The sequence below is a fragment of the Streptomyces sp. NPDC044061 genome (assembly GCF_056434305.1).
This window is the reverse complement of record NZ_JBWKFL010000020.1, coordinates 1-56385: the sequence shown is the minus strand read 5'-3', so window position 1 is coordinate 56385 and position 56385 is coordinate 1. Positions and strand designations below refer to the sequence as shown.

Below are 56385 nucleotides of genomic sequence, written 5' to 3'. Positions count from 1 at the left end.
ACAAGCTCCAGGAGATCACCCCGATCCACAAGGAGCTGGAGAAGCCCCTCGAAGAGGTCCTGGCCGTCACCTACGGCCTGATCGTCTACCAGGAGCAGGTGCAGAAGGCCGCCCAGATCATCGCCGGCTACTCGCTCGGCGAGGCCGACATCCTCCGCCGCGTGATGGGCAAGAAGAAGCCCGAGGAACTGGCGAAGAACTTCGTCCTCTTCCAGGAGGGCGCACGGAAGAAGGATTACAGCGACGAGGCCATCCAGGCCCTGTGGGACGTGCTGGTCCCCTTCGCCGGCTACGCCTTCAACAAGGCGCACTCGGCCGCGTACGGCCTGGTCTCCTACTGGACCGCCTACCTCAAGGCGAACTACCCCGCCGAGTACATGGCCGCCCTGCTGACCTCGGTCAAGGACGACAAGGACAAGTCGGCGATCTATCTCAACGAGTGCCGCCGCATGGGCATCAAGGTGCTCCCGCCGAACGTCAACGAGTCGGTGCACAACTTCGCCGCCCAGGGCGACGACGTGATCCTCTTCGGCCTCGAAGCGGTGCGCAACGTCGGCACCAACGTGGTCGAGTCGATCATCAAGAGCCGCAAGGCGAAGGGCAAGTACGCCTCCTTCCCCGACTACCTCGACAAGGTCGAGGCGGTCGCGTGCAACAAGCGCACCACGGAGTCGCTGATCAAGGCCGGTGCCTTCGACACCATGGGGCACACCCGCAAGGGCCTCACCGCGCAGTACGAGCCGATGATCGACAACGTGGTCGCGGTCAAGCGCAAGGAGGCCGAGGGGCAGTTCGACCTCTTCGGCGGCATGGGCGAGGAACAGAGCGACGAGCCCGGCTTTGGACTCGACGTGCAGTTCACCGAAGAGGAGTGGGACAAGACCTATCTGCTCGCCCAGGAGCGGGAGATGCTCGGTCTGTACGTCTCCGACCACCCGCTCTTCGGCCTGGAGCACGTGCTGTCCGACAAGGCGGACGCGGGCATCGCCCAGCTCACCGGCGGCGAGCACGCCGACGGCGCGGTCGTCACCATCGGCGGCATCATCTCCGGCCTGCAGCGCAAGATGACCAAGCAGGGCAACGCCTGGGCCATCGCCACCGTGGAGGACCTCGCCGGTTCCATCGAGTGCATGTTCTTCCCGGCCACCTATCAGCTGGTGTCGACCCAACTGGTCGAGGACGCCGTGGTGTTCGTCAAGGGCCGCCTCGACAAGCGCGAGGACGTGCCGCGACTCGTCGCCATGGAGCTGATGGTCCCGGACCTGTCCAACGCGGGCACCAACGCGCCGGTGATCCTCACCATCCCGGCCACCAGGGTCACTCCGCCCATGGTCAGCCGCCTCGGCGAGATCCTCAGCCACCACAAGGGCGACAGCGAGGTCCGCATCAAGCTCCAGGGCCCGCGCAAGACCACCGTGCTGCGCCTGGACCGGCACCGGGTCAAGCCGGATCCGGCGCTGTTCGGCGACCTGAAGGTGCTGCTCGGCCCGTCCTGCCTGGCGGGCTGAGCGGATGACGCGGGAAGGGGCGCACCCGGCAAGGGTGCGCCCCTCCTGCGTGCCTGGGCTTCAACTGCCCAGTGGGCCGGGCTCTTTAGTTGTGGCCGAAGCTCTTCTGCTTCTTACGGGCAACATCCGAGGGACTGCCCTGGACGTGCGCCATCGAGGACTCGTGTTCCTCCGCCGACGGACGCTGCGCGCGCTCCTGCGCGTGCTCGTTCTTGTTCTGCGGAGCGCGGTTCTGCGGGCCGCCCTGCTTGCGGTTCTTGTTCTTGGCCATGGTGATCTGCCTCCTGTGGGGGATCTAGGGGCCAGGGCCGGGACCAGATTCACATACGCTGACATCGGCCGCATGTCGGATAATTACCGTGTGTGACAGGGATGGTGGGCGTGCGAGCGCCGCAAACGCCACGCCGAAGATCGAGTTCGGGCCGTTAACCCCCGCGTGGTCGGGCAGACTCGAAGGAAGTCCGAAGCAAAGCCTCCCGGGAAGAGGGTGAGTCGCGTGGATCGATGCATCGTCCTGGTGGACGCCGGGTATCTGCTGGGAGCCGCCGCCAGCCTCCTCGCCGGTGAGCCCTCCAGGTCCCGGATCACCGTCGACCACACCGCGCTGATCCAGGCCCTGCGCGAACGCGCGGAGTCGGACACCGAGCGCCCGCTGCTGCGCATCTACTGGTTCGACGGCGCCCCCGACCGGGTCCCCCAGCCGGAGCATCGTCGGCTGCGCGTGATGCCCCGCGTCACCGTCCGGCTCGGCGCCCTCACCCGCAGTGACGGACGGTGGGCGCAGAAGGGCGTGGACGCCGCCATGCACGCCGAGCTGACCGAGCTGGCCCGCAACCGCGCCTGCTCCGACATCGTCCTGGTCACCGGCGACGGCGACCTGCTGCCCGGCATGATGGCGGCCAAGGAGCACGGCGTCGCCGTCCACCTGTGGGCCGTACAGGCCGCCGACGGCGACTACAACCAGTCCGAGGACCTGGTCGCCGAGGCCGACGAGCGGCGCGTCCTGGACCGGGCCTGGATCATCCAGGCGGTCCGCGCCAAGGAGCTGACCGGCGTCTGTGCGCCGCCGCCCGTGCCCCGGCCCGAGATCGCCGCGATCCTCTCCGCGCCCCTGCCCGAGTCCGCGCTCGCCGCGGCCGGCGAGCGCCCCGCCGAGGAGGGCGCCCATCCAGCGGCCGCCACCTCGGAGAACGGCGCCCAGGAGCGGGTGTCGGCGCCCAAGGGCGTACCCACCCCGAAGGACCTCGCCGGGCTGCGCGCACCGGGGGCGCAGGCCGTGCAGCATCCGACGACCGCGACCCTCAGGTGGTCCTCCGACAAGGGCTGGGTGGACCGGCCCGGCGTGGTCTCCGAGCCGCCCGAGGTGGCGTCCATGCCGACGCTCGCCCAGCTGACCACCGCCGAGCAGCGGTGGGCCGACCGGGAGGAGGACATCACGACGGTCGGCGGCGACCCGTACGAGGTGGGGCAGGTTTTCGCCCGCCGGTGGATGTCCCGGCTCGGCGACCAGAGCCATCTGCAGCGGCTGTCCACGATGTACCCGCGCATCCCGCACCGCATCGACGGCGAGCTGCTGCGGTACGCCGCCCGGTTCGGGCTGCTCGCCCACAAGGACGACCAGATCGACGAGCACGACCGTTACGCCATCCGGGCGGGATTCTGGCGGGAGGTCGACGTGCCCGCGGCCACCGAGCCGCACGCACCCGCCGCCGACTGAATCCGCGTGGCTGCCCCCAAAGGCGAGTAAAGGCCCCGGACCCCGTAGTCTCGTCCCTTGTGAGTACGCGCGCGGGACAGGCACTTCGGCATGACGAGGTCGTACGCGTGCGCGGGCTCGGCAAGACCTACCCGCCCGTGAAGGGGCGGCGCGGGACGCCGGGCACGCCGGAGGTGCGGGCCACCGACGGCGTGGAACTGGACGTGCGGCGCGGGGAGATCTTCGGGCTGCTCGGGCCGAACGGCGCCGGCAAGTCCACCCTCGTACGGCAGCTCACCGGGCTGCTGCGGCCGGACACCGGCAGCGTCGAGATCCTCGGCCACGACATCGTCAGGCACCCCGAGCGGGCCGCGCGGATCCTCGCCTACCTGGGGCAGGAGTCCTCCGCCCTGGACGAGCTGACCGTCGCGCTCGCCGCCGAGACCACCGGTCGCCTGCGCGGCCTGGACGTACGCCGGGCGCGGGCCGAGCGGGACGCCGTACTCGAGGAACTGGGGCTCACGCCGATCGCCGGGCGGGCGCTGAAGAAGCTGTCCGGCGGACAGCGGCGCCTCGCCTGCTTCGCCGCCGCCCTGGTCGGGGAACGCCCGCTGCTCGTGCTGGACGAGCCGACCACCGGCATGGACCCGGTGGCCCGGCGCGCGGTGTGGGCGGCCGTGGACCGGCGGCGGGCCGAACGCGGTACGACCGTGCTGCTGGTCACCCACAACGTCATCGAGGCCGAGACCGTCCTCGACCGGGTGGCCGTGCTGGACCAGGGCCGGGTCATCGCCTGTGACACCCCGGCCGGGCTGAAGGAACAGGTGTCCGGCGAGGTCCGGGTGGAGCTGGTGTGGCGGGAGCGGGCGCCGCTGGAGGTGCCCGAGGTCGCCGGCCTGCGCGAGCGGGCCGTGGAGTCCGGGCGGCGCTGGACGCTCCGGCTCGCTCCGGAGGAGGCCCGGGCCGCCGTCGCCACGGTGACCGGTGGAGCCGCCTTCGCCGCCCTGGACGACTTCACACTCGCCACGCCCAGCCTGGAGGACGTGTACCTGGCGCTGGGCGGGGCCGCACGAGCGGGGCTGGTGAAGGCGTGAGCACGACAGTCGTCGCAGCCGTATGGTCCCTGTGGAACGGTGGCCCGGCCGCCGTGGGGAAGAGGAGCAGGTCGTCGTGAGTGTCGTACCCGCGGAGGTTCTGCCGGGAGGGGCCCGGGGCGTGCCGGAGGCGGCCCGGCCCGCGGCCGAGCTCGGCCCGCCCGCGCGGCTGTGGCCGTCGCTGGTGGCCGTCTACCGGGCGCAGCTGTCCCGGGCCCGGGTGGCGCGCATCCCGCTGCTGTTCGTGGCGACCTTCCAGTCCGTCGGCATCGCCGTGATGATGCGCGGTGTCGTCGACAGCGGCGCTGAGGCCCGGATCGTGGTGGCGGGCTCCTCGGTGCTCGTCGTCGCGTACGTCGCGCTCAATCTGCTGTCGCAGTACTTCGGGCACCTGCGGGCCAGCGGCGGGCTCGACCACTACGCCACGCTGCCGGTGCCGCCCGCGGCGGTGGTGCTGGGCGCCGCGGCGGCGTACGCCTCGTTCACCGTGCCCGGGACGTTGGTGACCGCCGTCTTCGGGTGCGTGCTGTTCGGGCTGCCGTTGTCCAACCTGTGGATCCTGGTGGCCGTGATCCCGCTCGCCGGAGCCGCGCTGTCCGGGCTCGGCGCCGCCTGCGGGCTGCTCGCGCCGCGGCCCGAGCTGGCGACGCTGCTCGGTCAGCTGGGCATGTCGGCGGCGCTGCTGCTGGGGGTGCTGCCGCCCGACCGGATGCCGGAGATCGTACGGCTGGCCCGGGACCTGCTGCCCTCGACCTACGGCGTGGAGGCATACGCGCGGACCTTCGGGGCACACCCCGACTGGGCCGTCGTCCTTGCTGACCTGGGGGTGTGCGCGGGTGTCGGAGTGGTCTCGCTGGCCGTGGCGACCTGGGCGTACCGCCGGGCCGCCGTCCGGTGACGCGGCCCGCAGCACGACCTGGCACGATATTCAGGTGACCGCACCGCTGACTCCGCCGCCGCACGACGACTCCCCGCACCACGTCTGGCAGGCACCGCCGCCTGCCGGGGCGCCGGTCGCGGGCTGGTACGAACAGGACGGCCCTGGGATGAAGACCGAAGTGCGTGACGCCGCCCTGATCACGTTGGCGTCGGCGGTCGGCGGGGTGCTGCTGGGACTCCTGTGGTGGTGGCTGGCGCCGCATGTGCCGCTGGTCGGTGACCAGGTCGACAAGAGCTGGGTCGTCTATCTGAAGGACACCGAGGGGGAGCAGGCGATCGGGGTGGACGGAACGTTCGCGCTGCTCGGGCTGGTCTTCGGGGCCGTCAGCGCGATCGTCGTGTTCCTGCTGCGGCGGCGTGGGGGCGTGCCGGTCGTCGTGGCCCTGGGCCTCGGCGGGCTGCTCGGGTCCTTCCTGGCGTGGCGGCTGGGCGTGTGGCTGGGCCCCGGGTCCGATGTGATCGCTCACGCGAAGGCGGTGGGGAAGGGGGTCACCTTCTCGGCGCCGCTGAAGCTGGGGGCGAAGGGTGCGCTGCTGGCCTGGCCGCTGGCCGGGTTGCTGGTGCATCTCGGGCTCACGGCGCTGTTCGGGCCCCGGGACCCCGAGGTGCCGTACGCGGGCTGACCGGAGTGGGCCGGCTTCGGCCGGTGCGGAGGATCTCAGCCGCGGCCGATCGGGGCCAGTACCGCGTCCGTCAGGGCTGTGAGGTCGGTGGGGGTCAGTTCGACCTCCAGGCCCCTGCGGCCGGCCGAGATGCAGATCGTGTCGTGGGAGGCCGCCGAGTCGTCCAGGACCGTGGGGAGCTTCTTGCGCTGACCGAGGGGGGAGATGCCGCCACGGACGTAGCCCGTGGTTCGCTCCGCGAGGGTGGGGTCGGCCATGGTGGCCCGCTTGCCGCCCACCGCCGCGGCCAGGGCCTTGAGGTCCAGCGTGCCGGACACCGGGACCACCGCCACCGTCAGGGCGCCGTCCACGTCGGCCACCAGAGTCTTGAAGACCCGGTCGGGGGAGACGCCCATCGCCTCCGCCGCCTCCTCGCCGTACGAAGGATGGGCGGGGTCGTGGTCGTAGGAGTGCAGGGTGAAGCCCACGCCCGCCGCCGTCAGGGACACCGTCGCCGGGGTGCCTACGGACTGCTGCTTCTTCGACTTCTTCGCCATCGGGGTGTCGGCCTCGGTTCGCTCAGTTCTGGCTGGTCGGCGTCCGCGTCAGCTCGAACGCGGGCAACGACGGCAGACTACGGATGATGGACGTCTCCGAGCGAAGGAGTTTCAGCTCGTCGCGGAGGCGGGAGGCGGTGTCCGGCGCCTGGAGGAGGCGCTGCTTGGTCGGGGTGTCCAGGACCATCGCCGCCGCCACCAGGTAGGAGACCACCGAGGGGTCGTCCGGCAGGTCGGCGCCCGTCGACAGCGAGCGCTCACGGGCGCCCGCGAGGCGCTTCTGGTACTGCCGGAAGGCGCGCAGGACGCCCTCGGCCAGCGCGCCCGCCTCGTCGCCGGGGTCCTCCGGCAGCTCCTCCAGCTCCGCGGTCAGGAACGGGCCCGACGTGTCCACGGACAGCAGCCGCACCCGGGTCGTCCCGGTCGCCAGCACCTCGAAGGTGCCGTCGGCGCGCTCCCGGATGGTCGCCGCGTCCGCCACGCAGGCCACGCCGTGGAAGGACTTCAGCGGGTCGGCGCCGAAGCCGGCGGCCGGGCCCCGCTCGGGCTGTGCGGTCGGATCCGGCATGCCCGGGGCGCTCGGCGCCACCTCGTGGCCGTCGCGGATCGCCACGACGGCGAACCGGCGCGGCTCGTCCTCGGGGGTCTTCAGCAGCTCGCGCATCATGGCGCGATAGCGCTCCTCGAAGATGTTCAGGGGCAGCACGAGCCCGGGGAACAGCGCCGAGTTCAGCGGAAATAGGGGCAGACGGACGGTGGTCACGGCGCCCCAGCCTAATGGTCGGGAACGGCTGCTCGGCCGCGGTGGTCGTTCCGCGGTCGCGGGGGCGGCGCCGCCAGCTCGCTCAGGGTGGCGCGGGGAGCGCCCGTCAGGAGTGCCTCGCGCAGCCGCAGGAAGTGCCCCAGCGGGTCGTCGGAGAACCGGTCCCAGGGGAAGGACGTGGCGTACGGGCCGATCCGGCGCAGCTCGGTCCGGGCCTCCTCCCAGCGTTCCAGCCGTACGAGGACGTAGACCAGCTTGTTGCGGACCTCGGCGGGCCAGGGGGCGGCTGCCGGGAAGCGGCCGGAGAGCGCGACCGCCCGGTCGGCCGCCGCCTCCAGCCGCTCGCCGGGCACCTCGGGTCCGCAGCCGTCGGTGAGGTAGGCGAAGGCCGCGCGGGCCGGGAGCGCCTGGACGAGGGAGTCGGCGGGGGCGTCCTGCGCGGCCAGGTCGGCGAAGTCGAAGCACTCGCTGTGCGAGCCGTGCCAGAAGGTGCCCAGGTAGCGCAGGGCGGCCACGTGGCAGCCGTAGTGGTGCGGGGCCCGCCGGATCGCCGCCTCCCACAGCTCCTCGAAGTAGCGGTGCCCGGCGAGGGAGCCGCGCGCGTGGTCGAGCGCGATCCGCCAGGGCACCGGGTCGCGGTCCTCGGCGCGGGCGGCGGCCGTGATCAGCGGGCTCACCTCGCGCAGCAGCTCGGCGCGGGCCGGCGAGGGCCAGGCGCGGTCCACCGCGAGCTGGGCGTGGAGGAGGGCCGCGTCGGGGTCGTCCGGGGCGGCCGCGCGCCACTCCTCGAACCACTCGGGGCGTGAGCGGGCGAAGGCGGCGAGCCGTTTGGTGTACCGGTCGCGGTTCTCCCACTCGGCGGCGGCGCGGGTGGTGGCGAGCAGGGCGGCGGCGGCGCCGTACTCGCCCCGGCCGGCCGCGACCAGCGCGGGGGAGAGGCGTTCGTCGGGCGCGTCGAGGACGGCCTCGTCGCCGGCCTGTGGTGGGGCGGCGGGGCGCGAGGTACGTCGGGTCATCCGGGTGGGGCGGAGGAACGCCGGCAGCAGAGCCATGGTGTTGACCATTGAAAGACCGCAGGTCGGGCCTGCGCCAGAGGGTCGGGGCAACTTGTCGAAGGTTGTACGCCACACGGTCAAGGACGGGTAAAGGGTGATGGTTCAACCATTGTGGCGCACCTGCCGGCGAATCGGGCGTCAGCTCCGCCGCAGCAGCCGGGTCGCCCCCGCCGCCACCGTGGTTGCCAGGATCCAGCCCAGTATGATCATCGCCGCCGCCAGCCACTGCCAGCCGCCGCGCAGCTGCCACTGGCCGACCTGGCCCAGGTCGATCACCGGCAGCAGCAGGTCCAGCGTGAACAGGGCGGGGCTCCAGGTCGGATGGCCGCCGGAGTTCATCGGCGGATGGGCCGCGTGCGAGAAGGCAAGCGTGCCCGCCGCCCACAGCACCGCCATCCACACCGCGGCCCGGCCCGGCCGGTAGCCGTACGCCACCACCCAGTCCTGCACGAAGCCCCAGCACTTGGCGGCGGGCGGCAGCGTCTCACGGCGCCGGCGCTGCTTGGCGAGCAGCACCTCGCGGGCGTCCTCGTCCTCCCCGGCCGCGCGCAGCACCGCCGCCAGCCGCTCGTACGGCTCCGGGTTGTACTCGGCGGTGGCCGCCGCCACCCAGTCCAGGCGCCGGGTCAGCGGGAACGGCCCCCGCGGGACCAGGCTCTCGTAGGCGAACCCGCCCATGTGCAGACTGCCCGGGCCGGGCCAACTGGCCGCGCGGTCCACCAGGTTGACGATCCGGGCACCGGACAGCAGCACCTGGCCGCGCTGCGGAGCGTCCCCGAGGAAGCGCAGCTCCGGCGTCTGCACCCGGCGCAGCGACAGCACCTGGTCGTCGGTGAGGACGAACCGGGCCCGCTCCAGGTCGACGGCGTCCCCGAACCGCCCGTCGTCCAGCCGCACCCCGCCCTGGCACTCGAAGCGCTGGATCCGCGTCCCGCGCGCGGGAGTCGTGCCGCTCAGCAGCGGGTTGCCCACGCCGGCCGGGGTCAGGTACAGGGTGCGCTCCACCGTCAGCTGGGGTGCGTTCAGGGCCAGGCGGGAGTACGGGTTGGCCAGTTTCGCCCCTCGCAGGCTCAGCGACACGCCGACCTTGGCGCTGCGCAGGCTCAGCTCGCCGTGCGACTCCAGCAGCTCCGCCTGCAGGTCCTGGCCCACGGTCATGCCGTCCGCGGCGATCGAGCGGCCACTGCGGTCGCGGTACACGATCGCCTGGTTGAGCAGCAGGTCCGTGCCGATGTGGGCGTCGGTCAGCCGGACCCCGTTCTGGAAGCGGCAGCGCGGCAGGTGCAGATCGCCCTCGGTGTGCACCCGGGCCGCCTCCAGGCGCGGCACCGCGCAGTCCACCAGGCGCACCGTGGTGAACCGGGCCTCGGGCAGGAGGATCTGGTCGTCGAAGCGGCAGTCGCGCATCTCCACGTACGGAGTGACCGTGCCACCCGCCAGGTCCAGCGTGCCGGTGACCCGCACGCCGACCAGTTTCAGCGCGGAGACCCGGCCCGCGAGCGCGGGCGGCCCGTCCAGCAGCAGCCAGCAGACGATCCGCGCCCTGACGCTCCGCTCGGGCCCCCAGGGATGCCCGCCGTGCGGATCGTCCACGGCGGCGTCCCCGCTGCTGAGGTCGTACACGCTGCCGTTGCGGAAGGCCTGCCACATGCCCGCCTCGGCCGCGGTCAGGTCGTCCGGCAGGTCCCCGGTGCGGATGCCTGCCCCTTCGGTCACCGCTTTCCCTGCCTCCCCGCCTACTCGTGAGTCACCTGCGTCGTACAGCTGTTCATGCCCGGTGCGTGACGCCCGGAACACTAGACGTGAAGGCGATCTTCCGAGTTCCGGCCAGGTTCTGTATCAGCCATTGATACGCGCGGACGGCTCCCGATGCCGGTCTGAGAGAATTGACCCTGTGATTTCCCGAATCGATCTGCGCGGCGACGCCCTTCCCGAGGGCCCCGCCCTGCGCGACCTGCTGCCCCGAGCCGACTTCGACGTTCAGGCCGCCCTGGAGAAGGTGCGTCCGATCTGCGAGGCCGTGCATCATCGTGGCGACGCGGCGCTGATCGACTTCGCCGAGAAGTTCGACGGAGTACGGCTGGAATCCGTCCGTGTCCCGGCCCAGGCCCTCACCGACGCCCTCCAGGCCCTCGACCCGGCCGTGCGCGCGGCCCTGGAGGAGTCCATCCGCCGGGCCCGCCTGGTCCACCGCGAACAGCGCCGCACCACGCACACCACCCAGGTCGTGCCCGGCGGATCCGTGACCGAGAAGTGGGTGCCGGTCGAGCGCGTCGGGCTGTACGCGCCGGGCGGCCGGTCCGTCTACCCCTCGTCCGTGATCATGAACGCCGTACCGGCCCAGGAGGCCGGCGTCGCGTCCATCGCGCTCGCCTCCCCGCCCCAGGCCGAGTTCGGCGGGCTGCCGCACCCGACGATCCTCGCCGCGTGCGCCCTGCTCGGCGTGGACGAGGTCTACGCGGCCGGTGGCGCCACCGCCGTCGCGATGTTCGCGCACGGCACCGAGTCCTGCCCGCCCGCCAACATGGTCACGGGTCCGGGCAACATCTGGGTGGCCGCCGCCAAGCGCTACTTCACCGGCAGGATCGGCATCGACGCCGAGGCCGGACCCACCGAGATCGCGATCCTCGCCGACGACACCGCCGACCCGGTGCACGTGGCCTCCGACCTGATCAGCCAGGCCGAGCACGACCCGCTGGCCGCGGCCGTGCTGGTCACCGACTCGGTCGAGCTGGCCGAGGCGGTGGAGAAGGAGCTGGAGCCGCAGGTCGCGGCCACCAAGCACATCGAGGACCGGATCGTGCCGGCGCTGAAGGGCAGGCAGTCCGCGATCGTGCTGGTCGACGGCATCGAGGAGGGCCTGCGGGTGGTCGACGCCTACGGCGCCGAGCACCTGGAGATCCAGACCGCCGACGCGGCCGCCGTGGCCGACCGCGTGAAGAACGCGGGCGCGATCTTCATCGGCCCCTGGGCGCCCGTCTCGCTGGGCGACTACGCGGCCGGGTCCAACCACGTCCTGCCCACCGGCGGCTGCGCCTGTCACTCCTCGGGCCTGTCCGTCCAGTCCTTCCTGCGCGGCATCCACGTCGTCGACTACACGAAGGACGCGCTGGCCGAGGTCGCGCACCACGTGGTGACGCTGGCGGAGGCGGAGGACCTGCCCGCGCACGGCGCGGCGATCAAGGCGAGGTTCGGCTGGAAGGTCCCCGAGAGCAAGTGACTGAGCAAGTGACCGGCATCGACGATCTCCCCGTACGAGACGAACTGCGTGGCAAGTCCCCCTACGGCGCGCCCCAGCTGGACGTCCCCGTACGGCTGAACACCAACGAGAACCCCTACCCGCTGCCCGAGCCGCTGGTCGAGCGGATCGTGGAGCGGGTGCGGGAGGCCGCCCGCGACCTGAACCGCTACCCGGACCGGGACGCGGTACAGCTGCGCACCGAGCTGGCCAAGTACCTGACGAAGACGGGCAAGTACCCGCTCGCCATCGAGAACGTCTGGGCCGCCAACGGCTCCAACGAGGTCATCCAGCAGCTGCTGCAGACCTTCGGCGGACCGGGCCGGACGGCCATCGGCTTCGAGCCCTCGTACTCGATGCACGCTCTCATCGCGCGCGGCACGGGCACGGGCTGGATCTCGGGTCCGCGCAACGAGGACTTCACGATCGACCTCGCCGCCGCCGAGCGTGCCATCGCCGAGCACCGGCCCGACGTCGTCTTCATCACCACCCCCAACAACCCCACCGGCAACGCCGTTCCGCCGGAGACGGTCCTCGCGCTGTACGAGGCGGCCCAGGCGGCCAAGCCGTCGATGGTGATCGTGGACGAGGCCTACATCGAGTTCAGCCACGGCGACTCGCTGCTGCCGCTGCTGGCGGGCCGGCCCCACCTGGTCGTCTCCCGCACCATGTCGAAGGCCTTCGGCGCGGCGGGCCTGCGCCTCGGCTACCTCGCCGCCGACCCGGCGGTCGTCGACGCAGTACAGCTCGTACGGCTGCCCTACCACCTGTCGGCGATCACCCAGGCGACCGCGCTGGCCGCCCTGGAGCACACCGACACGCTGCTCGGTTACGTGGAGCAGCTGAAGTCGGAGCGGGACCGGCTGGTCGCCGAGCTGCGCGCGAGCGGCTACGACGTCATCGAGTCCGACGCGAACTTCGTGCAGTTCGGCCGGTTCGAGAGCGCCCACGAGGCCTGGCGGAAGATCCTCGACCGGGGCGTCCTGGTCCGTGACAACGGCGTACCGGGGTGGCTGCGGGTCTCCGCCGGGACCCCCGAAGAGAACGACGCGTTCCTCGACGCGGTACGTGACTTGAAGAAGGAGCTGGACGCATGACTCGCGACGGTCGCGTCGGAAGAATCGAGCGCACCACCAAGGAGACCTCGGTCCTGGTCGAGATAGACCTCGACGGCACCGGGCGGACCGACATCAAGACGGGCGTCGGCTTCTACGACCACATGCTCGACCAGCTCGGCCGGCACGGCCTGTTCGACCTGACCGTGAAGACCGACGGCGACCTGCACATCGACTCCCACCACACCATCGAGGACACCGCCCTCGCGCTCGGCGCCGCCTTCAAGCAGGCCCTCGGCGACAAGGTGGGGATCTACCGCTTCGGCAACTGCACGGTCCCGCTGGACGAGTCCCTCGCCCAGGTCACGGTCGACCTGTCCGGCCGCCCCTACCTGGTGCACACCGAGCCCGAGAACATGGCGCCGATGATCGGCGAGTACGACACCACGATGACCCGGCACATCCTGGAGTCCTTCGTCGCCCAGGCCCAGATCGCGCTGCACGTGCACGTGCCCTACGGGCGCAACGCGCACCACATCGTGGAGTGCCAGTTCAAGGCCCTGGCCCGGGCGCTGCGCTACGCCAGCGAGCGCGACCCGCGCGCGGCGGGCATCCTCCCCTCCACGAAGGGCGCGCTGTAACCCCATGAATGGTCTCTCGACCCTCCTGATCGTCGTCGGCCTCTTCCTCGTCGGCGGCATCATCTCCTTCGTCAAGCAGAAGATGCCCACGAGCCTCGTCGTGCTGCTCTCGATCGGCGCGGGCCTGTGCCTCGTCGCGGGCGTCATGCGGCTGGAGGTGTGGAATTGAGCGCCACCAAGCGAGTGGTCGTCTTCGACTACGGTTTCGGCAACGTCCGGTCCGCCGAACGCGCCCTCGCGCGCGTGGGGGCCGACGTCGAGATAACGCGCGACTTCGACAGGGCGATGAACGCCGACGGCCTCCTGGTGCCGGGCGTCGGCGCCTTCGCCGCCTGCATGCAGGGGCTGCGCGCGGCCCGCGGTGACTGGATCGTGGACCGCCGGCTGTCCGGCGGGCGGCCGGTGATGGGCATCTGCGTCGGCATGCAGATCCTGTTCGCGCGCGGCATCGAGCACGGCGTGGAGGCCGAGGGCCTGGACGAGTGGCCCGGCACGGTCGAGCCGCTCCAGGCGGACATCGTGCCCCACATGGGCTGGAACACCGTCGAGGCCCCCGCCGGCTCGGAGCTGTTCGCGGGCCTGGATCCGGAAGCCCGCTTCTACTTCGTGCACTCGTACGCGGTCCACGACTGGACCCTGGAGACCCACAACCCGGTGATCGAGTCCCCCCGGGTCACCTGGTCGACGCACGGCAAGCCCTTCGTGGCCGCCGTGGAGAACGGCGCCCTGTGGGCCACCCAGTTCCACCCCGAGAAGTCCGGCGACGCCGGAGCCCAGCTCCTCACCAACTGGATCGGAACCCTGTAGACCATGGCCAAGCTCGAACTCCTCCCCGCCGTCGACGTCCGTGACGGCCAGGCCGTCCGCCTCGTGCACGGTGAGTCCGGGACCGAGACGTCCTACGGCTCCCCGCTCGAGGCCGCGCTCGCCTGGCAGCGCTCGGGCGCCGAGTGGCTGCACCTGGTCGACCTCGACGCCGCCTTCGGCACGGGCGACAACCGGGAGCTGATCGCCGAGGTCGCGAGGGCGATGGACATCAAGGTGGAGCTGTCCGGCGGCATCCGCGACGACGACACCCTCGCCGCCGCCCTCGCCACCGGCTGCACCCGGGTGAACCTCGGCACCGCCGCCCTGGAGACCCCCGAGTGGGTCGCCAAGGTGATCGCCGAGCACGGCGACAAGATCGCGGTCGGCCTGGACGTGCGCGGCACCACCCTGCGCGGCCGCGGCTGGACCCGCGACGGCGGCGACCTCTACGAGACGCTGGCGCGCCTCGACAAGGAGGGCTGCGCCCGCTACGTCGTCACCGACATCGCCAAGGACGGCACCCTGCAGGGCCCGAACCTGGAGCTGCTGAAGAACGTCTGCGCGGCCACCGACCGTCCGGTCGTGGCCTCCGGCGGCGTGTCGTCGCTGGACGACCTCCGCGCCATCGCCGAGCTGGTACCCCTCGGTGTCGAGGGGTCCATCGTCGGGAAGGCCCTGTACGCGAAGGCGTTCACCCTGGAAGAGGCCTTGGAGGCTGTGTCGTCATGACGTCCGAAGCCGTGCGGCGCGTGCAGAGCGGAAGTCCCTGGGAAGAGAGTTTCGGATTCGCGCGCGCCGTCGCGGCGGGTGACCGGGTGCTGGTGGCCGGCACGACGTCCTTCAAGGGCACCGTGCTGTACGGGGAGGGCGACCCCTACGAACAGGCCAAGGTGGCCTTCACCAGCGCGCTGGAGGCGATCGCGGAGTTCGGGCTCGGTCCCGAGTCGGTGCTCCGGACCAGGATGTACCTGACCCACGCGCGCGACGTGGACGCCGCGGGCCGGGCCCACAAAGAGGTCTTCGACGCGGTGCGCCCGGTCTCCACCCTGCTGGTCGTCGAGGGCTTCGTCGACCCGCGCATCCTGGTGGAAGTGGAACTAGAAGCATTCAGAGGAGCCGTGACCTCATGACCCTGGCGGTCCGAGTCATCCCCTGCCTGGACGTGGACAACGGCCGGGTCGTCAAGGGTGTCAACTTCCAGAACCTGCGCGACGCGGGCGACCCCGTCGAGATGGCCAAGGTGTACGACGCCGAGGGCGCCGACGAGCTGACGTTCCTGGACATCACCGCGTCCTCGGGCAACCGCGAGACGACGTACGACGTGGTGCGCCGCACCGCGGAGCAGGTGTTCATCCCGCTGACCGTCGGCGGCGGTGTCCGCACGGCCGAGGACGTGGACAAGCTGCTGCGGGCGGGCGCCGACAAGGTGGGCGTGAACACCGCGGCCATCGCCCGCCCGGACCTGATCCGCGAGATCGCCGAGCGCTTCGGCCGGCAGGTGCTGGTGCTGTCGGTCGACGCGCGGCGCACCGAGTCGGGCTCGTTCGAGGTGACGACCCACGGCGGCCGCAAGGGCACCGGCATCGACGCCGTCGAGTGGGCCCACCGGGCCGCCGAGCTGGGCGCCGGGGAGATCCTGCTCAACTCCATGGACGCGGACGGCACCAAGGACGGCTACGACCTGGAGATGATCGCGGCCGTCCGCAAGCACGTCACCGTCCCGGTGATCGCCTCCGGAGGCGCGGGCAGGCTGGACCACTTCCCGCCGGCCATCGGGGCGGGTGCCGACGCGGTCCTGGCCGCCTCCGTCTTCCACTTCGGGGACCTGCGCATCGGCCAGGTGAAGCAGACTCTGCGGGAGGCGGGGCACCCGGTACGGTGACGCCGCGCTGAGCGTCGGCCCCGGTCGCCCGATGGGGTGGCCGGGGCTCTCTCATGCACGGACGCGATCAGATGCGAAAGAGAAGTTGCGCAATATTCGTTGTGCAATTTTTCTTTCGCATCTAGAGTCGTGAGCATGGCAAGCAAGGAACAGCGGCAGATCACGGACCTCGGCACCCTCAAGGCGCTGGCCCACCCGCTGCGCATGAAGCTCTACCGGCTGCTGTTCGTGGCCGAGGCCGCGACCGCCTCGCAGCTCGCCGAGCAGGTCGACGAGGCCGTCTCGCTCGTCAGCTACCACCTGCGCAAGCTCGCCGAGCACGGCCTGGTCGAGGAGGCCGAGCAGCGCAGCGCCGACGCCCGGGAGCGCTGGTGGCAGCCGGCCACGGGCGGCGTCTCCATCCGCGACAAGGACTTCCGGGACGCGCCGGAGAAGGCCGCCGCCCATCTCGCGGCCTCCCGGCTCTTCCAGGAGCAGCGCTCCGAGATGTACCGCACCTACCTCGACGAGCGTGCGCAGTGGGGCCGGGAGTGGAACGAGGCGTCCTCCGACTCCGAATCGCTGCTGCGGCTGACACCCGCCGAACTGGCCGAGATGAAGCGTGAACTGCTCGACGTGATCAAGCGGTACGACGAGCGGGCCCGCGGCCGCGAGGCCGCAGGCGACGCCCGGAAGCGCGAGCACGTCGCGCTGCACGTGTACGGCTTCCCGTTCCGCGTCTGAGAAGGGCCCCTTCCGTGACCGACAGCCTCATACCCACGGCCCCCGTCGCCGAGGACCGCCCCGCCCACCGCGACCCCAACGTCCGGCGCTGGCTCGGCGCCTACACCGCCTCGATGCTGGGCGACAGCATCTACTACGTCGCCCTGTCCTGGGCCGCCGTCCAGGCCGGCACCCCCGCCGAGGCCGGTGTCGTGATGTCGGTCAGTGCCGTGCCGAGGGCCGTGCTGATGCTCGGCGGGGGAGTCCTCGCCGACCGGCTGGGCCCGCGCCGCGTCGTCATCGGCAGCGACGCCGTGCGCTGCGCCGCCGTCCTCGCGGTGGCCGCCCTGCTGTTCGTCACCAGCCCCGGGCTGTGGCCGCTCGCCCTGCTGGCCCTTGTCTTCGGCACCGTCGACGCCGTGTTCATGCCCGCCGTGGGCGCACTCCCGGCGAGGATCACCGGCAAGGCACAGCTCGCCCGGGTGCAGGGCCTGCGCGGCCTCGCGATCCGGTTCGCGAGCGTCGTCGGGGCCCCGCTCGGCGGCCTGGGCGTGGCGGCCGGCGGCGCGTCGGCCGCGTTCGCCCTCGCGGGACTGCTCATCGCGGTGTCGGTGCCCCTGCTGTGCTCCGTACGGGTCCGGGAGCTGCCGGCGGACGACCGGTCCGGCGCCCGGGGAACGACGCCCTGGCGGGATCTCCGGGCCGGTCTGCGCCATGTCCGCGGCCACCGCGTCCTGGCCCCGCTGATGCTCGCCATCGCCCTCGGCGACTTCGGCTTCGTCGGACCGCTCAACGTCGGTCTCACCCTGCTCGCCGACCACCGCGGCTGGGGTGCCTCGGGCATGGGCTCGGTGCTGGCCGGGTTCGGCGTCGGCGCGGGCGCCGCCTCGCTGCTGCTGACCGTCCGGGGCCGGCTGCCGCGCGCCGGACTGGTCGCCGCGTACGCCATCCTGGCGGGCTCCGTCGCGATCGGCGCCCTCGCCTACGTCCCGAGCCTCGGCGCGGCCATCGCGGTGGCCCTCCTCATCGGGCTCCTCGCCGGGCTCAGCGGCGCCATGTGCGGGGCCCTGCTGCAGACCCAGGCCGACCCCGCCTACCTCGGCCGGGTCACGGCCCTCTCCAGCCTGGTCAGCCTCGGACTCGCCCCGCTGAGCATGCCCTTCGCGGCCGCCGCGATCGGGACCTGGGGCCTCGGACCGGTGTTCGTCGGCAGCGCGGCCGTCTGCGGGCTCGGCGGGGTCGTCGCCCTGTGCGTCCCCGGTCTGCGCCGCGCCGAACTCCCGGGCTGAGGCTCACCCCTTCGGCTGGGTGAGCTGCACCAGATTGCCGACCGTGTCGTCGAACACCGCCGCCAGCACCGGCCCCTGCTCCTGCGGCGGATGCGTGAACCGGACACCCAGGCCGCGCAGGCGGTCGTACTCGGCGCGCAGGTCGTCCACGGAGAAGACGATGCAAGGGATCCCCGCCTCGTACAGCGCCGTGCGGTACGGCTCCGCGATGGGGCCCTCGCCGGGCTCCAGCAGCAGCTGGAGGTCGGGCTGGGCGCCCTCGGCCGCCCCTACCGTGACGAACAGCGTGCCGCCGCCCAGGTCCATGTGCAGCCGGGTCTCGAAACCCAGGACGTCCGTGTAGAAGGCGTGCGCCTTCACCACGTCGTCCACGAACACGCTCGTCATCGCGACCTTGATCACGGCGAGTCCTCTCCTCAGATACCCAGTTGCCTCGACTCGTGCAGCCGGGTGATCGCGTCCGCCTCGCCGTCCAGCTCCACCTTGGCGGCGCTCTGCCGGCCGAAGACGAACATCAGCAGCTCCGACGGCTCCCCGGTCGCCGTGACCACCGGAGTACCCCGATGGGCGACCGCCGTCTGGCCGTCCGGGCGGCGCAGCACGAGACCGGTCGGCACCCCCCGGCCCACCAGCCGCGCGGTGCGCTCCAGCCGCGACCACAGGGCGTCCTGGAACACCGGGTCCAGCTCGCGCGGGCTCCAGTCCGGCTGGGCGCGGCGGACGTCCTCGGTGTGGACGTAGAACTCGACGATGTTGGCCGCCTCGTCGATCTGCTTGAGCTGGAAGGGCGAGAAGCGCGGCGGGCCGGTACGGATCAGCTGGATGAGTTCCTCGTACGGCTTCGCGGTGTACTCGGCCGTCACCTTCTCGAGGCGCGGCGCCAGCGGCTTGATCAGGGTTCCCCCGGCGGCGTCCGGCCGGCGCTCGCGAACCACCACGTGCGCGGCGAGGTCCCGGGTCCGCCAGCCTTCGCAGAGGGTCTCGGCGTCCGGACCGACGGTTTCCAAGAGGTCGGCGAGCAGGAGCCGTTCACGCTTGGCGAAGGTCGACATGCTGTCAGCCTACGACCCCGTACCGGGTCCGCCCAGCAGGCACCGGCCGTACGGTCCCCGGCGCGTCCGGCCCGTGGACACGCACCGTCACTGTCGGTCCCGCGCGGCACAATGGCACCCATGACCAGTACGACCGGTACGCCCCGGCCCAGCAGCCTCGACCCGGAGATCGCCGCGCGCCTCAAGCGCAGCGCCGACGGGCTCCTGCCCGCCATCGCCCAGCAGTACGACACCGGCGAGGTGCTGATGCTCGGCTGGATGGACGACGAGGCGCTGCACCGCTCGCTCACCACGGGCCGCTGCACCTACTGGTCGCGCAGCCGCCAGGAGTACTGGGTCAAGGGCGACACCTCGGGCCACTTCCAGTGGGTGAAGTCCGTCGCCCTGGACTGCGACGCCGACACCGTGCTGGTCAAGGTCGACCAGGTCGGCGCGGCCTGCCACACCGGCGCCCGCACCTGCTTCGACGAGGACGTCCTGCTCAAGGACGCCGATTCCGGCCGACCCGACTCCGCTCAGTAAGGTCTGCCGCCATGGACCTCGAGACCTTCCGCAAGCTCGCCACCGACCGGCGTGTCATCCCGGTCACGCGCAAGCTCCTCGCCGACGGCGACACCCCCGTCGCGCTCTACCGCAAGCTCGCCGCCGAGCGCCCCGGCACCTTCCTGCTGGAGTCCGCGGAGAACGGCCGCTCCTGGTCCCGCTACTCCTTCGTGGGCGTGCGCTCCGACGCGACGCTCACCGCGCGTGACGGCCAGGCCCACTGGCTCGGCAGCCCGCCCGTCGGCGTCCCCACCGACGGCGACCCGCTCGCCGCCCTGCGCGCCACCCTCCAGACCCTGCACACCCCGCACCAGGAGGGCCTGCCGCCCTTCACCGGCGGCATGGTCGGCTACCTCGGCTACGACATCGTCCGCCGCCTGGAGAAGATCGGCCCCGGCGAGCGCGACGACCTGCGGCTGCCCGAGCTGACCATGCTCCTCACCAGCGACCTCGCCGTCATGGACCACTGGGAGGGATCGGTCCTGCTGATCGCCAACGCGATCAACCACAACGACCTCGACACCGGCGTGGACGAGGCGTACGCCGACGCCGTGGCCCGCCTCGACGCCATGGAGGCCGACCTGACCCGGGCGGTCGCCCAGCCCCCGGCCGTCCTGCCGCCCTCCGAGCTGCCCGAGTACACCGCCCTGTGGGGCGGCCCCGACTTCCGGGCGGCCGTGGAGGACGTCAAGGAGCGCATCCGCGCCGGCGAGGCCTTCCAGGTCGTGCCCTCCCAGCGCTTCGAGACCCCGTGCACCGCGAGCGCGCTGGACGTGTACCGGGTCCTCAGGGCCACCAACCCGTCGCCGTACATGTACCTCTTCCGCTTCGACGGATTCGACGTCGTCGGCTCCTCCCCGGAGGCGCTGGTGAAGGTCGAGGACGGGCGCGCGATGGTCCACCCCATCGCCGGCACCCGGCACCGCGGCGCCACCCCGCAGGAGGACCAGGCGCTCGCCGAGGAACTGCTCGCCGACCCCAAGGAGCGCGCCGAGCACCTGATGCTGGTCGACCTCGGCCGCAACGACCTCGGCCGGGTCTGCGAGCCCGGCTCGGTGGAGGTCGTGGACTTCATGTCCGTCGAGCGCTACTCGCACGTCATGCACATCGTCTCGACGGTCACCGGCCAGGTCGCCGGCGGCCGCACGGCCTTCGACGTGCTGACCGCCTGCTTCCCCGCGGGCACCCTCTCCGGCGCCCCCAAGCCCCGCGCCATGCAGATCATCGACGAACTCGAGCCCTCCCGGCGCGGCCTGTACGGCGGCTGCGTCGGCTACCTCGACTTCGCCGGCGACTCCGACACCGCCATCGCCATCCGTACCGCCCTGCTCCGGGACGGCACCGCCTACGTGCAGGCGGGCGCGGGCATCGTCGCCGACTCCGACCCGGTCGCCGAGGACCAGGAGTGCCGCAACAAGGCCGCGGCCGTGCTGCGCGCGGTGCACACGGCCAACCGGCTCGGAAGGGCCTGACCGTCCCTCGACGAACCCCGGGTGACGGTTCGCCCGGGGTTCAGGCGATAGTGGAGCACGTGACTGCCGTACCTCACCCCCGTTCCGAAGCCGCCGCGCCCGCCCGGTCCGGCCGGCGGAGCCTCGCCGTGGCCCTGCTGTGCGGTGCGCTCGGCGCGGCCGTGGCGCTGCTCGCGACCCGGCAGCGCTGGTCGGAGGGCACCGCCGCGGTGGCCGGCGGCGCGTTCCCGCTGACCGCCAAGGGCAGTGACGTCACGGGCGTCCCCGCGGCCCTCGCCATAGTGGGCCTCGCCGCGCTCGTCGCCGTCTTCGCCGTCCGCCGGGCCGGCCGCCTCGTCGTCGCCGCCCTACTCGCGCTCTCCGGCGCCGGCATCGTCGCCGCCGCCCTCGTCGGGGCCTCCGACAGCTCCGCGCTGGACGAGAAGGCCGCACAGGCCACCGGCGACACCTCCGCCACCGTGGCCGCCCTCAGCCACACCGGCTGGCCGTACGTCGCGGCCGTGGGCGGCGTCCTGATCCTGCTCGCCGGGCTGCTCGCCCTGCGCTACGGCAGCCTGTGGCCCGCCATGTCCGGCCGCTACGAGCGCGGGGCCGACCGGCCGCGGCGCAAGGCCCGTCCGGTGGACCCGGAGCGTCCCGAGGAGATCTGGAAGGCCCTGGACCGCGGCGAGGACCCGACCGGCGCCTGAGAGCAGTACCTCCCGGCGGTCGCCGGATGTGGCGAACCAGACGCCACCCCCGCGTCCGGCACGCGCCCGAGTACGGGACAATGGACGTGAGCGAGCGGCTCGGAGAGTGACGGGCGAGCTCGGAAACGTACGACGCGTACTACGACACGTACACAGCAACGAGGAGCAAGTCATGGCGGGCAGCAGCCACGGTCACACCCCGGCCGCCTGGACCGGCGTCACCATCGCCTTCATCGGTTTCTGCGTCGCGGGCGCCTTCATGGTGATGGCCCAGCCGGTCGGCTTCTGGGCCGGCATGGTGATCGTGGTGCTCGGTGGCGTCGTCGGCGCCGCCATGCGCGCCATGGGTCTCGGCCAGCCGAAGCAGACGCACGCGACCGCGCACGCGGCCCCCGTCCCGACCCGGGAGCCGGCCGGCGTCGAGGGCTGAGCACCACCGTCTCCCGCGAGGGGCGGCCCGTACCGAGGTGATGGTGCGGGCCGCCCCTCGCGCGCGTGCGGCGGGCGTGCGGGGCAGAATGCCAGCGTGAACGCCGACAGCCGCACCGCCCCGCGCACCACCCCGCCCACCGCGCCGTGGGGCCGGCTCGCCGTACCGGCCGGCATCCTCGCGGCCGTCGCCGGGGCCTTCGCGTACGTCGGCACGGTCGACCCCAACGAGCCGGGCCACTACCCGGTGTGCCCCCTGTACCGGCTCACCGGCCTGTACTGCCCCGGCTGCGGCGGGCTGCGCAGCGCGCACGCCTTCGTCCACGGCGACCTGCTCACCGCCCTGCACGACAACGCGGCGGGCGTGGCCGCCTACTTCGGCTTCGCGGTGCTGTGGACCGTCTGGGTGGTCCGCGCGGTGCGCGGCCGGCCGGTGCGGATCGAGGCCGGGCGGGCGCAGATGTGGGCCATCGGCGCATTGCTGCTGGTCTTCACCGTCGTCCGGAACCTGCCGTTCGGCGGTTTGCTGCATCCCTGACCGCTCAGGAGAACGTCCAGCTTGTGGGACCGGCACAGCTCGGATGCAGGGCCTTCGTGGACATCCGGATACCATCGCATTGACCACGGGTTTGCGAAAGCCCGAAGGAACGACCGTCTGGAAGGGGGCCGCTCGCGTGAGTGTGCTCGACGAGATCATCGACGGAGTCCGTGCCGACCTCGCGGAGCGGCAGGCACGCGTCAGCCTCGACGAGCTCAAGGACCGTGCGGCGAAGGCCCCCGCCGCCAAGGACGGGGTGGCCGCGCTCAAGGGTGACGGCGTCAAGGTGATCTGCGAGGTCAAGCGTTCCAGCCCCTCCAAGGGCGCGCTGGCCGCGATCGCCGACCCGGCGGCCCTCGCAGCGGACTACGAGGCGGGCGGTGCCGCCGTCATCTCGGTCCTCACCGAACAGCGTCGCTTCGGTGGCTCGCTGGCCGACCTGGAGGCCGTCCGGGCGCGCGTGGACATCCCGGTCCTGCGCAAGGACTTCATCGTCACGTCGTACCAGCTGTGGGAGGCCCGGGCGTACGGCGCCGACCTCGCGCTGCTGATCGTCGCCGCCCTGGACCAGCCGGCCCTCGAGTCGCTGATCGAGCGCGCCGTCTCCATCGGACTCACCCCGCTGGTCGAGGTGCACGACGAGGAGGAGGTCGAGCGGGCCGTGGCCGCCGGTGCCCGGATCATCGGCGTCAACGCGCGCAACCTGAAGACGCTGGAGGTCGACCGCGGCACCTTCGAGCGGGTCGCCCCGGAGATCCCCGACAACCTCGTCAAGGTCGCCGAGTCCGGTGTGCGCGGGCCGCACGACCTCATCGCCTACGCCAACGCCGGTGCCGACGCGGTCCTGGTGGGCGAGTCCCTCGTCACCGGGCGCGACCCGAAGGCCGCCGTCTCCGACCTGGTCGCGGCGGGCGAGCACCCCGCGCTGCGGCACGGCCGGAGCTGAGCCTTCGATAGGCTGATCCCGATGATGCTTCCGATCACCCCGGCGACGCGGGACGCCTATGCCCGCCTCGCCCGTGGCTGCCGGCCCCGCGGCTGCCGTGCCCCCGCGCGACGGGTGCACGGACGGCGGGTCCGCTATGTGATCGGTGACGAGCCCGGTCAGGTGAACGGCATGCGATGGCGTCGGCCCGCGTGCGCGTCACCTGTGGTGAGCTGAGCGGGCGCTCCTTGTGAACGCCGGTTGATCCTCACCCGGTTGCTCGGACCGACCGGGGGCTCCGCCCCCGGACCCCCGGCCCTTCGCCCACCCATCATCCGACTCGGTCGGCTGTAAGGCGATCCGCCAGGAAAGCACCGTCGACGGCAGCGCACGCGTACTCGTACCCCAAGACCGGCTACCCGGGGCTGACGCCCCTGCGAGGTATTCGTATGCCCAGCGAGTTCTTCATTCCCGACCCCACCGGCCAGGTGCCCAGCGCCGAGGGCTACTTCGGCGCGTTCGGCGGAAAGTTCATCCCGGAGGCCCTCGTCGCCGCCGTGGACGAGGTCGCCGTCGAGTACGACAAGGCGAAGGCCGACCCCGAGTTCGCCCGTGAGCTCGACGACCTGCTCGTCAACTACACCGGCCGCCCCAGTGCCCTCACCGAGGTGCCCCGGTTCGCCGAACACGCCGGTGGCGCCCGGGTCTTCCTGAAGCGGGAGGACCTCAACCACACCGGCTCCCACAAGATCAACAACGTGCTCGGGCAGGCCCTGCTCACCCGGCGCATGGGCAAGACCCGCGTCATCGCGGAGACCGGCGCCGGCCAGCACGGCGTCGCGACGGCCACCGCCTGCGCCCTCTTCGGCCTCGACTGCACCATCTACATGGGTGAAATCGACACCCAGCGCCAGGCCCTGAACGTGGCCCGCATGCGCATGCTCGGCGCCGAGGTCGTCGCCGTGAAGTCCGGCAGCCGCACGCTGAAGGACGCCATCAACGAGGCGTTCCGGGACTGGGTCGCCAACGTCGACCACACCCACTACCTGTTCGGCACGGTCGCCGGACCGCACCCGTTCCCGGCCATGGTCCGCGACTTCCACCGGGTCATCGGCGTCGAAGCGCGCCGCCAGCTCCTGGAGCGGGCAGGCCGTCTGCCCGACGCCGCCGTCGCCTGCGTCGGCGGCGGCTCCAACGCCATCGGCCTCTTCCACGCCTTCATCCCCGACGAGGGCGTCCGCCTGATCGGCTGCGAGCCCGCCGGGCACGGCATCGAGACCGGCGAGCACGCGGCCACCCTGACCGCGGGCGAGCCCGGCATCCTGCACGGCTCCCGCTCGTACGTCCTGCAGGACGAGGAGGGCCAGATCACCGAGCCGTACTCGATCTCGGCCGGTCTGGACTACCCGGGCATCGGTCCCGAGCACTCCTACCTCAAGGACTCCGGCCGCGGCGAGTACCGCGCGATCACCGACGACGCCGCCATGCAGGCCCTGCGCCTGCTGTCCCGCACCGAGGGCATCATCCCGGCCATCGAGAGCGCCCACGCCCTCGCCGGCGCCCTGGAGGTCGGCAGGGAGCTGGGCAGCGACGGGCTGATCGTCGTCAACCTGTCCGGCCGCGGCGACAAGGACATGGACACCGCCGCGCGCTACTTCGGCCTCTACGACACCGACGCCGAGGTGGCCGCCAACGAAGCCGACACCGCCGAGATCGAGGGGGACGCCAAGTGAGCGGCAACATCCAGCTGTTGACGGACACCCTCGCCGCCGCCAAGGCGGAGGGCCGGGCCGCGCTCATCGCCTATCTCCCGGCGGGCTTCCCGACCGTGGACGGCGGCATCGAGGCGATCAAGGCCGCCTTCGACGGCGGCGCCGACGTCGTCGAGGTGGGCCTGCCGCACAGCGACCCGGTGCTGGACGGCCCGGTCATCCAGACCGCCGACGACATCGCCCTGCGCGGCGGAGTCAAGATCGCGGACGTGATGCGGACGGTCCGGGAGGCGCACGAGGCGACCGGGAAGCCGGTGCTCGTCATGACGTACTGGAACCCCATCGACCGCTACGGCGTCGAGCGCTTCACCGCCGAGCTCGCGGAGGCGGGCGGCGCGGGCTGCATCCTGCCCGACCTGCCGGTCCAGGAGTCGGCCCTGTGGCGGGAGCACGCGGAGAAGCACGGCCTCGGCACCGCCTTCGTCGTCGCCCCCAGCAGCAAGGACGAGCGGCTCGCCCAGATCACCGCGGTGGGCAGCGGCTTCGTCTACGCGGCCTCGCTGATGGGTGTCACCGGCACCCGCGAGTCGGTCGGCGCGCAGGCCCAGGACCTGGTCGAGCGCACCCGGGCCACCGGAACCGGGCTGCCGGTGTGCGTGGGGCTCGGCGTCTCCAACGCGGCCCAGGCCGCCGAGGTCGCCGGCTTCGCCGACGGCGTCATCGTCGGCTCGGCGTTCGTGAAGCGGATGCTGGACGCGCCGGACCACGCGGCCGGCCTCGAGGCGGTGCGCGGGCTGGCCGGCGACCTCGCCAAGGGCGTCCGCGGACAGGCGTAGTCCGAACGGGTGGACATCGGGTCGGGGAGGCGCGCTGCGCCTCCCCGGTTCGTTCTGGGGGTGTGAGCGAGAAGAACCGTGACGGAAAGCGCACCGCCCGGGAGCGGATGGCGGTCGAGCGCGAGAAGCAGAAGACCGCGGAGAAGCGACGGCGCGCACTGATCGTCGGCGCGAGCGTCGTCTGCGTCCTCGGTCTCGCGGCGGTGATCGGCGTGATCGCCGCGAACGCGGGCAAGAACAAGGGCAGCAGCGGCGCGGGCCCGGTCGCGGCGCCCTCGGGCGCGCAGGGCAAGGACGGCCTCGCGATCCCGGTCGGCAAGGACGACGCCAAGTCGACGCTCACGGTCTGGGAGGACTTCCGCTGCCCCGCCTGCCAGTACTTCGAGACGAAGTACCGGTCGACGCTCCACGAGCTGACCGACGCGGGCAAGCTCAGAATCGAGTACCACCTCGTCCGGCTGATCGACGGCAACACCCACGGCACCGGCTCCCTGCGCGCGGCCAACGCCGCGGCCTGCGCCCAGGACGCCGGAAAGTTCCGCGACTACCACGACGTGCTGTACGCGAACCAGCCTCCGGAGACCGCCGACGCCTTCGCGGACAACGACAAGCTGATCCAGCTGGCCGGCAAGGTGAACGGCCTCGACACCCCCGCGTTCCGCAAGTGCGTCAACGACGGCACCCACGACAGCTGGGTGAACAAGTCCCACCAGGCCTTCGAGGCCGCCGGCCTGTCCGGCACGCCCACGGTCCTGTTCGAGGGCAAGAACATCTTCCAGGACCGGACGATGACCCCGGAGAAGCTCAAGCAGATGGTGGAGGCGGCCAACGCCGGGTAAGCGTGTTTTCTCACGTGCCCGTTACGGACCCGTTGCCGGGCTGCTTGCCGTCCTCGCGGCCCGGCACGGTAGCGTCGACCTTGCCATGGAACTTGCCTACATTCCCAGCCCGTCGCGCGGGGTGCTGTACCTCGGCCCCATTCCGCTGCGCGGTTACGCCTTCTGCATCATCATCGGCGTCTTCGTCGCCGTCTGGCTCGGCAACAGGCGCTGGATCGCCCGTGGCGGGCGGGCCGGCACGGTCGCCGACATCGCCGTCTGGGCCGTGCCCTTCGGCCTGGTCGGTGGCCGCCTCTACCACGTGATCACGGACTACGAGCTGTACTTCAGCGCGGGCCGTGACTGGGTGGACGCCTTCAAGGTGTGGGAGGGCGGCCTGGGCATCTGGGGCGCGGTCGCCCTGGGCGCGGTCGGGGCGTGGATCGGCGCCCGGCGCCGGGGCATCCCGCTGCCCGCGTACGCCGACGCCGTCGCGCCCGGCATCGCCTTCGCCCAGGCCCTCGGCCGCTGGGGCAACTGGTTCAACCAGGAGCTCTACGGACGCGAGACGCATGTTCCGTGGGCGTTGCACATCACCTCCTCCGAGGGCGGCCGGGTGCCGGGCTACTACCACCCGACGTTCCTCTACGAGTCGCTCTGGTGCATCGGCGTCGCCCTCCTGGTCATCTGGGCCGACCGCCGCTTCCAGCTGGGCCACGGCCGGGCGTTCGCCCTGTACGTCGCCGCGTACTGCGTGGGCCGCGGCTGGATCGAGTACATGCGCGTGGACGACGCCCACCACATCCTGGGCCTCCGCCTCAACGACTGGACCGCGCTGATCCTGTTCCTGCTGGCGGTGACGTACATCGTGGTGTCGGCCAAGAAGCGGCCGGGCCGGGAAGCGGTGGTCGAACCCGCCGCCGTCGGCGACGCGCCCGGCGAGGACGGTGAGCCCGAGGCGCACGAGTCGTCGGACTCTCCGCGGTCCGAGTCCCAGGACTCGACCGGGGACCCGCAGGAGGACACGCCGCAGGACTCGCCGCATGAGTCGGTCGACGACGAGGCCGAGTCGGCGACGAAGAAGGGCTGACGGCCGGTTCCACGTCACCGAGGGGCGCCCGGATTCTTCCGGGCGCCCCTCGGCGTGTGCGGCGGCGGGCTCAGCCCCTGCGGGCCAGGGACAGCGTCCGCTGGGCCGTCGCCACCACCGCCGCGTCGACGAAGCGGCCGTCCGGGAGGGCCTGCGCACCCTCGGTGGTGGCCGCCGCCTTGATGATCGTCTCGGCCTGCTCGATCTCCGCCGAGGTGGGCAGGTACGCCCGCTCGATCACCGGCAGCTGGCGGGGATGGATGGCCGCGCGGCCCAGGAAGCCGAGGGCGCGGCCGCGGGCGCAGGACCCGGCGAGGGCGTCCAGGTCACGGATGTCGGGGTGGACCGACTGGGGCGGTGGGGGCAGGCCCGCCGCACGGGCGGCGACGATCACGCGGGAGCGGGGCCAGTCGAGGCCGGCGTCGCCGCGTAGACCCAGGTCGGCCCGCAGGTCCGCCTCGCCGAGCGAGATGCCTCGCAGGGCCGGGTGGGCGCCGGCGATGGCGTAGGCGTGCTCGATGGCGAGGGCCGACTCCAGAAGGGCGTACAGGGGCAGCGGAGTGGTCACCGCGACCTGCCTGATCTGCGCCGGTGACGACACCTTCGGAAGCCGCAGCCCGGACACGCCCGGCAGCGCGGCCAGCGCCGTGAGGTCCGCGTCCGCCCAGGGGCCGTCCAGGGCGTTGACACGGACGTGCACCGGCACCGGCTGGCGCTCGCGGAGGCGCTCGGCCGTGGCCGTACGGGCGTACTCCTTGCGGTCCGGGGCGACCGCGTCCTCCAGGTCGATCACCACCGCGTCGGCCCCCGCGGCCAGCGCCTTGGCCACGACGTGCGGGCGGTCGCCCGGGACGTAGAGCCAGGTGAGCGGGAACGGTGTCACAGGGCGCCCTCCTCGCGCAGGGCGCGCAGCTCGGCCGGCGTGAGGCCCAGCTCGGTGAGCACCGCGTCCGTGTCGGCGCCGTGCGGCCGGCCGGACCAGCGGATCGCGCCGGGGGTCGAGGAGAGACGGAAGAGGACGTTCTGCATGCGCAGGGGGCCCAGTTCGGGGTCGTCGACGGTGGTGATCGTGTTCAGCGCCTGGTACTGCGGGTCCGTCATCACGGCCCGTACGTCCTGGACGGGGGCCACCGCTGCCTCCGCCTTCTCGAAGGCCGCGAGAACCTCGTCGCGGGTGCGCGACGCGATCCAGGAGCCCACCGCCTCGTCCAGCACGTCGGCGTGAGCGGCACGGTCCGCGCCCGTGGTGAACCACGGTTCCTCGATCAGCTCGGGGCGGCCCACCAGCCGCATCACCCGCTCCGCCACCGACTGCGCGGAGGTGGAGACGGCGACCCAGAGGCCGTCGGCTGTGCGGTAGGTGTTGCGCGGGGCGTTGTTCGCGGACCGGTTGCCGGTGCGTTCCTGGACGTGGCCGAGCTGGTCGTACCACGTGGGATGGGGGCCGAGGACCGCCAGGATCGGCTCGATGATCGCCATGTCCACGACCTGCCCCTCGCCGGTCCGCTCGCGGGCGGCCAGCGCCGTCAGCACGGCGTAGGCCGTCGCCAGGCCCGCGACCGAGTCCGCGAGCCCGAACGGCGGGAGGGTGGGCGGCGCGTCCGGTTCGCCGGTGAGGGCCGCGAAGCCGCTCATCGCCTCGGCGAGGGTGCCGAAGCCGGGCCGGTGCGCGTACGGGCCGAACTGGCCGAAGGCCGTGACCCGGGCGAGGACCAGCCGGGCGTTGGCGGCGGACAGCTCCGCCCAGCCCAGGTCCCACTTCTCCAGGGTGCCCGGACGGAAGTTCTCGATCACCACGTCGGCGGTGGCGGCGAGGCGGAGCAGGGTCGTGCGGCCGCCGGGTTTGGACAGGTCGAGGGTGACGGCGTGCTTGTTGCGGCCGAGGACCTTCCACCACAGGCCGACACCGTCCCGCGCCGGGCCGTGCCCCCGGGACGGGTCGGGCCGGCCCGGATGCTCCACCTTGATCACCTCGGCGCCGAAGTCGCCGAGCAGGGTGGCGGCCATGGGGCCGGCGAAGAGGGTGGCCAGGTCCAGGACCCGCAGGCCGGCGAGGGGCTGCGGGACACTCGCTTGCGTGTGCGTGGCGGACGTACTCATGCGGTGTACTGCGCCTCGATCTCCGGGCGGTACGGCATCGACGCGGACGCCCCCTCCCGCTGCACGGACAGGGCCGCCGCCGCGGCCGCCCAGGACAGGGCCTCACGCACCGGCTTCTCCTCGGCGAGGGCCACCGCGAGCGCGCCGACGAAGGTGTCGCCGGCGCCCGTGGAGTCCACCGCTTTCACCCGGGGCGCGGGGGCCACCAGCGGCTCCTGCCCCCGTGCCAGGTACAGGCTGCCCGTCGCGCCCAGGGTGACGACGACCTCCGGGACCACCTCGAGCAGAGCGGCGGCCGCCTCCCGCGGGTCGGTGCGGCCGGTGAGGGTGACGGCCTCGTACTCGTTGGGGACCAGCACATCGACAGCGGCGAAGAGCTCGGGGGGAAGCGGCTGGGCGGGCGAGGGGGTGAGGAAGGTGCGCACGCCGTGCCGGCGGGCCGCCGCCGCGCCCGCGAGGACCGCGGCCGGCGGGATCTCCAGCTGCAGCAGCACGGCGTCGGCGGTGGCGATCAGGCCCTCGTCACCGGGTGAGAGGTGGTCGACGGTGCCGTTCGCGCCGGGGATGACGACGATGGAGTTGCCGCCCTCGTCGTCCACCACGATGTGCGCGGTACCGGACTGTCCCTCGACCGTGCGCAGGAAGTCGGTGTCCACGCCGGAGTGCTCGAGCGTGTCGCGCAGGCGCATGCCGAAGGCGTCGTTGCCGACCGCGCCGATCATCGAGACCGTGGCACCGGCGCGGGCCGCGGCGATCGCCTGGTTGGCGCCCTTGCCGCCGGGGACGGTGCGGAACTCCCGTCCCGTCACGGTCTCGCCGCGCTGCGGAGCCTTGCCGACATAGGTGACGAGGTCCATGTTCGTGCTGCCGAGCACGACGATGTGGGTCATGAGCGGGTCGCCTCCAGGTGCGTGAGGTGGGCGAGGGTGTCGAAGCCGGTGCCGTCGAAGTCGGCGACGGTGGTGGCGAGCCGGTTCTTCAGCGGTGCCCGCCAGCGGTCGGGGAGCGCGCCGGGGGTGCCGGCGAGGAGTCCGGCGACGCTGCCGGCGGTCGCTCCGGCCGAGTCGGTGTCCCAGCCGCCGGAGACCGCACGGCAGATGGAGCCGGTGAAGTCGCCGTCCGCGTGGCTGAGGGCGGCGACGATCAGGGCGGTGTTGGGGACGGCGTGGACCCAGTGGTGGCTGCCGGAGTAGGTGGCGTGCAGCTCGTCCACGACATCGTCGAAGTCCGGGTGCTGCGCGGCCAGGCGGAGGGCGTGGTCGATCGCCCGCGCCAGGCGGGAGCGGGGCGGGACCACCGTGCGGCCGGTGCGCAGACAGGCGTGGACGTCGTGGGTGCCGGTGGCCGCGGCGGCGAGGGCGGCTGCCGTGAACATCGCCGCGTAGACGCCGTTGGCGGTGTGGGTGAGAACGGCGTCGCGATGGGCCTGCTCGGCGGCGGCCGCGGGGTCGCCGGGGTTGGTCCAGCCGTGCACGTCGGCGCGGATCAGGGCACCGATCCACTCGCGGAACGGGTTGCGGTGCCGGGCGGTGTGCGGGGGCTCGATCCCGCCGAGGAGGTTGCGGAAGGCGACGCGTTCCGCCGTGAAGGTGCGGCCCGGCGGGAGTTCCGCCAGCCAGAGCCCTGCCACGTCGGTGGTGGTGAAGGTCCTCCCGTGGCGCTGGAGCAGGAGGAGGTCGAGGAGCGGGTAGTTGAGGTCGTCGTCCTCGGGCATCCCGTCGATGTTCTCGGCGAGGGAGGTCCCGGCGGAGCGGCGGTTCCAGGGGTGCGCGTCGAGGAGCTCCCGGGGAACGCCCTTCGCGGTGAACCACGTGGACAGGGGCCAGTTGCCGGTGGACCGGGCGAGGGCGCGGATGCCGTCGAGGGGGAGCTTCTCCACGGGTTTGCCGAGGAGGCAGCCGATGGCCCGGCCCAGCCAGGACGCCTCGAGGGCGAGCGGGGCGGGGGCGGGACCGCCCGGAGACGGCGCGGGCCACTGCGGGCACAGTGCCCTGATCCGCTGCAGATCCGTCGGTTCGTCCTCCGCCAGCGTGCTGGGCAGATCGGCCAGTTCGTCCAGGAGATCCTCGGCCAGCAGGCGCAGATAGCGGGAGGCCCGCTGCGGTGAGGCGCCCGCACGTTCCGGGGCGTCCAGCCCGCCGGCCGCGCGCCACCTCGCCTCGATCCTCGACGGTTCCCGGCCGTCCAGACGGGCCTGGCGGAGTTCGTGGCCCACCAGGTCCTCCGGCTGGACCCAGGTCAGTCGGAGCATGCCGTGCCTCCGAGTGCCGTGAACGCCCGCTCGTGTGCGCGTCGGCGGCGTACGTCCCGTTCGAAGACCTCGCGAGCGACCCCGGCCAGGGTGCGGGCCGGTTCCCACAGGTCCAGTCGGCTGGCCTCCGCCACCGTCTTGGACCACTCCTCGGGGACGGGCGAGCCCAGGGCGCCGGCGACGGCACCGGCCATGGTGGCGATCGAGTCGCAGTCGCGGCCGTAGTTGACCGAGCCCAGGACCGCCTGCCGGTAGTCGCCGCCGGAGACCAGCACCATGCCGAGGGCGACGGGGAGTTCCTCGATGGAGTGCAGCCGGGAGGGGCGGCGGGCGCCCAGGGAGGGGGCGCGGTAGTCGGGGCCGACCGTGTCGTACGGGGCCACCGCCTTGCGGAGGGGGACCAGGGCCGACTCGAAGTCGCCGTGTTCGCGCGCCACTTCGCAGACCTTCTCGATCGCCGTGCGCGTGCCGTCCTTCGCCAGGGACAGACAGGCGGTCACCACCGACTCCGGGGTCGCGCCCGGCGCGGTGGCCGCGGCGACCGCCGCCGCGAGGACCCCGGCGGCCTCCCGGCCGTACGACGACTGGTGCGCGCCCGCGATGTCCAGCGCCTCGGCGTAGGCCGCGGCGGGGTTGGCCGCGTTGACCAGGCCGACGGGGGCCATGTACATCGCGGCCCCGCAGTTGACGATGTTGCCGACGCCCGCTTCCCGGGGGTCCATGTGGCCGTACGCCAGCCGGGCCACGAGCCACTTCTCGGCGAGGAAGAGGCGCTGCACCGGCAGCGCCTCCGCCTCCAGCTCCGGGACCCAGCGCGGGTTCGTCATCAGGTCCGGGACCAGATGGTCGGCTACGGCGTACGCGTCGAGGTGGTCGCGGACGCGGGCGTAGACCCGTACCAGCGCATGGGTCATCAGGGTGTCGTCGGTGACGTGGCCGTCGCCCTTGTGGTACGGGGCGATGGGGCGGGCGGTGCGCCAGTCGTCGCCGTGCCAGGGACCGACGATGCCGTGCACGCGTCCGCCGTGGCGGTCGGTGATCTGGTCGGGGGAGTAGCCCTCGACGGGCCCGCCGAGCGCGTCGCCGACGGCGGCTCCGACCAGGGCGTTGGTGATCCGCTCGGTCAGACCGTGCGGACCGGGCCCGTTGCTTTCATCTCCTTTGGGCGTCATGCCCCGAATCATCCTCCTGGTCGGGCCCGCTGTGCGGCTTCCAGGAGTCCGGCGAGTTCCACGAGATCGGTGCCGGTGAGGCGGGGGAGGGCGCAGCCGGACAGGGTGCGGCAGGCGTCACGCCAGGTCTCCGGGACGGCCGCGCCGCCCCCGAGGGCGCCGGTGAGCGCGCCCGCGAGGGCGGGGGCGGAGTCGGCGACCCGGGACAGGCAGGCGGCGGCGGGCACGGCTTCGGCGATACGGCCGCAGGCGGCGGCGGTCAGGGCGAGGGCCACGGGAACCGTCTCGGCGGCGGCGATGCCGTAGCTGTAGACGTGGTCGACGATCTGGTGTTCCAGGAGGGGGACGAGGGCGAAGGCCGACTCGCTGTCCTTGGCCAGGGCCAGGGCGTGGCGGGTGTTGCGGCCGATCTCCGTCTCCGCCGGGAGCTCGTCGAGCGCGGCGTCCAGGCAGGTGTCCGTGTCGGCCGCGGCGAGGGCGAGCGCGAGGGCCGCCGCCATCGCCCGGGCGCCGTGCACGCCGTCGCCGTCCTGGGTGTAGTGGGCGTCGAACTCGGCGAGGTCGGCGGCGCGTCGGTGGTCGCCGGGGTGGGCCACCGCGAGGACGCAGGCGCGGACGCAGGCGGCGTCGTCGAAGTAGTGCGGGTTGTCGTGGCCGGTGGCGGGCGGGCGCAGGCCGGCGGCGAGGTTGCCGAGTCCGGCGCGGACGGAGATGCGGGCGCGCAGGGGCAGTACGGCGGACTCGATCTCGGGGGCGCGTTCCGCTGCCGCGGCGACTTCGGAGGCCACGGCGGTCCAGGTGAGGTCGATGGCGGCGCGCATACGGCGTTCCCGGCTGAGGTCGCCCAGTACGTCGTCGTCGCCGGCCCGCAGGACCGCTTCCGCGGCGAACGCCGCCCACTCGGCGTCGTCGGAGGGGCCGAGGCGCAGGGGTTCCGGGGGCTGGTTGAGCGCGATCGGCACCGGGAGGGTCGTCGTGGCGTTCTGCTCGGCGAAGGTGTCCAGCTCGCGGGTGAGCCGGCGGGTCCACTCGGGCATCCGGGCCGCACGGTGCCGGGCGGCGGGCCAGCCGGCGGCGTCGCCTGCGGCGAGGCCCAGCAGCAGCCCTTCGATACGGCGCGGGGCGAGTCCCTCGGTGTGCCGCGGCTCGGGTCCCTCGGTGTGCCGCGTCATGGTCGAGCCTCACTGTCCACGTTCCCGGAGTTCCCCGCCCCCACCAGGGGGCTCCGCCCCCGGCACCCCCGCTCCTCCGCCCACCCACCACCCGGCTCGGTCGGCTGGGAAGCGGCGGCGCGCACCGTCTTCGCCGCGGGCGCCCGTAGCGTCTGGGGCGCCGGCTCCGGCGCTCTCTCCGACTCGGACTCGCCCGCCACCTGTGGCGAAGGGCCCCGCACCTCCTCCGGCCCCGGCTCTGCGCCCCGCACCGGACCCAGTACCGTCTCCGGCTGAGCCCCCCGTGCCCCCCTCGGCAGGAAGTCCGGTACCACCAGGCCGGAACCCCACTTGCCGCCCTCCTCCGGGACCAGGAGTTCTGCCACGTCCAGGATGTGGTGACCGGCCATGGAGGGGAGGCAGCGGCCCCTTGCGGGGCCGATGGCCGCCGCCCACTCGGCGGGGATGACCGAGATGCCCTGGGTCGCGCCGGACAGTGCGCCCGCCACCGCCGCCGTCGTGTCCGCGTCGCGCCCCATGTTGACCGCCGTGAGGACCGCCTCCCGGAAGTCCCCGTCGGCCGCCGCGTACGCGCCGAAGGCGAGGGCGACCGCCTCGGGAGCCAGGTCGGTCCAGGGGTAGCCGCCGATGACCACCGCGGAGCGGACGGCGCGTTCGCCCCGGTGGGCCACGGCCGCCGCGCGCCGCAGCGAGCGGGCCGTCCAGGAGTCCTCGGGGACGACCGCGAGCGCCGAGGCGATCACCACCGCGGGCGAGGCGCCCGCCATCGCCGCCGCCACTCCCGCCGCGACCGCCTGGCCGCCGTAGATGCCCTCGCCGTCATGGCTGACCGAACCGTCGATCGCCACCAGGCGGGCCGCCTCGCCGGGGCGCCCCGCGGCGAAGACGCCGAACGGTGCCGCCCGCATCGCGAGGCCGTCGCTCCAGGCGTGGCGGTGCTGGGCGGAGATGGGGGCCGCGAGACCGCGCCGGAGGTTCTCCAGCGTCCCCCGCTCGCTGAAACCCGCGCCGCGGAAGGGGCCCTCGGCCCGGTCGGCGATCCACTCGTGCCAGGCGGCCTCGACATGGGTGGGGGTGAGCGCCGAGCCGTGCCGGGCCAGCAGCAGCCCCGAGAAGATCGCGTACTCCGTGTCGTCCGTGCCGCACGGCTTGTCGCTGACGTACCCGGTGATCCGGCCCCAGCGGGCACGGATCTCGGACGGCTTGAGGTTCTCCGCCGGCGCCCCGAGCGCATCCCCGACGGCCAGCCCGAGCAGCGCGCCCCGGGCCCGCTCGCGCAGTGCGGCGGCGTCCCCGGGCGCCGCGGCCGGGGGAGTGACGGCGATCGATGCCATGGGCGGCCTTCCCTTCACGGGGCCACGAGGGCCACGGGGGCCTTTGCGGATGTCTCCCACGGCAGAGGCGGGCGTGAGCCTGGGCGCGCTCCGGATCACCCGGTCGGCATCTGAGCATGATCAATCACGGATGAGCGCGAGGCAGTAAAACCGCAGGTTAGCCCAGCCTTTCCTTGCTGGCGGCGAGGGAATCATCGGCGTAGGTTCGGTGCTGTCAAAAAGTAGAACTCATCCAAAGTTAGCTTTGGCTAAGCTTCCTGGGGGACCCCGCATGGCCATCATCGAGACCGAGGCGTCGCTGCACGAGGCGCACCGCGACAACCACACGCACCGCGACGTCAACGGCGGCTGGCTGCGCCCCGCCGTCTTCGGTGCGATGGACGGCCTGGTCTCCAACCTCGCCCTGATGACCGGTGTCGCGGGCGGGTCCGCCGCCCAGCAGACGATCGTCATCACCGGACTGGCCGGCCTCGCCGCCGGCGCCTTCTCGATGGCGGCCGGCGAGTACACCTCTGTCGCCTCGCAGCGCGAACTCGTCGAGGCCGAGCTCGACGTCGAGCGGCGCGAACTGCGCAGGCACCCGCAGGACGAGGAGGACGAGCTGGCGGCACTCTATGTGGCCCGGGGGGTGGAGCCCGCCCTGGCGCGGGAGGTCGCGCGGCAGCTGTCCGAGGACCCCGAGCAGGCCCTGGAGATCCACGCCCGCGAGGAGCTGGGCATCGACCCCGGTGATCTGCCGTCGCCGATGGTCGCCGCCGTGTCGTCGTTCGGGTCGTTCGCGCTCGGCGCGCTGCTGCCCGTCCTGCCGTACCTGCTGGGCGCGACCGTCCTGTGGCCGGCCGTCCTCCTCGCGCTCGCCGGCCTGTTCGGCTGTGGTGCCGTGGTGGCCAAGGTGACCGCGCGAACCTGGTGGTACAGCGGTCTGAGGCAGCTCGCGCTGGGTGGTGCGGCGGCCGGTGTGACGTACGCCCTGGGCAGCCTGTTCGGGACGGCCGTAGGATAGCGGCGCAGCTACTTATGCGTTGGGCCGCATAAGTAGCCGTTACTCGCTGGTTTCGAAGGCTTAACCACGGGGCATGAGCCGTAAGCGCTGTGGGCAATGACGCCTGCGGCGCACTCGCGGGGTGGGCGACGGCGCTCCCTCCGCCCCCGTAGGCCGATGGACGCCGATCTGATCGATCTTGTCCGGTTCGGTCCCCCATACTTTCGCAGCCGTGCGCGGCGCCCCGCCGTGACCCCGCGGCACCGCCGTCACTCATGCGGCGTCCGCATGTTGGAACGCAGTATCCGGTTCCCGGGAATGACTCCATCATGTAATCTGCACGAAATTTCGCCACCCGCAGAGGGCCAACGTCGTCCCTCGGCACTTGCCACATGCCACATGACGACGACGGGAGAGCCGATGCGTACGCCGCGCCAGCCGTCCCAGCATTCCGCGAATGGCCAGAACTGGTCGTTCATGGATGCTCGCCCTGCTGCGCAGGGTATGTACGACCCCCGCAACGAGCACGACGCCTGCGGCGTCGGCTTCGTGGCCACCCTCACCGGAGAGGCGAGCCACACGCTGGTCGAGCAGGCGCTGACTGTTCTGCGCAACCTCGAGCACCGCGGCGCCACCGGCTCCGAGCCCGACTCCGGCGACGGCGCGGGCATCCTCTCCCAGGTCCCCGACGGCTTCTTCCGCGAGGTGGCCGAATTCGACCTTCCCGCGGCGGGTGCCTACGCGGTAGGCATCGCCTTCCTGCCGGAGGAGGGCACCGGGGACGCCGTCTCGAAGATCGAGACGATCGCGGCCGAGGAGGGACTGAGCGTCCTCGGCTGGCGCGAGGTTCCCGTCGCCCCCGAGCTGCTGGGCGCCACCGCCCGGTCCACCATGCCGGCCTTCCGGCAGATCTTCGTCGCTGGGGGCACCTCCCAGACGGAGTCTGGGGGAGGCGCCAGCGAGGGCATCGCGCTGGACCGCAAGGCCTTCGTGCTGCGCAAGCGCGCCGAGCGGGAGGTCGGTGTCTACTTCCCGTCCCTCTCCGCCCGCACGATCGTGTACAAGGGCATGCTGACCACCGGCCAGCTGGAGCCCTTCTTCCCGGACCTGTCCGACCGCCGCTTCGCCTCGGCCGTCGCGCTCGTCCACTCGCGCTTCTCCACGAACACCTTCCCGTCGTGGCCGCTCGCGCACCCCTACCGCTTCGTCGCCCACAACGGTGAGATCAACACCGTCAAGGGCAACCGCAACTGGATGCGCGCCCGCGAGTCCCAGCTGGTCTCGGACCTGTTCGGCTCGGACGAGAAGGCCGTCGAGCGGATCTTCCCGGTGTGTACGCCGGACGCCTCCGACTCGGCGTCCTTCGACGAGGTGCTGGAGCTGCTGCACCTGGGCGGCCGCTCGCTCCCGCACTCCGTGCTGATGATGATCCCGGAGGCGTGGGAGAACCACGACTCCATGGACCCGGCCCGGCGCGCCTTCTACCAGTTCCACTCCACGATGATGGAGCCCTGGGACGGCCCGGCCTGTGTCACCTTCACCGACGGCACCCAGGTCGGCGCCGTGCTCGACCGCAACGGCCTGCGCCCCGGCCGCTACTGGGTCACCGACGACGGCCTCGTCGTCCTCGGCTCCGAGGTCGGCGTCCTCGACATCGACCCGGCCAGGGTCGTCCGCAAGGGCCGCCTGCAGCCCGGCCGCATGTTCCTCGTGGACACCGCCGAGCACCGCATCATCGAGGACGACGAGATCAAGGCGACCCTCGCCGCCGAGCAGCCCTACGCCGAGTGGCTCGAGGCCGGCGAGATCGAGCTGGGCGACCTGCCCGAGCGCGAGCACATCGTCCACACCCACGCCTCGGTCACCCGCCGCCAGCAGACCTTCGGGTACACCGAGGAGGAGCTGCGCGTCATCCTCGCCCCGATGGCCAAGGCCGGCATGGAGCCGATCGGCTCCATGGGTACGGACTCGCCGATCGCGGCCCTCTCCGAGCGCCCGCGGCTGCTCTTCGACTACTTCACCCAGCTGTTCGCGCAGGTCACCAACCCGCCGCTGGACGCGATCCGCGAGGAGCTGGTCACTTCCCTGCGCAGCTCGCTGGGCCCGCAGGGCAACCTGCTCGACCCGACCACCGCCTCCTGCCGGTCCGTCGTGCTGCCCTTCCCGGTGATCGACAACGACGAGCTGGCCAAGCTCATCCACATCAACGCCGACGGCGACATGCCCGGCTTCAAGGCCGCGACCCTGTCGGGCCTGTACCGGGTCTCCGGCGGTGGCGACTCGCTCGCCGCGCGCATAGAGGAGATCTGCGCCGAGGCCGACGCGGCCATCGAGAACGGCGCCCGCCTGATCGTCCTCTCGGACCGCCACTCGGACGCCGAGCACGCCCCGATCCCGTCGCTGCTGCTCACCGCGGCCGTCCACCACCACCTCATCCGCACCAAGCAGCGCACCCACGTGGGCCTGCTGGTCGAGGCCGGCGACGTCCGCGAGGTCCACCACATCGCCCTGCTCATCGGCTACGGCGCCGCCGCCGTCAACCCGTACCTGGCGATGGAGTCCGTCGAGGACCTCGTCCGCGCGGGCACCTTCCTGTCGGACATAGAGCCCGAGAAGGCCATCCGCAACCTGATCTACGCCCTCGGCAAGGGCGTTCTGAAGGTCATGTCCAAGATGGGCATCTCCACCGTCGCCTCCTACCGCGGCGCCCAGGTCTTCGAGGCCGTCGGCCTGGACGACGCCTTCGTGGAGAAGTACTTCAACGGCACGGCCACCAAGATCGGCGGCGTCGGCATCGACGTCATCGCCAAGGAGGTCGCCGCCCGCCACGCCAAGGCCTACCCCGCCTCCGGCATCGCTCCCGCGCACCGCGCGCTGGAGATCGGCGGCGAGTACCAGTGGCGCCGCGAGGGCGAGCCGCACCTGTTCGACCCGGACACGGTCTTCCGCCTCCAGCACTCCACGCGCTCCGGCCGCTACGACATCTTCAAGAAGTACACCGAGCGTGTGAACGAGCAGTCCGAGCGCCTGATGACGCTGCGCGGCCTGTTCGGCTTCAAGACCGGTGGCGAGGGCCGTCAGCCGATCTCCGTCGACGAGGTCGAGCCGGTCTCCGAGATCGTCAAGCGGTTCTCGACCGGCGCCATGTCGTACGGCTCCATCTCCAAGGAGGCGCACGAGACCCTCGCCATCGCCATGAACCAGCTGGGCGGCAAGTCCAACACCGGTGAGGGCGGCGAGGACCCGGAGCGCCTGTACGACCCGGCGCGCCGCTCGGCGATCAAGCAGGTCGCCTCCGGCCGCTTCGGTGTCACCTCCGAGTACCTGGTCAACGCGGACGACATCCAGATCAAGATGGCCCAGGGCGCCAAGCCCGGCGAGGGCGGCCAGCTGCCCGGCCACAAGGTCTACCCGTGGGTCGCCAAGACGCGTCACTCGACGCCGGGCGTCGGCCTGATCTCCCCACCGCCGCACCACGACATCTACTCCATCGAGGACCTGGCCCAGCTGATCCACGACCTCAAGAACGCCAACCCGGCGGCACGTATCCACGTGAAGCTGGTGTCGGAGGTCGGTGTCGGCACGGTCGCGGCCGGTGTGTCCAAGGCGCACGCCGACGTCGTCCTGATCTCGGGCCACGACGGCGGCACGGGTGCCTCCCCGCTGACCTCCCTGAAGCACGCGGGCGGCCCCTGGGAGCTGGGCCTGGCCGAGACGCAGCAGACCCTGCTGCTCAACGGTCTGCGCGACCGGATCGTGGTCCAGACCGACGGCCAGCTGAAGACCGGCCGTGACGTGGTCATCGCCGCGCTGCTCGGCGCCGAGGAGTTCGGTTTCGCGACCGCTCCGCTGGTCGTCTCCGGCTGCGTGATGATGCGCGTCTGCCACCTGGACACCTGCCCGGTCGGCATCGCCACCCAGAACCCGACCCTGCGCGACCGCTTCAACGGCAAGGCCGAGTACGTGGTGAACTTCTTCCGGTTCATCGCCGAGGAGGTCCGCGAGATCCTCGCGGAGCTGGGCTTCCGCTCCATCGAGGAGGCCGTCGGCCACGCGGAGGCGCTCGACGTCACCCGTGCCGTCGACCACTGGAAGGCGCAGGGCCTGGACCTGGAGCCGCTGTTCCACGTGCCCGAGCTGCCCGAGGGCGCGGTGCGCCACCAGATCGTCGAGCAGGACCACGGCCTGGAGAAGGCCCTGGACAACGAGCTGATCAAGCTCGCCGCCGACGCCCTGGCCGCCTCCGACGCCACCGAGGCACAGCCGGTGCGCGCCCAGGTCGCCATCCGCAACATCAACCGCACGGTCGGCACCATGCTCGGCCACGAGGTGACGAAGAAGTTCGGCGGCGCGGGCCTGCCCGACGACACCGTCGACATCACCTTCACCGGCTCGGCCGGTCAGTCCTTCGGCGCGTTCGTGCCGCGCGGCGTCACGCTGCGCCTGGAGGGCGACGCCAACGACTACGTCGGCAAGGGCCTGTCCGGCGGCCGGATCGTCGTCCGTCCCGACCGGGCCGCCGACCACCTCGCCGAGTACTCGACCATCGCGGGCAACACCCTCGCCTACGGCGCCACCGGCGGCGAGATGTTCCTGCGCGGCCGTACCGGTGAGCGGTTCTGCGTCCGCAACTCCGGCGCGACGGTCGTCTCCGAGGGCGTGGGCGACCACGGCTGCGAGTACATGACCGGTGGTCGCGCGGTGGTCCTCGGCCCGACCGGCCGCAACTTCGCGGCGGGCATGTCCGGCGGCATCGCCTACGTCATCGACCTCGACCGCGACAACGTCAACGTCGGCAACGCCGGGGCGGTCGAGGCGCTGGACGACACGGACAAGCAGTGGCTGCACGACGTGGTGCGCCGCCACGCCGAGGAGACCGGTTCGACGGTCGCCGGGAAGCTGCTCGCCGACTGGGACGCGGCCGCGGCGCGGTTCAGCAAGATCATCCCCAGCACGTACAAGGCAGTGCTCGCCGCCAAGGACGCCGCCGAGCGAGCCGGTCTCTCCGAGACCGAGATCACCGAGAAGATGATGGAGGCGGCGATCAATGGCTGACCCGAAGGGCTTCCTGAACCACGGCCGTGAGGTCGCCAAGTCCCGTCCCGTCGAGGAGCGCGTCAAGGACTGGAACGAGGTCTACGTCCCCGGCTCCCTGCTGCCGATCATCAGCAAGCAGGCCAGCCGGTGCATGGACTGCGGCATCCCGTTCTGCCACAACGGCTGCCCGCTGGGGAACCTGATCCCCGAGTGGAACGACTACGCCTACCGCGAGGACTGGGGCGCCGCCTCCGAGCGCCTGCACGCGACCAACAACTTCCCGGAGTTCACCGGTCGCCTCTGCCCGGCCCCCTGCGAGTCGGCGTGTGTGCTCGGCATCAACCAGACGCCGGTGACCATCAAGAACGTCGAGGTCTCGATCATCGACAAGGCGTGGGAGACCGGGGACGTCGCCCCGCAGGCGCCCGAGCGCCTGTCCGGCAAGACGGTCGCGGTCATCGGCTCGGGCCCGGCGGGTCTCGCCGCCGCCCAGCAGCTCACCCGGGCCGGCCACACGGTCGCCGTCTACGAGCGCGCGGACCGCGTCGGAGGCCTCCTCCGCTACGGCATCCCCGAGTTCAAGATGGAGAAGCGGCACATCAACCGCCGTATCGAGCAGATGCGCGCGGAGGGCACCCGCTTCCGGACCGGCATCGAGATCGGCCGCGACCTGAAGGCGACGGACCTGAAGAAGCGGTACGACGCCGTGGTCCTGGCCGTCGGCGCCACCACCGCCCGCGACCTTCCGGTGCCCGGCCGCGAACTCAAGGGCATCTACCAGGCGATGGAGTACCTGCCGCTCTCCAACAAGGTCCAGGAGGGCGACTACGTCACCGCTCCGATCTCGGCCGAGGGCAAGCACGTCGTCGTCATCGGCGGCGGCGACACCGGTGCCGACTGCGTGGGCACCGCCCACCGCCAGGGCGCTGCCTCCGTCACCCAGCTGGAGATCATGCCCCGCCCGAACGAGGAGCGGCACCCGGTCAGCCAGCCCTGGCCGACCTTCCCGATCCTCTACAAGGTCACCTCGGCCCACGAGGAGGGCGGCGAGCGGATCTACGCCGCCTCCACCACCCACTTCGAGGGCGACGAGGACGGCAACGTGCAGTGGCTGCACCTGGCCGAGGTCGAGTTCGTCGAGGGCAGGCTGACCCAGAAGCCGGGCACGGAGCGCAAGATCCCCGCCCAGCTGGTCACCCTCGCCATGGGCTTCACCGGCACCGACCGGGACAACGGCCTGGTCGAGCAGTTCGGCCTGGACCTCGACGAGCGCGGCAACATCGCCCGCGACGCCGACTTCCAGACCAACGTGCCGGGCGTGTTCGTCGCCGGTGACGCGGGCCGTGGCCAGTCGCTGATCGTCTGGGCGATCGCGGAGGGCCGCTCGGCCGCCCGCGGCGTGGACCGCTTCCTGACCGGCGCCAGCGACCTGCCGGCCCCGATCCGCCCGACGGACCGCGCACTGGCGGTCTGACGGCCCACCGAGAAACGTCCCGTACAAAGGCGTACGGAACACTGACGGCGCCCGCCCACCTGTCCCCGACCGGACTCTTGGGCGGGCGCCGCCGCATGCCCGGACGCCCGCCGGCTACGGCACCTTGTACGTCTCCCCGTACACCCGCCACTCCAGCGGTGTGTGCAGGTCGAGGTTGCCGTCGTACAGGAACTCCCGCTGGGCCGTGTCGATGCGGGTGGTGTCGATGGTCGGCTTCTTGGTCTTCATCGCCTTGCGGCGCACGTCCAGGAAGATGTCGAGGTAGTTCTTCTCGCTGCCGCCCTCGGAGGGGGTGTCGGCCTCCTTCATGGCGCGCTCGCGCAGGCCGTAGAAGCCGTCGGGGCCGGTGCCGGGGCCGTGGAAGACCATCGCGTCGTAGTAGACGAACTGGCCCAGCGTGCCCAGGCCGTCCAGCTTGGCGAGGCGGACGGCCGGCTCGAAGTAGGCGCGGTCGCGCTCCTGTTCCTGGGCCCTGCGGAACGCCGGGAGCTTCGCCTCCGCCTTCCAGGCCGCGGTGAAGCCCGGGTCCAGGCCCTCGTGCGAGTCGGTGCCGTCGACCTCGCGCAGGGCGGGCAGGTACGTCGCGAGGCCGTTGCCCGGATGCGCCTTCGTGTAGCGCTCCACCAGGGTCAGCAGATCGTGGGTGCCGGTGCAGAAGCCGATGATGCCGGCGGTGTAGCCCTCTCCGTCGCCGATGTCCTCGATGTAGTCGTAGGCGCTGCGCCAGTCGAGCGTGGAGTTCTCCGCGCTCGCCACGATCCGCTGGGCCAGCTCCTTCTTGGCGGGCGCCGCGAGTCCCGGCGGGGCGTCGGCGATGACCTCCGCGTCCTCGGCCTGCTCCGACTCGGCCCGGCTCTTGGCGTCCTGGCGCGCCTGCTGTGCGGCGGAGAGGTGGGTGCCCTCGGAGGAGCCGGACGAACCGGGCCCGACGGCGTACACCACCGCCGTGACGACGACCGGCACGGCCGCGAACAGCAGGATTCCGGCTCGTCTCATGCGGCCGCACCTCCCGTGAGACCCGAGACCTTGACCCAGGCGAGGACGAGCAGCAGCGCCGACAGGGCCACGCACACGCCGACCTGGATCAGGGCACGACGGTTGTCCCGGGGAGCGTACGCGTACGCCAGTGTCACCGCACCGCCCGCCAGGAGGCCGCCGAGGTGCCCCTGCCATGAGGTCATCCCCGCGGAGAGCACCATCCACAGCAGCAGGCCGATCATGTAGCGGTTGACCGCCTGCATGTCGTAGCCCAGGCGGCGGCCCATGACCCAGTAGGCGGCGCCCAGCCCGAAGATGGCGCCGGAGGCGCCGACGCTCAGCGTGTCCGGCGCGATCAGCAGCTGCAGTACCGAGCCGCCGAGTGCCGACAGCACATACAGGGCCAGGTAGCGGACGCGGCCCAACTGCGCCTCCACCACCCGGCCGACGGTCCACAGCGAGGCCATGTTCATCACGATGTGCAGGACGCCGATGCCCTCCGTCGGCGGCATGTGCAGGAAGGCGCCGGTCAGCAGCCGCTCCCACTGTCCGCCCGCAAGGCCTTCGGCATGCACCGAGGAGCCGTACGGGTACTGCCACAGGTAGTGCGCGCCGTCCGTGCCCCGGAGCCCTGCGCCCAGCATCCCGAACCGGTCCACGACGGACGGTCGTGCCAGTTCGGCGAGGTAGGCGAGCACGTTGAGCCCGATCAGGACGTACGTCACCAGCGGCACCGCGCTGATCCGGCCGCCGAACGCCGTGCGCGCCTGCCGGACCGACCGCGCGCCCTCCTTCACGCACTCCGGGCACTGATGGCCGACGGCGGCCTCCCGCATGCACGACGGGCAGATGTAGCGGTCGCAGCGGGTGCAGCGGACATGCGACTCCACCTTGGGGTGACGAAAGCAGGTGGTGACGGCGGACTCGGCGGTCACGGCCGGCTCCTCTGAGGAAGATCGGGACAGGGGTGAGCCGGTGGGGACGGCGGCGAACAAAATATCGAACCGCTGTGACGGGAGCGACAGCAGGGGCCGGAGATCACATAGGCTCGTCCTCCCGGAAGCCAAGGGGGGACCATGGCCGCGATCAGTCTGCGCAAGGTGGAGGAGACCGCGCCCGCGCTCGTCGGCGCGTACCGGTCGGCGGGGGTGTCGCTGCGCAAGCACGGCCTGGACGGGCTGCGGGCCGCCGTGTACCTGGTGGTCGACTACTCGGGCTCGATGAAGCCGTACTACAACGACGGCAGCGTGCAGGCGCTCGCCGACCGGGTGCTGGGGCTGTCGGCGCACCTCGACGACGACGGGCGGGTGCCGGTGGTGTTCTTCTCCACGGACATCGACGCGGTCACCGACATCGCGCTCGACGGCCACGAGGGCCGGATCGAGCGGATCGCGGCCGGGCTCGGGCACATGGGCAGGACCAGCTACCACCTGGCGATGGACGCCGTCATCGACCACTACCTCGACAGCGGTGCCACCGACCCCGCGCTGGTCGTCTTCCAGACCGACGGCGGCCCGATCAACAAGCTCGCCGCCGAGCGGTACCTGTGCAAGGCGGCCCGGCTCCCGCTGTTCTGGCAGTTCGTCGGCTTCGGCGACCCGGGCAGCCGGCAGTTCGAGTTCCTGCGCAGGCTGGACGAACTGGCGGTGCCCGGCAAACGGGCCGTGGACAACGCCGGCTTCTTCCACGCCGGCGAGGACCCGCGACGGGTCTCCGACACCGAGCTGTACGACCGTCTCGTCGGCGAGTTCCCGAAGTGGCTGGCGGCCGCACGCGCCGCGGGCATCGTGCGGCCGGCCTGAGTCGCGCGCCGCAAGCGCCCCCTGGACGGGCGGGCCCCGCTCTCGCGCCGCCGGTCCCGGCCGCCTAGCCGGGGTCTTCCAGCACCGCGTCCCGGCACTCGTCGGGCGTGCCCCACGCCGTGCGCAGGGCGCGGGCCCTGGTCAGCCACAGGGACAGGTCGTACTCCGCCGTGTACCCGATCGCGCCGTGCAGTTGAAGCGCGGTGCGGGCGGTGGTGTACGCCGCCTCGCAGGCTCTCAGTTTGGCGGCGGCCACGTCCGCGGGGCGCAGGGACAGCGCCGCTCCGAAGAGCAGGGGGCGCGCGAACTCCAGGGCGATCGCCGCGTCGGCGAGGCGGTGCTTGACGGCCTGGAACGAACCGACGGGGACGCCGAACTGCGTGCGCTGCCCGACGTACGCGACCGTCCGGTCGAGCAGGGCGAGTCCGACGCCGAGGGCCTGGGCGGCAGTGGCGAGGCGTGCCCAGGTGAGGGCGCGGGCGCGCGGCGGGTCGGGGGTCAGGAGTTCACCGCCCGGGGTCAGCGGAGTCGGACGGCGGGCGGGGTCGAGGGAGCGGCGGACCGGGCCGGGGCCGGGAGACAGCAGCAGTCCCTCGGTGGCCGTGGCGAGGTGGAGGGTGGCCGCGTCGCCGTCGAGGGCGTATCCGCCGGGTGCCGTGACGGTCGCCATGGTCTCGCCCGCCGCGAGCCCGGGCAGGAACCGCTCGGCCGCCGGGCCCTCGCCCAGCAGCACGGCCGCCGCGACCGTCTCCACCAGCGGCCCGGGCACCGCGTGCCTGCCCAACTCCACGAAGACCACGGCCAGTTCCACCGGGTGCGGCCCCAGCCCGCCGTACTCCTCCGGCACCGCGAGCCCGAACACGCCCGCCTCCGCGACACGACGCCACAGCGCGCGGCCGCTCGCATGGTCGCCGCGGCTCCACTCCCGTGTCACCGCCGGGGTGTCCGCCGCCGTCAGCATCGCGTGCAGCGAGTCGGCGAAGGCACGTTGCTCGGTGTCGAGGAGGAAGCGCATCAGCGGCGTCCCTTCGGCAGGCCGAGCAGGCGCTCGGCGACGATGTCCCGCTGGATCTCGTTGGTGCCCGCGTAGATGGGTCCGGCCAGGGAGAAGACGTACCCCTCCGCCCAGTCCGTGTCCGCCCATTCACCCTCGCCGCCGAGGAGATCGAGCGCCGTCTCGTGCAGCGCCAGGTCGTACTCGGACCAGAACACCTTGTTCATGCTGGACTCGGGGCCCAGCGAGGCGCCCTCCAGGAAGCGGGAGGCGGCCGCGTAGGTGGACAACTGGTAGGCGCGGGCGCCGACCAGGGCGTCGGCCACCCGGGCACGGCCGTGCTCCGGGCGGCCCCGCGCCTCCCACAGGTCCAGCAGCCGGGCGGCCGAGGCCAGGAAACGGCCCGGGGAGCGCAGGGTCAGGCCCCGTTCGTTGCCCGCCGTGGACATCGCGATCCGCCACCCCTGGCCGGGCTCGCCGATCACGTCCCCGTCCGGCACGAACACCTCGTCCAGGAACAGTTCCGCGAAGGCCGGTTTCCCGTCCAGCCGGCCGATCGGGCGGACCGTGACCCCGGGGGCGCGCAGGTCGAACATGAGGTACGTGAGCCCCTGATGCGGTCTCGGCGCACCGGGGTCGCTGCGGAACAGGCCGAAGGCCCGGTCGGCGAAGGCGGCCCGGGAGGACCAGGTCTTCTGGCCGCTCAGCAGCCAGCCCCCGTCCGTCGGTACCGCTCTGGAGGTGAGCGAGGCCAGGTCGGAGCCCGCCTCCGGCTCGGACCAGGCCTGCGCCCAGACCACCTCGCCCGAGGCCATCGGCCGCAGCACACGCGCGCGCTGTTCCGCCGTGCCGTGGTCGAAGAGGGTTGGTGCGAGGAGGCTGATCCCGTTCTGGCCGACCCGGCCCGGTGCGCCCGCCGCCCAGTACTCCTCCTCGAAGACCAGCCACCGCAGCAGCCCGGCGCCCCGCCCGCCGTACTCGTCGGGCCAGGACACCACCGACCAGCGGTCCGCGGCCAGTTCCGCCTCCCAGGCACGGTGCGCAGCGAAGCCCTCCTCGGTCTCCAGGGAGGGGAGCGGGTCGCGGGGCACGTGCGCCCGTAGCCAGGCGCGGGCCTCGGTGCGGAACTCCTCGTCGGCCGGGGAGTGGGTCAGGTCCACGGTCGCCGTCACCGTCCTTCCCTAACAAGTGTTTGGTAGGTTAGCGTGACCCCATGACAGGCGTCGAGAGTCCGGCGTACGTGCCCGGGCACGGGCTGCTGAAGGGACGCACGGCCGTCGTCACCGCGGCGGCCGGCGCGGGGATCGGCGGGGCGACCGCCCGCCGCTTCCTCGAGGAGGGCGCCCGGGTGCTGATCAGCGACGCGCACACGCGCCGGCTGAAGGAGCACGAGACCCGGCTGGCCGCGGAGTTCCCCGGAGCGGTCGCGGCGGTGCCCTGCGACGTCACCGACGAGGCCCAGGTGAGGGCGCTGTTCGAGACGGCCGCGCGCGAGCACGGACAGCTCGACATCGTGGTCAACAACGCGGGCCTCGGCGGGACTTCGGACCTCGTCGACATGACAGACGAGCAGTGGTCCCGCGTCCTCGACGTCACGCTGAACGGCACCTTCCGCTGCACCCGCGCGGCCCTGCGCGCCATGCGGGACGCCGGCGGCGGGGTGATCGTCAACAACGCCTCCGTCGTCGGCTGGCGGGCCCAGGCCGGGCAGGCCCACTACGCCGCGGCCAAGGCCGGGGTCATGGCGCTGACCCGGTGCGCGGCGATCGAGGCCGCCGCCTACGGGGTGCGGGTCAACGCGGTCGCGCCCAGCCTCGCCATGCATCCGCACCTGGTGAAGGTCACGTCCGCCGAACTGCTCGAGGAACTGACCGCCCGTGAGGCCTTCGGCAGATACGCCGAGCCCTGGGAGGTGGCCAACGCGATCGTGTTCCTCGCGTCCGGCTACTCCTCGTACCTCACCGGCGAGGTCGTCGCCGTCAGCAGCCAGCACCCCTGACGACGGGCAGACCACAATGGGTCCGTGCCGACCAAGAAGAAGCCCCAGGTGACCGCCCCGAAGAAGCCCATGGCGGCCGCCGCCCAGGCGCGCCGCAGCGAACTCCTCGACACCGCGGCCGAGGTCTTCGCCGAACAGGGCTACAACGCCACGACCGTCCGCACCATCGCCGACCACGCCGGCATGCTCGCGGGCAGTCTCTACTACCACTTCGACTCCAAGGAGTCGATGCTGGAGGAAATCCTGCGGACCTTCCTCGACGAGCTGTGGGACGGCTACGACACCGTCCTGGCCTCCGCACTCGGGCCCCGCGAGACCCTGGAGGCCCTGGTCACCGAGTCCTTCCGGGAGATCGACCGGCACCGCGCCGCCGTCGCGATCTACCAGAAGGAGAGCAGGCAGCTCGTGGCGCAGGACCGCTTCGGCTTCCTCGCCGACTCGCAGCGCCGGTTCGAGAAGGCGTGGCTGTCCACGCTGGAACGCGGGGTCGCCGAGCGCGTCTTCCGCGCCGACCTGGACGTCCGGCTCACCTACCGGTTCGTCCGGGACACGGTGTGGGTCGCCGCGTCCTGGTACCGGCCCGGCGGACAGCACAGCCCGGAGGAGATCGCCCGGCAGTACCTGTCGATGGTCCTGGACGGGATCGCCGTACGCGAATGACATCACCGTCAACACCCCTTTCCTGTGAGGGAGTCGCCATGGCCGAGGCCTACATCGTCGAAGCGGTCCGCACGCCCGTCGGGCGGCGCGGGGGAGGGCTCGGCCGGGTCCACCCGGCCGACCTGGGCGCCCATGTGCTGAAGGCGCTCGTGGAGCGGGCCGTGATCGATCCGGCCGCCGTGGAGGACGTCGTCTTCGGCTGCCTGGACGCGGTCGGGCCGCAGGCGGGGGACATCGCCCGCACCTGCTGGCTGGCCGCCGGCCTGCCCGAGGAGGTGCCGGGCGTGACGGTCGACCGGCAGTGCGGCTCCTCCCAGCAGGCCGTGCACTTCGCCGCGCAGGCCGTGCTCTCCGGCACCCAGGACCTGGTGGTCGCGGGCGGGGTGCAGAACATGTCGCAGATCCCCATCGCCTTCGCCTCCCGACAGGCCGCCGAACCCCTCGGCCTGACCGACGGCCCCTTCCTCGGCAGCACCGGCTGGCGTGCCCGCTACGGCGACCAACCCGTCAACCAGTTCGCCGGCGCCGAGATGATCGCCGCCAAGTGGGGCATCAGCCGCGAGGACCAGGAGGAGTTCGCGCTGCGCTCGCACCGGCGGGCGGTCCGGGCCATCGACACCGGCCGCTTCGAGCGCGAGACCGTCCCCTACGGCGAGGTCGCCGTCGACGAGGGCCCGCGCCGGGACACCTCCCTGGAGAAGATGGCCGCGCTGAGGCCCGTCCTCGACGGCGGCACCGTCACCGCCGCCTGCTCCTCCCAGGTCTCCGACGGAGCCGCGGCCATGCTGCTCGCCTCCGAGCGTGCGGTACGGGAACACAGGCTGCGCCCCCGCGCCCGCGTCCACCACCTCTCCGTGCGTGGCGAGGACCCCGTACGCATGCTCTCCGCCCCCATCCCGGCCACCGCGCACGCCCTGAAGAAGACGGGCCTGACCATCGACGCCCTCGACCTCGTGGAGATCAACGAGGCCTTCGCGCCGGTCGTCCTGGCCTGGCTGAAGGAGACCGGAGCCGATCCGGAGAAGGTCAACGTCAACGGCGGGGCGATCGCCCTCGGCCACCCGCTCGGCGCCACCGGAGTCCGGCTGATGACCACCCTGCTCCACGAACTGGAGCGCACCGGCGGCCGATTCGGGCTTCAGACCATGTGCGAGGGCGGCGGCCAGGCGAACGTGACGATCATCGAACGCCTGTGAGCCCCTCCAGCCGCTCCAGCACCTCCTCGGCCTCCTTCACGATCCGCCCGATCAGCTCGGCGCACGACGGCAGGTCGTCGATCACCCCGGCGACCTGCCCGGCGGCCAGCACCCCCAGGTCCGTGCGGCCGTCCACCATGGCCGACTTCAGCAGCATCGGCGTGTTCGCCGCCAGCAGCACCTGACTCCAGGACAGCTCCTTGCCGTGCTTCAGGGCCAGGCCGTCCCGGACCAGCTGCCGCCGGGTGAGCCCCGACAACCGCCGGAATCCGGCCGCCCGCCGCATCGCGTGGGCGAGGGACCGTATGCGGCCGGACCGCTCCAGCGCGTCGACCAGCTCCGAGCGCAGCATCCGGTGCGGCAGCCCGTCCACCGCTGTGGTGACGGTGACGTCCCGGACGCTCGCCGCGAGATACCGGGCCTTCACCGCGTCCGGCACCGTCGAGTCCGAGGTGAGCAGGAACCGGGTGCCCATGGCCACGCCGGCCGCCCCGTAGGCCAGCGCCGCGACCAGCCCCCGCCCGTCGAAGAAGCCGCCCGCCGCCACGACCGGTATCCGCACCGCGTCCACGACCTGCGGCAGCAGCACGGTCGTCGCCACCTCGCCGGTGTGCCCGCCGCCCTCGCCGCCCTGCACGATGACCGCGTCCGCGCCCCACGCGGCCACCTTCTCGGCGTGCCGTCGCGCTCCCACGGACGGTATGACCACCACACCGGCCTCCTTGAGCCTGCCGATCAGCTCGGGCGAGGGGGCCAGGGCGAAGGAGGCCACCCGGACACCCTCGTCCAGCATGATCCGCACCCGGTCTGCCGCGTCCGCCGCGTCGGCGCGCAGGTTCACCCCGAACGGAGCCGGCGTCCGCGACCGGACCTCCCGTATGGCGGCGAGCAGCTGATCGAGCGTCATGGTCGCGGAGGCGAGGATGCCGAGAGCCCCCGCGTTCGCCGCCGCCGAGACCAGCCGCGGGCCGGCCACCCAGCCCATCCCGGTCTGCACGATCGGGTGCCGTACCCCGACCAGCCGGGTCAGCGCGGTCTCCATCACCCGCTCACCGCCTCGGGGACCTCGCGCTCCCGCGCTCCGGCCGGATCCAGCACCTCACGGATCAGCCGCAGCTCCTCCGAAGTGGGCTCCCGGGTGCGGGGCACCTCGTCCGGCACGGCGAGCGCGAAACCCGTCGCCTCCCGCACCTGCTCCACGCTCACCCCCGGATGCAGCGAGGCCAGCCGCATCGAGCGGTCCGCAGTGGCAAAGTCGAAGACGCCGAGATCGGAGACCACCCGGGGGACGCGGTGGAAGCGGGCCGTGCCGCCCAGCTCCGCCGCCCGGTCGTACCCCACCCCGCACACCATGTCCGCCCGCTCCACGAACACCCGCCGGGAATGCCGCGGGATCCAGTAACTCGTCGGGTTGTTCAGCGTGTTGAGCGGCGCCCCGCGTACCCCGAGCAACTGCCGACGGGGCCGTGACCAGTCGCCGATGCAGGAGATGTTCTGGTTGCCGTACCGGTCGATCTGGCTCGCCCCCATCATCACGTGCCGGCGCCCGCCCGCCACCAGGGCCAGATGCTGCCGGTAGGGCAGCCAGCCCTCGGGCGTGCCGTCCGGGCGGACCAGCAGCGCCTCCCCGTCGGTGAGCAGCAGGTCCGGCGCGAAGGTCAGCCGGGCCAGCCGCGCGCCCAGCGACGGGATCAGACCCATCGGGCTCGCCAGGATCTCCCCGCCGTCCCGCCAGGCCTCGGCGCAGGCGATCACGCAGTACTCGGCGCGCCGGGGCGCGGCCGTGCCGGTGTCCGTCATCGCCCTCGCTCCTGCTGCCAGGACCGCACCGCCGACCGGTACGTCTCCTCGTCCGCGCCGAGGAACCGCTCGGCGAACTCCGGCCACGCGGTGGCGGCGTACTCCCTCTGGAACTCCTCGTCCCGGCCGTAGTCCGGCGCGCAGGACGTGAAGTGCGCCCCGTTCGGCGCCTCGACCACACCGGTCACCGAGAGCCGTTTGAGGAGCAGCGACTGCGGCGCCGCCTCCTTCGTCAACTCGGCCGTGTCGACGATCCGTTCGCAGGAGACGTAGGCCTGGTCCGCCGCCTCGCAGAACAGGTCGTCGAAGTAGGGGTCCGGGCCCAGACACTGCCCGTTGCCCAGCCGGTCGGCGCGGTTGACGTGCACCAGGGCCGCGTCCATCCGCAGGGCGGGCATCGCCACGAACGTCTCCCCGTCCTCGTACGGCGACGTGACCGTCCGCAGGCCCGGGTTGACCCGCATGACGTCCGAGCCGACGCCCGCCCGCACCGGCAGGAAAGGCAGCCGGTTCGCGGCCGCGTGCAGCCCCCACATGAACATCCCCTCGTCGACCTCCGTCAGCTCGAGGTCCCCGCGCTCGCGCGCCGCCCGGTAGTGCGGTTCGAGCGGGATGGAGTCGAGCGTGACGAAGGCGGTGACCAGTCTGCGGATCCGGCCGGCCGCGGCCAGCATGCCGACGTCCGGCCCGCCGTACGAGACGACCGTCAGATCCCCGATCCCGGCTCTCAGCAGGGCCCTGACCAGTGCCATCGGCTTGCGTCGTGCGCCCCAGCCGCCGATGCCCAGGGTCATCCCGCTGGACAGCCGGGAGACCACCTCGTCGGCGGTCATCGTCTTGTCGCCCACCTACGCGCCCTCCTTCCCGAACGTGTCGCGGACCCGGTCGGCCAGTCCGCTGAGGTTGGCCTCGAACGTGAAGCCCTGTTCGAAGCGGTAGCTGCGGCGCACGTCGACGGGGTCGATCCCGTTGATGGCGGCCTTGGCCATGCGCAGCAGCCGTCCGTCCTTCGCGGCGATCTCGCGGGCCAGCTCCAGCGCCGCCGCGCGCAGTTCCGTGCGCGGCACGACCCGCCAGACCGAGCCGTGCGCGTGCAGTTCGGCGGCGCTCGCCGTGCGCGCGGTGTAGTACAGCGCCCGCATCAGATGCTGCGGGACCAGCCGGGCCAGGTGCGTGGCGGCGCCCAGCGCGCCCCGGTCCAGCTCGGGCAGCCCGAAGGAGGCGTCCTCGCTCGCCACGATCGCGTCCGCGTTCCCCGCCAGGCCTATCCCGCCGCCCAGGCAGAACCCCTGCACCGCCGCTATCACCGGGGTCTCGCACTCGTACACCGCCGCGAAGGCCTCCGCGCAGCCCCGGTTGGCACCGATCAGTGCCTCGTGCCCCGTCGCCTGTATCTCCTTGATGTCCACGCCCGCGTTGAACCCGCGCCCCTCGGCCGCCAGCACCACGCACCGCGCCTCGGGGTCACGGCCCGCCGAGCGCACGGCCTCGGCCAGGGCGAACCAGCCGTGCACCGGCAGAGCGTTCACCGGCGGGAAGTCGACGGTGACTACGGAAATCCCCTTTTCCGGGGCCGACATGGAGACACCCATGGACGCATCAGCTACCTTCGCACACAACGCCTTTCCACCAAACATTTGTTAGGTGAGGCTTCGAAGCTAGCAGTCGGCGAAGACGAGCGGGAGAGCCTGTGGACAACTCCGCGGCAGGGCCTATGGACAACTCGCTGCGCGGCAGAACCGTCGTCGTCACCGGCGGCACCCGGGGCGTCGGCGCCGGTGTCGCACGGGCCTTCGCCGGGGTCGGCGCCCAGGTGGTGGCCTGCGCCCGGCGTCCCCCCGACCAGCCCCTCGACGGCGTGGAGTTCACGCCCCTCGACCTGCGCGACCCGCCCGCCGTCCGTGCCTTCTTCGCCGCGCTGCCGCGGCTCGACGTGCTCGTCAACAACGCGGGCGGCACCCCGTACCGGCGGCTGACGGACGCGGACGCCGAGCGGCACGCCCGGGTCATCGAGCTGAACCTCCTCACCCCGCTGACCGCCTCCCTGGCCGCCTACGAAGCACTCCGGCGGACCCGGGGCTCGGTCGTCATGGTCGGCAGTGTGAGCGGCGGCCGGCCCTCGCCCGGCTCGGCGGCCTACGGAGCGGCCAAGGCGGGGCTCGAGAACCTGGCCGCGTCCATGGCCGTGGAGTGGGCGCCGGAGGTCCGGGTCAACACACTGGTCGTCGGCATGGTCCGCACCGAGCTGTCCGCTCTGCACTACGGGGGCCCGGGCGGCGTCGCCGCGGTCTCCCGCACCGTCCCGCTCGGACGGCTTGCCACCCCGGCCGACGTCGGAGGGGCCGCCGTCTTCCTGGCCTCCGACGCGGCCGCCTACATCAGCGGGGCGAGCCTGCTGGTGCACGGGGGCGGGGAGCGGCCCGCCTTCCTGGACGCCGCGACCGCCGACAAGGAAGACCGCCGACAAGGAGGCCCGGGATGAGCGGAATCTGCGCAGGACGAGTCGTCGTCGTCACCGGCGCCGGGCGGGGGCTGGGACGTGCCCACGCCCTCGCCTTCGCCGCCGAGGGAGCCCGGGTCGTCGTCAACGACCTGGGTGTGGGGCTGGACGGGGCTCCCGGGCCCGAAGGCCCGGCGGCGGCCGTCGTCGCGGAGATCCGGGACGCGGGCGGCGAGGCGGTCGCGCACGCCGGCGACATCGCGACGACCGAGGGGGCAGCCTCCCTGATCGAGGCCGCCGTCGGGACGTACGGGCGGATCGACACGCTCGTCAACAACGCCGGCTTCCTGCGCGACCGCATGCTCGTCAACCTCGACGAGGACGACTGGGACGCCGTGCTCCACGTCCACCTCAGGGGACACTTCCTGCCCCTGAAGCACGCCGCCGCGCACTGGCGGGCCGAGGCCAGGGCCGGGCGCACGCCGGTGGCCCGGATCGTCAACACCGGCAGCGGGGCGGGCCTGCTGGGTTCGGTCGGGCAGGGGAACTACAGCGCCGCCAAGGCCGGGATCATCGGGCTCACCCTGGTCGCGGCGGCCGAACTGGCCCGCTACGGCGTCCAGGTCAACGCCATCGCCCCTGCCGCCCGCACCCGTATGACGGAACGTACCTTCGCCGAGACCATGGCGGCCCCGGCCGCCGGCTTCGACGCCATGGCCCCCGAGAACGTCTCCCCGCTGGTCGTCTGGCTCGGCTCCGCCGCGAGCACCGGCGTGACCGGCCGGGTGTTCGAGGCGGAGGGCGGCCGGATCACCGTCATGGAGGGCTGGCGGCCGGGTCCCACGGCCGACAAGGGTGCGCGCTGGTCCCCGGCCGATGCGGGGGACACCGCCCTGAAGCTGCTGGCGCGGGCGGAGGAGCCGGGGGCGGTGTACGGGGCCCGGGGCTAGTGTGATGCGCCAGAAATCATGAGGCTTATTTCTCTCCGTCTTGGCTGTTGGGTGGGGTGATCCTGGTGAGGTAGTCGGCGAGGGACTTGAG

General features: G+C 72.5%; 56 protein-coding genes and 1 pseudogene (1 of these 57 only partly in view). 35 read left to right on the top strand and 22 right to left on the bottom strand.

Annotated features, from left to right (window positions below; all coding sequences use genetic code 11):
• Positions 1–1508 carry the end of a DNA polymerase III subunit alpha gene (gene dnaE, locus AC07CM_RS30105; protein ID WP_478879605.1) on the top strand. It extends 2032 nt beyond the left edge of the window, so only the last 1508 of its 3540 coding nucleotides appear in the window; its start codon lies off the left edge, out of view; its stop codon occupies positions 1506–1508.
• An 85-nt stretch (positions 1509–1593) separates the two neighbouring features.
• Here the strand turns inward: dnaE and AC07CM_RS30100 are convergent, their stop codons facing one another.
• Positions 1594–1779, bottom strand: coding sequence for a hypothetical protein (locus AC07CM_RS30100; RefSeq protein WP_478879604.1), 186 nt, complete (start codon positions 1777–1779; stop codon positions 1594–1596).
• A 225-nt stretch (positions 1780–2004) separates the two neighbouring features.
• Between AC07CM_RS30100 and AC07CM_RS30095 the strand changes: the two genes are divergently transcribed.
• The 4 genes from AC07CM_RS30095 (at position 2005) to AC07CM_RS30080 (ending at position 5860) form a co-directional block, all read left to right on the top strand.
• Positions 2005–3225: an NYN domain-containing protein gene (locus AC07CM_RS30095; RefSeq protein WP_478879603.1), complete on the top strand. Its 1221-nt coding sequence runs from the start codon at positions 2005–2007 to the stop codon at positions 3223–3225.
• Between the two features lie 59 nt (positions 3226–3284).
• Entirely contained in the window at positions 3285–4298 is a 1014-nt protein-coding gene (locus AC07CM_RS30090; protein WP_478879602.1) for an ABC transporter ATP-binding protein, read from the top strand.
• 76 nt (positions 4299–4374) lie between these two features.
• The gene (locus tag AC07CM_RS30085; RefSeq protein ID WP_478879601.1) at positions 4375–5196 is read left to right on the top strand and encodes an ABC transporter permease; all 822 of its coding nucleotides are present in this window, start codon (positions 4375–4377) and stop codon (positions 5194–5196) included.
• A gap of 34 nt (positions 5197–5230) precedes the next feature.
• Complete coding sequence (locus AC07CM_RS30080) at positions 5231–5860, top strand: AAA family ATPase (RefSeq protein WP_478879600.1); 630 nt, start codon at positions 5231–5233, stop codon at positions 5858–5860.
• Positions 5861–5895: 35 nt separating this feature from the next.
• On the opposite strand, the gene ybaK is transcribed toward AC07CM_RS30080, so the two are convergent.
• The 4 genes from ybaK to AC07CM_RS30060 form a co-directional block, all read right to left on the bottom strand.
• A complete protein-coding gene (gene ybaK / locus AC07CM_RS30075) occupies positions 5896–6396 on the bottom strand; it encodes a Cys-tRNA(Pro) deacylase (protein ID WP_478879599.1) in 501 nt (166 codons plus the stop codon).
• Positions 6397–6418: 22 nt separating this feature from the next.
• Positions 6419–7159 carry an LON peptidase substrate-binding domain-containing protein gene (locus tag AC07CM_RS30070; protein ID WP_478879598.1) on the bottom strand — a complete coding sequence of 247 codons (741 nt, stop codon included), beginning with the start codon at positions 7157–7159 and terminating at the stop codon, positions 6419–6421.
• Positions 7160–7170: 11 nt separating this feature from the next.
• Complete coding sequence (locus AC07CM_RS30065; RefSeq protein ID WP_478879597.1) at positions 7171–8223, bottom strand: hypothetical protein; 1053 nt, start codon at positions 8221–8223, stop codon at positions 7171–7173.
• A 129-nt stretch (positions 8224–8352) separates the two neighbouring features.
• Entirely contained in the window at positions 8353–9930 is a 1578-nt protein-coding gene (locus AC07CM_RS30060) for an oxidoreductase (protein WP_478879596.1), read from the bottom strand.
• A gap of 178 nt (positions 9931–10108) precedes the next feature.
• Here AC07CM_RS30060 and hisD point away from each other — a divergent pair, with 178 nt between their 5' ends.
• From hisD to AC07CM_RS30010, 10 genes are all read left to right on the top strand, one after another.
• Positions 10109–11434, top strand: a complete 1326-nt coding sequence (hisD, locus tag AC07CM_RS30055) for a histidinol dehydrogenase (RefSeq protein WP_478879595.1) — start codon at positions 10109–10111, stop codon at positions 11432–11434.
• An 8-nt stretch (positions 11435–11442) separates the two neighbouring features.
• Positions 11443–12549 (top strand): histidinol-phosphate transaminase, encoded by a 1107-nt coding sequence (locus AC07CM_RS30050; protein WP_478879695.1) that lies wholly within the window; start codon positions 11443–11445, stop codon positions 12547–12549.
• Entirely contained in the window at positions 12546–13148 is a 603-nt protein-coding gene (hisB, locus tag AC07CM_RS30045; RefSeq protein WP_478879594.1) for an imidazoleglycerol-phosphate dehydratase HisB, read from the top strand. Before AC07CM_RS30050 ends, hisB begins: the two co-directional genes overlap by 4 nt.
• Positions 13149–13152: 4 nt before the next feature.
• Positions 13153–13317, top strand: a complete 165-nt coding sequence (locus AC07CM_RS30040; protein WP_351247034.1) for a hypothetical protein — start codon at positions 13153–13155, stop codon at positions 13315–13317.
• On the top strand, positions 13314–13955 hold the full coding sequence (gene hisH / locus AC07CM_RS30035) for an imidazole glycerol phosphate synthase subunit HisH (RefSeq protein ID WP_478879593.1): 642 nt from the start codon (positions 13314–13316) through the stop codon (positions 13953–13955). Before AC07CM_RS30040 ends, hisH begins: the two co-directional genes overlap by 4 nt.
• Positions 13956–13958: 3 nt before the next feature.
• On the top strand, positions 13959–14684 hold the full coding sequence (priA, locus tag AC07CM_RS30030) for a bifunctional 1-(5-phosphoribosyl)-5-((5-phosphoribosylamino)methylideneamino)imidazole-4-carboxamide isomerase/phosphoribosylanthranilate isomerase PriA (protein ID WP_478879592.1): 726 nt from the start codon (positions 13959–13961) through the stop codon (positions 14682–14684).
• On the top strand, positions 14681–15085 hold the full coding sequence (locus tag AC07CM_RS30025; protein ID WP_478879591.1) for a RidA family protein: 405 nt from the start codon (positions 14681–14683) through the stop codon (positions 15083–15085). The genes priA and AC07CM_RS30025 overlap by 4 nt, the downstream gene beginning before the upstream one ends.
• Positions 15082–15837, top strand: a complete 756-nt coding sequence (gene hisF, locus AC07CM_RS30020) for an imidazole glycerol phosphate synthase subunit HisF (protein WP_478879590.1) — start codon at positions 15082–15084, stop codon at positions 15835–15837. The genes AC07CM_RS30025 and hisF overlap by 4 nt, the downstream gene beginning before the upstream one ends.
• 135 nt (positions 15838–15972) lie before the next feature.
• The gene (locus tag AC07CM_RS30015) at positions 15973–16560 is read left to right on the top strand and encodes an ArsR/SmtB family transcription factor (protein ID WP_478879589.1); all 588 of its coding nucleotides are present in this window, start codon (positions 15973–15975) and stop codon (positions 16558–16560) included.
• A gap of 14 nt (positions 16561–16574) precedes the next feature.
• On the top strand, positions 16575–17828 hold the full coding sequence (locus tag AC07CM_RS30010; RefSeq protein ID WP_478879588.1) for an MFS transporter: 1254 nt from the start codon (positions 16575–16577) through the stop codon (positions 17826–17828).
• 3 nt (positions 17829–17831) lie between these two features.
• On the opposite strand, the gene AC07CM_RS30005 is transcribed toward AC07CM_RS30010, so the two are convergent.
• Positions 17832–18230 (bottom strand): VOC family protein, encoded by a 399-nt coding sequence (locus tag AC07CM_RS30005; RefSeq protein WP_478879587.1) that lies wholly within the window; start codon positions 18228–18230, stop codon positions 17832–17834.
• 14 nt (positions 18231–18244) lie between these two features.
• Positions 18245–18880 carry a TIGR03085 family metal-binding protein gene (locus AC07CM_RS30000; RefSeq protein WP_478879586.1) on the bottom strand — a complete coding sequence of 212 codons (636 nt, stop codon included), beginning with the start codon at positions 18878–18880 and terminating at the stop codon, positions 18245–18247.
• A gap of 120 nt (positions 18881–19000) precedes the next feature.
• Between AC07CM_RS30000 and hisI the strand changes: the two genes are divergently transcribed.
• The 11 genes from hisI to lgt all read left to right on the top strand — a co-directional run bounded on the left by hisI (position 19001) and on the right by lgt (position 27932).
• Positions 19001–19402 carry a phosphoribosyl-AMP cyclohydrolase gene (gene hisI / locus AC07CM_RS29995; protein WP_478879585.1) on the top strand — a complete coding sequence of 134 codons (402 nt, stop codon included), beginning with the start codon at positions 19001–19003 and terminating at the stop codon, positions 19400–19402.
• An 11-nt stretch (positions 19403–19413) separates the two neighbouring features.
• A complete protein-coding gene (locus tag AC07CM_RS29990) occupies positions 19414–20895 on the top strand; it encodes an anthranilate synthase component I (RefSeq protein ID WP_478879584.1) in 1482 nt (493 codons plus the stop codon).
• 50 nt (positions 20896–20945) lie between these two features.
• Entirely contained in the window at positions 20946–21584 is a 639-nt protein-coding gene (locus AC07CM_RS29985; protein ID WP_478879583.1) for a TIGR02234 family membrane protein, read from the top strand.
• Between the two features lie 172 nt (positions 21585–21756).
• On the top strand, positions 21757–22014 hold the full coding sequence (locus AC07CM_RS29980) for an HGxxPAAW family protein (RefSeq protein WP_478879582.1): 258 nt from the start codon (positions 21757–21759) through the stop codon (positions 22012–22014).
• Between the two features lie 96 nt (positions 22015–22110).
• Positions 22111–22551, top strand: coding sequence for a DUF2752 domain-containing protein (locus AC07CM_RS29975; protein WP_478879581.1), 441 nt, complete (start codon positions 22111–22113; stop codon positions 22549–22551).
• Between the two features lie 136 nt (positions 22552–22687).
• Positions 22688–23497: an indole-3-glycerol phosphate synthase TrpC gene (gene trpC / locus AC07CM_RS29970; protein ID WP_478879580.1), complete on the top strand. Its 810-nt coding sequence runs from the start codon at positions 22688–22690 to the stop codon at positions 23495–23497.
• A 21-nt stretch (positions 23498–23518) separates the two neighbouring features.
• Positions 23519–23713 (top strand): tryptophan biosynthesis modulator TrpM, encoded by a 195-nt coding sequence (gene trpM / locus AC07CM_RS29965; RefSeq protein ID WP_478879579.1) that lies wholly within the window; start codon positions 23519–23521, stop codon positions 23711–23713.
• A gap of 212 nt (positions 23714–23925) precedes the next feature.
• Complete coding sequence (gene trpB, locus AC07CM_RS29960) at positions 23926–25209, top strand: tryptophan synthase subunit beta (RefSeq protein WP_478879578.1); 1284 nt, start codon at positions 23926–23928, stop codon at positions 25207–25209.
• Positions 25206–26024, top strand: a complete 819-nt coding sequence (trpA, locus tag AC07CM_RS29955; RefSeq protein WP_478879577.1) for a tryptophan synthase subunit alpha — start codon at positions 25206–25208, stop codon at positions 26022–26024. Before trpB ends, trpA begins: the two co-directional genes overlap by 4 nt.
• A gap of 62 nt (positions 26025–26086) precedes the next feature.
• The gene (locus AC07CM_RS29950) at positions 26087–26863 is read left to right on the top strand and encodes a DsbA family protein (RefSeq protein WP_478879576.1); all 777 of its coding nucleotides are present in this window, start codon (positions 26087–26089) and stop codon (positions 26861–26863) included.
• An 85-nt stretch (positions 26864–26948) separates the two neighbouring features.
• Complete coding sequence (lgt, locus tag AC07CM_RS29945) at positions 26949–27932, top strand: prolipoprotein diacylglyceryl transferase (RefSeq protein ID WP_478879575.1); 984 nt, start codon at positions 26949–26951, stop codon at positions 27930–27932.
• Between the two features lie 70 nt (positions 27933–28002).
• On the opposite strand, the gene AC07CM_RS29940 is transcribed toward lgt, so the two are convergent.
• From AC07CM_RS29940 to AC07CM_RS29910, 7 genes and pseudogenes are all read right to left on the bottom strand, one after another.
• On the bottom strand, positions 28003–28815 hold the full coding sequence (locus AC07CM_RS29940) for an HpcH/HpaI aldolase/citrate lyase family protein (protein ID WP_478879574.1): 813 nt from the start codon (positions 28813–28815) through the stop codon (positions 28003–28005).
• The gene (locus tag AC07CM_RS29935) at positions 28812–30032 is read right to left on the bottom strand and encodes a CaiB/BaiF CoA transferase family protein (protein ID WP_478879573.1); all 1221 of its coding nucleotides are present in this window, start codon (positions 30030–30032) and stop codon (positions 28812–28814) included. Before AC07CM_RS29935 ends, AC07CM_RS29940 begins: the two co-directional genes overlap by 4 nt.
• Positions 30029–30922 carry a ribokinase gene (gene rbsK / locus AC07CM_RS29930; RefSeq protein ID WP_478879572.1) on the bottom strand — a complete coding sequence of 298 codons (894 nt, stop codon included), beginning with the start codon at positions 30920–30922 and terminating at the stop codon, positions 30029–30031. Before rbsK ends, AC07CM_RS29935 begins: the two co-directional genes overlap by 4 nt.
• Entirely contained in the window at positions 30919–32283 is a 1365-nt protein-coding gene (locus tag AC07CM_RS29925; RefSeq protein WP_478879571.1) for an ADP-ribosylglycohydrolase family protein, read from the bottom strand. The genes rbsK and AC07CM_RS29925 overlap by 4 nt, the downstream gene beginning before the upstream one ends.
• Positions 32271–33455 (bottom strand): ADP-ribosylglycohydrolase family protein, encoded by a 1185-nt coding sequence (locus AC07CM_RS29920; RefSeq protein WP_478879570.1) that lies wholly within the window; start codon positions 33453–33455, stop codon positions 32271–32273. Before AC07CM_RS29920 ends, AC07CM_RS29925 begins: the two co-directional genes overlap by 13 nt.
• Positions 33456–33463: 8 nt before the next feature.
• On the bottom strand, positions 33464–34627 hold the full coding sequence (locus AC07CM_RS29915; protein ID WP_478879569.1) for an ADP-ribosylglycohydrolase family protein: 1164 nt from the start codon (positions 34625–34627) through the stop codon (positions 33464–33466).
• 322 nt (positions 34628–34949) lie between these two features.
• Positions 34950–35961: pseudogene (locus tag AC07CM_RS29910) on the bottom strand (ADP-ribosylglycohydrolase family protein); the annotation flags it as partial.
• A 271-nt stretch (positions 35962–36232) separates the two neighbouring features.
• Here AC07CM_RS29910 and AC07CM_RS29905 point away from each other — a divergent pair.
• The 3 genes from AC07CM_RS29905 to AC07CM_RS29895 all read left to right on the top strand — a co-directional run bounded on the left by AC07CM_RS29905 (position 36233) and on the right by AC07CM_RS29895 (position 43454).
• Positions 36233–36964 (top strand): VIT1/CCC1 transporter family protein, encoded by a 732-nt coding sequence (locus AC07CM_RS29905; RefSeq protein ID WP_478879568.1) that lies wholly within the window; start codon positions 36233–36235, stop codon positions 36962–36964.
• Between the two features lie 399 nt (positions 36965–37363).
• On the top strand, positions 37364–41998 hold the full coding sequence (gene gltB, locus AC07CM_RS29900; protein ID WP_478879567.1) for a glutamate synthase large subunit: 4635 nt from the start codon (positions 37364–37366) through the stop codon (positions 41996–41998).
• The gene (locus tag AC07CM_RS29895) at positions 41991–43454 is read left to right on the top strand and encodes a glutamate synthase subunit beta (RefSeq protein ID WP_478879566.1); all 1464 of its coding nucleotides are present in this window, start codon (positions 41991–41993) and stop codon (positions 43452–43454) included. Before gltB ends, AC07CM_RS29895 begins: the two co-directional genes overlap by 8 nt.
• A gap of 114 nt (positions 43455–43568) precedes the next feature.
• On the opposite strand, the gene AC07CM_RS29890 is transcribed toward AC07CM_RS29895, so the two are convergent.
• Both AC07CM_RS29890 and AC07CM_RS29885 read right to left on the bottom strand, forming a co-directional pair.
• Entirely contained in the window at positions 43569–44471 is a 903-nt protein-coding gene (locus AC07CM_RS29890; RefSeq protein ID WP_478879565.1) for a chitosanase, read from the bottom strand.
• Positions 44468–45388 carry a rhomboid family intramembrane serine protease gene (locus tag AC07CM_RS29885; protein ID WP_478879564.1) on the bottom strand — a complete coding sequence of 307 codons (921 nt, stop codon included), beginning with the start codon at positions 45386–45388 and terminating at the stop codon, positions 44468–44470. The genes AC07CM_RS29890 and AC07CM_RS29885 overlap by 4 nt, the downstream gene beginning before the upstream one ends.
• 141 nt (positions 45389–45529) lie before the next feature.
• Between AC07CM_RS29885 and AC07CM_RS29880 the strand changes: the two genes are divergently transcribed.
• Positions 45530–46255: a vWA domain-containing protein gene (locus tag AC07CM_RS29880; protein ID WP_478879563.1), complete on the top strand. Its 726-nt coding sequence runs from the start codon at positions 45530–45532 to the stop codon at positions 46253–46255.
• A 64-nt stretch (positions 46256–46319) separates the two neighbouring features.
• On the opposite strand, the gene AC07CM_RS29875 is transcribed toward AC07CM_RS29880, so the two are convergent.
• Positions 46320–47270, bottom strand: a complete 951-nt coding sequence (locus AC07CM_RS29875; protein ID WP_478879562.1) for an acyl-CoA dehydrogenase family protein — start codon at positions 47268–47270, stop codon at positions 46320–46322.
• A complete protein-coding gene (locus AC07CM_RS29870; protein ID WP_478879694.1) occupies positions 47270–48409 on the bottom strand; it encodes an acyl-CoA dehydrogenase family protein in 1140 nt (379 codons plus the stop codon). The genes AC07CM_RS29875 and AC07CM_RS29870 overlap by 1 nt, the downstream gene beginning before the upstream one ends.
• Before the next feature lie 53 nt (positions 48410–48462).
• On the opposite strand from AC07CM_RS29870, the gene AC07CM_RS29865 reads away from it, so the two are divergent.
• The 3 genes from AC07CM_RS29865 to AC07CM_RS29855 are packed head-to-tail and all read left to right on the top strand — an operon-like array spanning position 48463 to position 51104.
• A complete protein-coding gene (locus AC07CM_RS29865; protein WP_478879561.1) occupies positions 48463–49248 on the top strand; it encodes an SDR family oxidoreductase in 786 nt (261 codons plus the stop codon).
• 24 nt (positions 49249–49272) lie between these two features.
• The gene (locus AC07CM_RS29860) at positions 49273–49908 is read left to right on the top strand and encodes a TetR/AcrR family transcriptional regulator (protein WP_478879560.1); all 636 of its coding nucleotides are present in this window, start codon (positions 49273–49275) and stop codon (positions 49906–49908) included.
• Positions 49909–49946: 38 nt separating this feature from the next.
• Positions 49947–51104 carry an acetyl-CoA C-acetyltransferase gene (locus AC07CM_RS29855; protein WP_478879559.1) on the top strand — a complete coding sequence of 386 codons (1158 nt, stop codon included), beginning with the start codon at positions 49947–49949 and terminating at the stop codon, positions 51102–51104.
• Here AC07CM_RS29855 and AC07CM_RS29850 read toward each other — a convergent pair.
• The 4 genes from AC07CM_RS29850 to AC07CM_RS29835 are packed head-to-tail and all read right to left on the bottom strand — an operon-like array spanning position 51088 to position 54496.
• The gene (locus AC07CM_RS29850) at positions 51088–52146 is read right to left on the bottom strand and encodes an NAD(P)H-dependent flavin oxidoreductase (RefSeq protein ID WP_478879558.1); all 1059 of its coding nucleotides are present in this window, start codon (positions 52144–52146) and stop codon (positions 51088–51090) included. The genes AC07CM_RS29855 and AC07CM_RS29850 overlap by 17 nt on opposite strands.
• Positions 52146–52904 carry a CoA-transferase subunit beta gene (locus tag AC07CM_RS29845; RefSeq protein WP_478879557.1) on the bottom strand — a complete coding sequence of 253 codons (759 nt, stop codon included), beginning with the start codon at positions 52902–52904 and terminating at the stop codon, positions 52146–52148. Before AC07CM_RS29845 ends, AC07CM_RS29850 begins: the two co-directional genes overlap by 1 nt.
• The gene (locus AC07CM_RS29840; RefSeq protein ID WP_478879556.1) at positions 52901–53752 is read right to left on the bottom strand and encodes a CoA transferase subunit A; all 852 of its coding nucleotides are present in this window, start codon (positions 53750–53752) and stop codon (positions 52901–52903) included. Before AC07CM_RS29840 ends, AC07CM_RS29845 begins: the two co-directional genes overlap by 4 nt.
• Positions 53753–54496, bottom strand: a complete 744-nt coding sequence (locus AC07CM_RS29835) for an enoyl-CoA hydratase family protein (RefSeq protein WP_478879555.1) — start codon at positions 54494–54496, stop codon at positions 53753–53755.
• Between the two features lie 122 nt (positions 54497–54618).
• Between AC07CM_RS29835 and AC07CM_RS29830 the strand changes: the two genes are divergently transcribed.
• Complete coding sequence (locus AC07CM_RS29830; RefSeq protein ID WP_478879693.1) at positions 54619–55386, top strand: SDR family oxidoreductase; 768 nt, start codon at positions 54619–54621, stop codon at positions 55384–55386.
• Positions 55383–56294 carry an SDR family oxidoreductase gene (locus tag AC07CM_RS29825; protein ID WP_478879554.1) on the top strand — a complete coding sequence of 304 codons (912 nt, stop codon included), beginning with the start codon at positions 55383–55385 and terminating at the stop codon, positions 56292–56294. Before AC07CM_RS29830 ends, AC07CM_RS29825 begins: the two co-directional genes overlap by 4 nt.
• Positions 56295–56385 lie beyond the last annotated feature (91 nt).

Bases quoted from the DNA above. Each gene is read 5' to 3' on its own strand.
- AC07CM_RS30100 (WP_478879604.1), bottom strand. From the start codon at position 1,779: ATGGCCAAGAACAAGAACCGCAAGCAGGGCGGCCCGCAGAACCGCGCT.
- ybaK (WP_478879599.1), bottom strand. From the start codon at position 6,396: ATGGCGAAGAAGTCGAAGAAGCAGCAGTCCGTAGGCACCCCGGCGACG.
- AC07CM_RS30065 (WP_478879597.1), bottom strand. From the start codon at position 8,223: ATGGTCAACACCATGGCTCTGCTGCCGGCGTTCCTCCGCCCCACCCGG.
- hisB (WP_478879594.1), top strand. From the start codon at position 12,546: ATGACTCGCGACGGTCGCGTCGGAAGAATCGAGCGCACCACCAAGGAG.
- AC07CM_RS30040 (WP_351247034.1), top strand. From the start codon at position 13,153: ATGAATGGTCTCTCGACCCTCCTGATCGTCGTCGGCCTCTTCCTCGTC.
- priA (WP_478879592.1), top strand. From the start codon at position 13,959: ATGGCCAAGCTCGAACTCCTCCCCGCCGTCGACGTCCGTGACGGCCAG.
- AC07CM_RS30025 (WP_478879591.1), top strand. From the start codon at position 14,681: ATGACGTCCGAAGCCGTGCGGCGCGTGCAGAGCGGAAGTCCCTGGGAA.
- hisF (WP_478879590.1), top strand. From the start codon at position 15,082: ATGACCCTGGCGGTCCGAGTCATCCCCTGCCTGGACGTGGACAACGGC.
- AC07CM_RS30015 (WP_478879589.1), top strand. From the start codon at position 15,973: ATGGCAAGCAAGGAACAGCGGCAGATCACGGACCTCGGCACCCTCAAG.
- AC07CM_RS30000 (WP_478879586.1), bottom strand. From the start codon at position 18,880: ATGTCGACCTTCGCCAAGCGTGAACGGCTCCTGCTCGCCGACCTCTTG.
- hisI (WP_478879585.1), top strand. From the start codon at position 19,001: ATGACCAGTACGACCGGTACGCCCCGGCCCAGCAGCCTCGACCCGGAG.
- AC07CM_RS29990 (WP_478879584.1), top strand. From the start codon at position 19,414: ATGGACCTCGAGACCTTCCGCAAGCTCGCCACCGACCGGCGTGTCATC.
- AC07CM_RS29980 (WP_478879582.1), top strand. From the start codon at position 21,757: ATGGCGGGCAGCAGCCACGGTCACACCCCGGCCGCCTGGACCGGCGTC.
- trpM (WP_478879579.1), top strand. From the start codon at position 23,519: ATGATGCTTCCGATCACCCCGGCGACGCGGGACGCCTATGCCCGCCTC.
- trpB (WP_478879578.1), top strand. From the start codon at position 23,926: ATGCCCAGCGAGTTCTTCATTCCCGACCCCACCGGCCAGGTGCCCAGC.
- lgt (WP_478879575.1), top strand. From the start codon at position 26,949: ATGGAACTTGCCTACATTCCCAGCCCGTCGCGCGGGGTGCTGTACCTC.
- AC07CM_RS29935 (WP_478879573.1), bottom strand. From the start codon at position 30,032: ATGAGTACGTCCGCCACGCACACGCAAGCGAGTGTCCCGCAGCCCCTC.
- rbsK (WP_478879572.1), bottom strand. From the start codon at position 30,922: ATGACCCACATCGTCGTGCTCGGCAGCACGAACATGGACCTCGTCACC.
- AC07CM_RS29925 (WP_478879571.1), bottom strand. From the start codon at position 32,283: ATGCTCCGACTGACCTGGGTCCAGCCGGAGGACCTGGTGGGCCACGAA.
- AC07CM_RS29920 (WP_478879570.1), bottom strand. From the start codon at position 33,455: ATGACGCCCAAAGGAGATGAAAGCAACGGGCCCGGTCCGCACGGTCTG.
- AC07CM_RS29915 (WP_478879569.1), bottom strand. From the start codon at position 34,627: ATGACGCGGCACACCGAGGGACCCGAGCCGCGGCACACCGAGGGACTC.
- AC07CM_RS29905 (WP_478879568.1), top strand. From the start codon at position 36,233: ATGGCCATCATCGAGACCGAGGCGTCGCTGCACGAGGCGCACCGCGAC.
- gltB (WP_478879567.1), top strand. From the start codon at position 37,364: ATGCGTACGCCGCGCCAGCCGTCCCAGCATTCCGCGAATGGCCAGAAC.
- AC07CM_RS29895 (WP_478879566.1), top strand. From the start codon at position 41,991: ATGGCTGACCCGAAGGGCTTCCTGAACCACGGCCGTGAGGTCGCCAAG.
- AC07CM_RS29890 (WP_478879565.1), bottom strand. From the start codon at position 44,471: ATGAGACGAGCCGGAATCCTGCTGTTCGCGGCCGTGCCGGTCGTCGTC.
- AC07CM_RS29880 (WP_478879563.1), top strand. From the start codon at position 45,530: ATGGCCGCGATCAGTCTGCGCAAGGTGGAGGAGACCGCGCCCGCGCTC.
- AC07CM_RS29875 (WP_478879562.1), bottom strand. From the start codon at position 47,270: ATGCGCTTCCTCCTCGACACCGAGCAACGTGCCTTCGCCGACTCGCTG.
- AC07CM_RS29865 (WP_478879561.1), top strand. From the start codon at position 48,463: ATGACAGGCGTCGAGAGTCCGGCGTACGTGCCCGGGCACGGGCTGCTG.
- AC07CM_RS29855 (WP_478879559.1), top strand. From the start codon at position 49,947: ATGGCCGAGGCCTACATCGTCGAAGCGGTCCGCACGCCCGTCGGGCGG.
- AC07CM_RS29850 (WP_478879558.1), bottom strand. From the start codon at position 52,146: ATGGAGACCGCGCTGACCCGGCTGGTCGGGGTACGGCACCCGATCGTG.
- AC07CM_RS29845 (WP_478879557.1), bottom strand. From the start codon at position 52,904: ATGACGGACACCGGCACGGCCGCGCCCCGGCGCGCCGAGTACTGCGTG.
- AC07CM_RS29835 (WP_478879555.1), bottom strand. From the start codon at position 54,496: ATGGGTGTCTCCATGTCGGCCCCGGAAAAGGGGATTTCCGTAGTCACC.
- AC07CM_RS29830 (WP_478879693.1), top strand. From the start codon at position 54,619: ATGGACAACTCGCTGCGCGGCAGAACCGTCGTCGTCACCGGCGGCACC.
- AC07CM_RS29825 (WP_478879554.1), top strand. From the start codon at position 55,383: ATGAGCGGAATCTGCGCAGGACGAGTCGTCGTCGTCACCGGCGCCGGG.